The following is a 57,671-nucleotide window of genomic DNA, read 5'->3' as shown; positions in this document are numbered from 1 at the left end:
AGCATATGACCGCGCGCCTTTAACACCTCTTTTACCTGTGGCAGACTCTCTTTCGCCATACCTTTTAAGTCACGGCGGCCTGCACGAAAATGCACCTGCGCGATGACGCCCAGATAATACAAGATAGCAGGTAATAAGGCAGCCAGAGCGATCGTACTATATGGCAGTCCTGTGGTCTCGGCCATAATAAAAGCACTGGCACCCATAATTGGCGGCAAGATTTGACCACCAACGGATGCACTTGCCTCTACAGCGCCCGCAAAATCTTTATGATAGCCAACCTTTTTCATCAAGGGAATGGTAAATGCGCCCGTACTGACCACGTTCGACAAAGCTGAGCCATTAATACTGCCCATAAAACCGCTTGAGATAACCGCTACCTTTGCTGGGCCGCCTTTTTTATCGCCTGCGAGCGCCAGTGCCAAATCATTAAATAGCTGCCCCATTCCAGAGCGTGCCAAGAATGCCCCGAACAGAATGAATAGAAAGATGAATGTGACCGAGGCACCGATTGCAACTGAATACAATCCTTCTGTCTTTAGGAATAATTGGCCAAAAATATCGCCAAAATCATAAGGACGAGTGAGCAGCCGATCAGGCATAAAATTCATATGACTGATAAATGGATATAACAAAAATATTGACGCCAATATCGGTAATATCCAACCAGTAATACGCCGACTGCCCTCGAGTACACAAATCACCGTGATAATAGAGAACAATACATCCGTTTGATTGGCTATGCCGCCGCGTGAGGTCACAATATCTTGATACTCATAGATAAGATACGCCATTCCAGATAAAGATAACACGAACCAAACCCAGTCGTACCAAGCCACCCGCTTGCGGCTGCTCTTCTTACTGGCTGGAAAAATCAGAAAAATCAATGCAAAACCAATACCTACATGCACAGAACGCTGTAACAATGATGGCATAGGATTAAAAGTGATATATAGATGAAAAAGTGAATATAAAATACAAATCGCAGCGATAATATATTTTACTGGCCCTTGAGTGATATGACGCGTAATTGACTCTCGGTCGTACTTTTCTAGTATTGCTTGTGTGAGGTTAGGATCAACGTCGTCATCGATATCAGTGCTATCATGAAAGCCCGGTTGCTTAGACAACTTAGCCTCATCGCTAGAGACAGTAGTCCCGCTATTGTGATCCATCACTTGAGAGTTCATGACAAAAATCCTTATTAAATCTATCTATTAGACTATACGATTTAGGCGTAATAGTTACTGCAGAATAATCAGGCACCCATTGATGAATTAAAATACGATGACCTGCATAATCAATCTCACCTTTGGTGCGCCTTGAAACTACCCAGTTGAGACTCGGGAGTCTTTCGTTGATTTGATAGCCAACATAGCCTGGTTTTTTTATGGGAGCGACATTTTCAGTAGATGGGGTTCCCGCCCCAAAAGCTTGTAGATAAGTAGTGGTTAGCAATAAACCTTGATTCTCACGAACATATTGCTCCTCCCACCATTGCTTTTCTACAGAATGAATCCAGCGCAATTGAAAATTGGGCTCAACGAAATAACATACTTTTTTATCAGATTCAGCAACATCATTGACGCGCACCTCGATGACAGACTGGCGGGTAAAAATTACCCAGAATGTTAAAACCGCTAGCGCAACAGTCACTGCTGCGCCGATTGTTAAACTTAAGCGTTTACTTAGCTGATTGCTCTTCATAGTATTTCTTAGCGCCTGGATGGATAGGAGCTACCATTCCTTCTTGAGCAGTCTCTAAGCTGATATCATTAGCTGCTTGGTGGGCATTTTTTAGGCCATCCAAGTTTTCAAACAGCGCTTTGGTCAGTTTATAGCCATCCTCTTCAGAGATGTCAGAACGAATCAACAACGCATTCATCACGGCAGTCGTTGGAATGGCGGCATCGTTACCATATGTTCCAGCAGGAATCTCGAACGTCTTAAAGTAAGGCTTGTTTTCGATAATTTGTTTAAGCTTATCTTGATTGATGGTGACCAGCTGCAATTTGATGCCCTGCTCTAGCTCTAACAGTGAAGAGTTTGGTAAGCCGCTACTAAAAAACGCCGCTTCAATCTTACCCGCTTTCATCGCATCGGCTGCATCGGCAAACCCTAGATAGTCGACTTTGATATCATCATAAGTGATACCAAAACCTTCTAACAACGTCCGAGCATTGACTTCCGTTCCAGAACCTTGATCACCAACCGCAATACGCTTACCTTTTAAATCTTCGATATTTTTGATACCAGATTTTTCTGAAGCGACTATCTGAATCACATTTGGATATAGAACGGCAACTTGTTGAATATTGGTTATCGGTTCTTTAAAGTCTTCAGTGCCTTCAACCGCATTGGTGACGACATCACTAAGTGCTAGCACCATGTCGACTTTACCTTGCGTGAGTAGATTGACGTTTTCTACTGACGCCCCTGTGGTTTGGGTCTTAGCATTAACGCCAAAGGTTTTGGCGTAGATTTCTGCTAAAGAGGTGCCAATAATATTATAAGGACCTGATGCGCCCCCTGTTGCGATAGTGACAAACTTGGTTTCAAGCTTATCACTCGCCGCTGAAGCAGCAGTATTGTCAGTGGTAGCGCTATCATTGGTATCAGTCGCCGTGTTGTCTGAACAGGCAACCATCGTCATACTTAAGGCAACAATTGCAGCTAGTAGAGGAGTTTTACTAAAAAACGTCATTATTTTCATCCTTGATAAAATAAAGCGAATTGGATTTATAAAATATTACGTAACCATGTCACTGTAATAGTAACTAATCCGTGTTGAATTGTAAGCTTTATATACTATATTAATTTTTGAAAAGTGTAGCGTCCCATTGATACGATCAAAAGGATCCATGTAATTAAAGCATGAGGTGTCATACATTGCTATCTTGTTTTATGCGATAGCAAACATCAGCACTCATGAGTCGTAGTTTACCTCTTCAAATTTGCTAAACCAAAATTATTAGACCAGCTATTGTTTCGCTGTGCAGCACTAAGTTTCATATTCTTATGACCATTTAAACAGACTTTATAGACCTTGTAAACTTCTACTAACATTTCCCTTAACTGTTAAAATAACTTTGATTCTTGCCATGCGAAGCCGACGCGTGATTATTGCTTGAGCAAATAATAGTTAAAAGAAGACTGACTGCCAATAATTATCTTTTTTACTAATACGTAGATATCTATAATTGTTCACTACTATAATTGGTTTCTATTACATATAATCGCTAATAACATCAATAGAATCGACAAACCTTAAAGGAAAACTTATGAAAAAATTATTTGCTTCGAGCATCGTCCTTACTACATTTGTCCTAGCTGGCTGTGCCACTTCTGATATGAATACCAACGCTGGCACGGCCATCGGTTCGGCAAACGAGATTGGGATGAATATTTTTAAAGCGGCTATTGATAACCAATGTCGCAGCCAGATTGAAAAACAAAATGCTTGGCGCATTGCTAGTGTGGCAATGACGGACGCTCAAGAAGAAGAGATAAAAGGTCGAGTTTGCGGCTGCGTCAGCGAGCAAGCGCCGCAGCAAGTGTCTCTCGTTGAACTTGGCAATGCGGCGATAGATGCCGACTATCGCACCCAACTGGTCACTAGAGTCGTGGCGAAAACGCTGCAGAGTTGTTACGGTAGCATTGTTAAATAAGTAGGTGACAAATAGATAGATGAATCGGCGACTTGGCTAAAGGGTCTATTTCACGAAATAAGTTGGGTTATTCGTTGCACAACCCAACTTATTCATATAGATTATTTACTATTGTGAATGACAAATGGAATTTATCTTTAACCCATGTCAAGGATGACTGATGAAAAGACGTGCATTTATAAAACTTGGTGGTCAGGTAACGATAGCCGGTACTGTGTTGACTCAGCTCAGTGCTTGTTCATCAGATGATGATGACGTCAGGCCACCAAATAACATCGATGGTTTAGATGACTTGGATGATTTAGGCTATCAAGGCGCAGCACCTTTTGTGCATGGTATTGCCAGCGGTGACCCGCTCCAAGATCGCGTCATACTATGGACACGAATTACCAATGACGGTAGTATCCAAGCCGCCAGTATTCCTGTTGCTTATAGGGTGGCAACAGACCCAGCGCTGAAAAACATCGTTACTCAAGGTCGCGCAATAGCGACAGCGCAATCCGACTTCACCGTAAAGGTCGACCCTAAAAACCTACAACCCAATACCACTTATTATTATGCTTTTGAAGCACTGGGCTATCGCTCTGCTATCGGTCGCACACGCACCATACCGCAAGCAGACTTGCCAGCAAGCGAAGTTGATCGTGTGCGCTTAGCAGTGGTTTCCTGCTCAAACTATGGCTTTGGCTACTTTAATGGCTATGCCAATATCGCCAAGCAAGCCGACCTCTCTGCTGTCATACATTTAGGTGATTATATCTATGAGTATCCAGAAGGCTTTTATCGCGATAACGATTTAAAAGAAGAGCGACCGTTAGACCCAAAAAACGAGATTATTAGTTTAGACGATTATCGTCGCCGCTATGCTTGCTACCGTACCGATATCGATTTGCAAGAATGTCACCGTCAGCATCCGTTTATCGCTGTCTGGGACGATCACGAAATCGCAGACAATTCATGGAAAGGTGGCGCAGGCTTTCATACTGAGAGTAAAGGCAGCTATATAGAACGCAAAATGTCCGCCGTGCGCGCTTATCATGAGTGGATGCTTATCCGCGATGACAGTAGCAACGAGCTAGACAGTCAATTACGTATTTATCGACGTTTTTAATTTGATAAATTATTCGATTTAAATATGCTAGATACGCGCATATTTGGTCGCGAAAAGCTTGATGCCAAAGCCAGTAACGAGCCTGAACGCCAACTATTAGGTCTTGAACAAGAAAACTGGCTTTATTTAAAGATGCTAGAGGGTAAACGCCGTCAAGCAACATGGCAAGTGCTCGGCCAACAAGTTATTTTAGCGCCATTTAAAGGCACTTATGCCACCAATTCTGGCGATATTTGGAATGGGTATGCCAGTGCACGCACACGTTTGCTCAACTTTATCGAAGAAAATAATATCTCCAACACGGTTGTCTTAACTGGGGATTATCATGCTTCCTTTGCTTTTGATATTGCAAAAAACCCTTTTGAAGCAAGTAGCTATAACCCTCTAACCGGCAAAGGCTCTTTAGCCGTAGAGTTCGTCTGTCCGGCATTGACGTCTTTGCCCTTTCCTGAAACCGCTGGGGTTGAGCTAAACCCGCATCAGAAATTTAACAATCAGACCGAACGTGGTTATATGCTCCTTGATATCACCGAGCAGACATTTCAATGTGAATGGTATTACACGGACACCTTAAAAAAACGAGATGATAGCGTTAGATTTGCAAAAAGTTTGCTTACTCAAACCCAAACCAACCACTTGATTGACGGCAGTCAATCGCGCCCGCTTACTAACGACGCTGCCCTCTCTGCTGCTGACAAATCCATTGCAGTGAAAAAGTCTGCCGCTTTAAGCGGTGCTTAACACAATACGCTCCGCACAGTACTTTGCACACTTAAGGTAAAAAATAGTAGCCAACAAAAAAGGGTAAATCATATGACTTACCCTTTTTTATTGCTTATTTAGCTAATGGGATTTATAAAATACCGACGTACTTATGACTGGTCAATTTATAGCTCATTGCTAGGCGTTGGACGAACGGGTAAAGACGCGGTCGATGGCAATATTTTACTGCGATGAAAATACTTAGATGAGCCATCAATTATCTTATTCACTTCTTTGACTAAGGCATGGATGACATCATCATAAACGCCATGATATAACTCGGTCTCAAACGCTGTAAAAGGATGCTTACGCGATGCCGAACTGACTTCTGTCACGCCCTGCTTACTATAAAAAATATCGACGCGGCCATCGCTATTTAACACACAATTTAACTCTCCGCCTTCAAGCGCCATCTCGATACGCTCAGGCATAAAAATATAATCATCCACATCCATGAGCTTTTTTTCTACTTCTCTCTTAAAAAAAGATTTGATATCAAACATACATACACCCTTTGTCTTAAAATTTTAAAAACCTTTAGCACGTCTATTCTTATGGTCTTTATGGTATGCGTCTCGCATATTTACTTATGATAAATCGTGCTTTATTAACTTATCCTATAAGGTGTACGGATACTTTTTAAGACAGAATATGTAAAACTGCGTTTGATGTTGGTAAAAAAGACGCCGTCTAAGCGTCCCTTCTTTTTTGGTAAATCCAATCATACGATTGTGCGTAATTATACCCAGCCTTTTTCACGAAATAACTGTAACGTCTTAATAACGACTGTCATCTCTTCGGGTGTGCCAAGTGTGATGCGGTTAAAACCTAGTATCGAAGGGAACTCGCGACCAACGGCAATACCATGTTCGAGCATACGATCAATATAGGTTTGTACATCGCCATTGACTTCATAAAAAATAAAGTTGGTTTGCGAGGGCAAATAACGCAGTTCCAGCTCATCAAGCGCCGTCTCCATCATTTTTCTTGCTTGATTGGTGGTTTGTAAGCTATGCGCCAAAAACGTCTCGTCTTCTAGCGTTGCTATTGCTGCAACCGCACCTAACATGTTGATATTATCCGTAGACATCAAAGAACCAATGTCTGCAATCATCGGTGGATTGGCAATCGCATAACCGACGCGCAAGCCTGCTAGCCCAAATAATTTTGAGAAAGTGCGCACGACAATCAAGTTATCGGATAACCCCTCTTTTATCCACTCAACGCCACTCTCAAAACTGGGATCGGTGATGTAGCCAAAGTAGGCTTCATCCACTAAGAAATAGTGGTTTTTTGGCGCATTTTTTATCCACGCTTTGAGCGTAACCGTTTCGGTAATGATAGCCGTTGGATTATTAGGGTTGCACAAATAAAAAAGACTGATACCGTCAAATGTAGCGGCAGCTTTTTTTAGATTATCAAAGTCTAAATCATAATCATCGCGCGTTAATGGCACTTTGACTACTGGAATACCTAAGGAGCGTGCATATAGCTCTGCACAGCCAAAAGTTGGGTCTGGAATGATTAGCTGAAACCTTGTATCTGTTTTTAATGCTTTGTCATGCAGCATTTGCACCACTGCTCTGATACTCTCGATTGAGCCATTGCCCAATAAAACCTGATTTTCAGATACGCCGTTGATAGCCGCTACTTTGCTCAGCAGCGTAGCGCGATGTTTATCAGGATAGCGAGCGCCGCCAGCCAAAGCATTAGCGATGGCTTCTTTAGCAGAGTCGGCCATGCCCAAAGAGTTTTCATTGAAGTCTAGCTTGAGTAGTTTATGACTGTTGTTATCGATAGTATTATGCATGATAGGTAATCCGCCTAAGTCGTCCATGAATGATAAAGCGCATGCAGCTGCGTCATATCATCTTAAGTGGCATTTCTCATAATTACAAGTTATCTAATAGCAAATTATTAGTTATTAATATACCTAGATAGAAGTACGTTTAACTTTAAATATCCCATAAAAAAAGGCGAGCTGCAGCCTATGCAACTCACCTTTCTACGTCTACATTCAGTCGGAATTAAACCATTAAATCAAATGCGCTTTTAATTCCAATACTTTATCACGCGTTTTTGCTGCCTCTTCAAATTTCAAATCTCGTGACATTTGCTGCATTTGTTTCTCAAGGCGTTTGATTTCTTTGGCCAGTAAATCAGGACTGCGCAAAATGCTAATATCGACATCAGGCAGATTGCTTTTTACAGGGATTACTTGATTGTCATTGGCATCGAGGTTTTCACCCGTATCAATTTTATCGGTAATACTACGGCGCGCACCTTTTGGCGTAATATTGTGCTCAAGATTAAAGGCGACTTGTTTTTCGCGGCGACGGTCAGTCTCCTCTATCGCTTTTTCCATACTCGGCGTAATGCGGTCAGCGTACAAAATTGCTTTACCGTTTAAGTGACGGGCAGCACGGCCAATGGTCTGGATCAGCGAGCGCTCAGAACGCAAAAAGCCCTCTTTATCAGCATCAAATATTGCCACCAATGATACCTCTGGCATATCCAAACCTTCACGCAAGAGATTAATGCCGACCAGCACATCATGGACGCCTGTCCGCAGCTCATGAATAATCTGCATGCGTTCAACCGTATCGATATCTGAATGCAGATAAGCGACTTTGACATCGTATTCTTTAAGATAACTGGTCAAATCTTCCGCCATACGCTTAGTCAACGTCGTAATCAAAACGCGCTCATCAAGCTCGCGGCGTTTGGTAATCTCAGATAGCACATCATCCACTTGCGTCAATACTGGACGAATCTCAATCTCAGGGTCAATCAGACCGGTTGGACGCACGACTTGCTCGACCACCTGCTCGCTATGCTCAAGCTCATACTGTGCTGGCGTGGCGCTAACATAGATGGTTTTAGGCTTAATACGCTCCCACTCTTCAAACTTCATCGGGCGATTATTCATTGCACTTGGCAGACGAAAACCATAATTGACGAGGTTTTCTTTACGCGATCTATCGCCTTTATACATCGCCCCAATTTGCGAAACCGTCACGTGCGATTCATCGATAAATAACAGCGCATCTTCTGGAATATAATCAAACAAAGTCGGCGGTGCTTCCCCTGACGGACGACCCGACAGATGCTGCGAGTAGTTTTCGATACCATTACAGTAGCCGAGCTGCTGAATCATCTCAAGATCATACTGGGTACGCTCTTTTAGACGCTGCGCTTCGACCAATTTATTATTGTCGCGAAAATACTCGAGACGCGGCTCAAGCTCGGCGCGAATGGTATGACTTGCTGCTTCCAGTTTATTGCGCGGGGTCACATAATGCGATTTCGGATAAATGGTAATACGCGGCACACTTCGGACGGTTTTGCCGGTTAACGGGTCAAACCAAGTAATTTTCTCCACTTCATCATCAAACAAATGCACGCGCACCGCTAGCTGCTCAGATTCCGCAGGATAAATATCTAACAGCTCACCGCGCAAGCGATAGGTACCACGGCCAAAATCTAACTCATTACGGTTATATTGCATTTCAACCAAACGCTTAATGGTCGCCGTCCGATCGATTTTGTCACCGACGACGACATGCAAAAGCATTTTTAAATAACTTTCCGGATCGCCCAAACCATAAATACAGGAGACCGAAGCCACAATAATCGCATCACGGCGCTCAAGTAGCGCCCGCGTCGCTGATAGGCGCATTTGGTCAATATGGTCGTTGATGGCACTGTCTTTTTCGATAAAGGTATCACTCGCCGCAACATAGGCTTCCGGCTGATAATAATCGTAATAACTGACAAAATACTCAACCGCATTATTTGGAAAGAACGCTTTAAATTCGCCATAGAGCTGGGCGGCAAGGGTTTTATTGTGCGCCATAATAATGGTTGGACGTTGGCATTCAGCGATGACCTTTGCCATGGTATAAGTCTTACCAGAACCGGTCACACCGAGTAATAATTGCTCATCCATGCCTGATTTGATGCCTTTGACTAACTTTTCGATTGCTTGTGGTTGATCGCCTGCCGGCTCAAAGTCGGTGACCATCTCAAAGGCGCGGCTTGATATTTGCGTACCAGACGCATTGACACCACTGATTTCAGCTTCGCCTTGCAGCTGAGTGGCCAATTGGTTTAACTGACGCGACGAGCGCGGTTCAGGCATTCGCATAATAGCTTTCTTCCTAACATTTATAAAAGGTTATAAGAGTTTAGATTTATAACAATATGGGGTCTAAATCCCAGTTTTTAAAGGATAATCATGGGTTTCATTTTCTACTTACACACATATTTAACGGCTAAAATTTGCGCTATTAACGGTAATTTTAAAACGACTACTATTTATTTAACGTCTATTATTTATAGGAAAGGCACAGAATGGCAGCTAAATTTACAAAGCTTTTCACGATTAACAAAGTCATTACACGACCACTTAACAAAGCCTAAAACCTAGGGGTTCAATCGCGCTCATAAATTGCTACTATGGGTACTGAATTAATGAACAAGCAGTATTAAGAAGCGATAAGTACAAGCAACAACACGCTTAAAAATTAATCCAACAACTAATAAAAACTTAAAATAATGGAGTAAATTATGAGAGAACGTTACGCAAGTGGTATTGATGATAAAACCGCTGAAAAAATGGTTGAATTGTTAAACGCTAACTTAGCCAATCTGATTGACCTAAGTATGGACAGCAAGCAGTGCCATTGGAACTTGCAAGGTACTGGCTTTATTGGCGTACATCAATTACTAGACGAGACTTATGAGCGTTTGACTGAAGCGTTTGATACAGTTGCCGAACGTATCGTTATCATTGGCGGTAAAGCCAACGGTATCTCTAAGCGTGTGGTCGAAGACTCTATCTTAGAGACTTATCCAACTGATATCACAGAAGTTGATGAGCACGTACGCGAGCTTACCAATCGCTATAAAACCATCGCTGCTTCACTGCGTGAAGGTATTGATACCGCGGGTGATGCAGGGGATGAAGATACGGCGGATTTGTTGACCGAAGTAAGCCGTATTGTCGATAAAGACGCTTGGTTCATCGGTGCTAATGCCCCAAAGAAAAAGTAACAGCGACTGAAAAACTTTATAAGTAAATGTTGTTTGAAAAAGGTCACTTATAGGGTTGTAATGCCAGTCAGTTAAGGCAAAAACTCAATAAAAGTAATAAAATAGCCCATCTAATAAGTAGATGGGCTATTTTACTATGAGACTACAAAACGCTATTAATGAGACGCATAAAAGGATTCCAGACACCCTAGAACAATTTAGTGAATTAATAGATCCTGAGTGGATACAGCAAGCTTTAGAATATACCGGCAAAGCGAGCATTAGAAGGCGTAAGCTACCTGCTGAACATGTCGTTTGGCTAGTCATAGGTACCGCCTTATATAGAAACCGTTCCATCTGGTATATCACAGAGCAAATGCGTCTTAATCTAGACTCACAGGCCTGTGTACCCAGTGCAGTCGTACAAGCAAGACAACGCCTCGGGCATGAACCTCTAAAGCAGCTATTTCATCAACTAAGTGCTCACTACCAAACAGAATCACGAGCCCAGCAGCAAGACTTTATGGGACTTAGCGTCCAAGCTGTAGACGGTGTCGTATACTCACTACCCTATACTGATGAGAACCTTCAGCACTTTAGTTCAAGCAAAGGCAGAACCAAAGAGGCGCCCTATCCACAAATGCGTTCGGTATGCCTGATCAATACTGACACGCATGAGATCATTGACACAACCCTTGGAGATATGGGTCAAGGAGAGATCACCTTAGCCCGTCAGCTAAACGTTCAAGACAATAGCATTACGCTATTTGATAGAGCCTATTTCTCAGCAGACCTACTGATTAGTTGGCAACAAACCCATCCAAACAGTCATTGGCTTATGCGGGCTAAAGATAATCTGCGTTACACTGTGATTGAAACCTTTAGTGAAGGGGACTACTTGATACAAATGCCGGTTTCTCCCCAAGCTCAAAAGAAAAACCCAAACCTACCCGATACTTGGCAAGCTCGATTAATTGAGTGTCGTTATGAGGGTAAGACAAGACGATACATAACCTCTTTAATAGATGATAAACGCTTTACTAAGGATAAAGTGGCACAGCTGTATTTGCAGCGCTGGGAGATTGAGATGGCTTTTAGGGAAATTAAGTCTGATCTACAGGAGGGGCTGGTGTTAAGAAGTAAGCTGCCACAGCTTGTGTTACAAGAGTTCTGGGGGCTTATGATTGCTTATAATCTGATAAGACGTTTGATGCGCTATATGGCTCTTAGGGCTAAGGTTAGCCCTCTACGAATTAGCTTCCATATGGCGTCTATTACGATTGTTGATTTGTTACGGTTTGCGCCTTTACAGGCTGCGGGCCTCTTCCCTAAGTTGTTAGATGCACTTTTAGAGGAAGGGAAATTGTTTGTTATTCCTGAACGTAGAAAGCGATCTTGCCCGAGGGTAGTTAAGGGTAAACCACAAAAATATCCCAAAAAAAATACCAGTCAGCGTTAACTGACTGGCATTACACTTATAGGGTGACCTTTTTTTATGCCTAAAGAATTTAGTCTTATAAACTACTATAGTGTATTAAATATAAAAGTGTTATAAGATAAAATAACTCAATAGATATACTCAGTTATCATGACTTACTCACTAGATTATCGCAAACAAGTTCTTAAAAGCTTAGCAGGTGGCATGACTTTTGCCGAGGCAGCCTCTTTTTATGACATTAGTCCAACCACCATTCAAAAGTGGAAGAAACGGCTGCATAGTAAGAGCACTCGCAATGTTACGCCATCAAAAATACCAGATGATGCACTACGTAAAGACGTTGAGCGTTACCCTGATGACTATCACTATGAGAGAGCAAGACGGTTCAACTGTACTGCCCCAGCCATTTGTGAGGCTTTAAAACGCCTAGGCATCAGTCAAAAAAAAGACCTTAGAGCATCCAAAAGCGTGTCCAATAAAAAGAGCGGCGTATCAGAGTAAGCTTGATAACTTTAAACAGCAAGGTTATCCCATTGTGTATATGGACGAAAGCGGTTTTGAAAGCCAGATCATTCGTCCTCATGGTTATGCACCGATAGGCAAACCCTGTATCGACAGCTACAACTGGCAAGGTAAAAAGCGAACCAACGTCATTGGTGCTCTATATAAAAAGATGCTATTTGCACTGAATTACTTTGAACACAACATTAACAGCGGCATATTCTATCACTGGTGTAAACACACGCTAATACCAAGTCTTAAAACCAAATGCGTGATTGTCATGGATAACGCTCGGTTTCATAAAAGTAGACGTATCCAAAAATTACTGAACAGGCATGGTCATCGTATTCTATGGCAGCCGCCGTACAGCCCAGACTTGAACCCTATTGAGAAAAAATGGGCTCAAGTGAAGTTTCTACGCCAAGGGTGGATGGAAAATGACTTATCCAAATTATTTTATGATGTTTGTCCTATCCATAACACTTTTGTTTTGAACTGACTATATTAGGTTTAGAAAAATTGATTTTAAAGACGCGTATTAAAACGGATTAGAATTAGATTAAAAAATAATGACTTTAAAATACGCCTTTAATAATCTGCTTCATTTGCGGCAATAGCTCGCTTAATTGCGCTTCAGTCTCGCTGGTTTGCGGCAATAGCTCGCTTAATTGCGCTTCAGTCTCGCTGGTATCTTCAGGCAAGGATTGCTGTAAAAAAGCCGCGGTAATTTGTGGCTGCTTGGCAAGGATACTTTGCCCTACTGCCGTATCGTAGAATTTAATCTGGGCATCGACTTCAGCCTGCGTATAGTAAGTCTTAGCGGCACTGATATAAGCTTGCGTCAAAGTTTGTGCGTCGGCTGCATTGCCGATACCCTCAGTCATAATCTTAGCATATTGCCCTAACACGCTTTGAATTTGCTCTTGTAGATCGCGTTGGCGCTTATTTAACTGTTGGTCACTGGCGCGCTGATTACTGCTTTGATTCTGGTTTTTGGTTTGCGTATTAATGGCATCGATGGCCGCTTGTTGACCATTGACGATAGACTGAATCTGCTCGTCGATATGCATCACTTGCATCAGTTTAATGATAGACACATCAGTTGGTGCTTGATTGTTCATTTGCTGCTTGGCAATATTATTGGTGCCCTTACTAACCCTATTTGGCTCACTATGGACAATCAATTCTGCATTGGCATTGACGATAGGTGCTGATAGAAGCGTTGTCACCACCAAAGTAAGTAATGGATTGATGCTAGTAGGACGCCGACTGGTATTTTTTTTGGAAGATTTTAGGTAATTTTTCATATAAGACTCTTATTACTATAGGTGACGATTATTTATTATGCGGCAAATCTTATTAAGCACACTGCTCATCCGGTAAACGTAAAACCTCAGCATTGGGAACGGATAATGTCAAAATCGCTTCTTGAAATAATGGATTGGCGCGGAATTGGTTTTCAATATCTTCAAATTTTTGCGCGATTTGCTGTTCTTGTTGATTACCAGCGATATCGACCGCTGCCACCATAAATATTTTTTTGGGTCCGACCCACTCTAAGTGTAAATAAGAGACGCTGTCGATATCAGGATGATTTAATAGTTCCGTTAAAATATAGCAGTGGGTCTTTTCTGAGACTTTATAGCCAACCAAAAAATCACGATTGCGATTGATTAAAAAGATAGCCACCATACCCAATAATATGCCCACGATAATAGAACCAAGGGCATCCCAAAATGGCTCACCTGTATAGGCATGCATACCCATCGCTGCTGCTGCGACCACCAAGCCTATGACCGCTGCCAAATCCTCAAAAAATACCCCGCGCAACGTTGGGTTTGAAGTATTCACCACATAACCTAACGCACTGACATTAATAGCCTGACCATGCTTTTTACTTTGTAAATACGCCTGCACTAGAGAAAAACCTTCGAGCACAAACGCCACTGCCAAAATAATAAAGCCAATGGTGTAATTGGTTTCTGTTTCAGGCGCATTCCACTCGGTGATACCGGTATAGATAGAAACAATCGAGCCTGCCATAAAAACGCCAAAAGCGGCAATCATCGACCATACGTATGACTCTTTACCATAGCCTAACGGATGACTGTTATCGGCAGGTTTGACCGCTTTTTTCTCCGCCACGATGAGTAGAGTGCCATTACCGGCATCTGCCCACGAATGCGCTGATTCAGCAATCATAGAAGCAGAGCCAGTCATAAATGCCGCAACGGTTTTGGCAATGGCAATAATAACATTCGCTCCTACGGCAATGAGCACAGTAACCAGCGACGAGGATTTCTCGTCTTCCTGCTTCTTGTCCTCCTGAATGTTTTCGGGGCTTGTGACGTTAGTGAAATTGAGGTTAGGATTGATACCGTCTTTAGAATTGCTAGTATCTTTGGTCAAATTGGCAATAGAACGCGCACTGCCAGCACCGCGGGTACGAACGGTTTGCGGTGCTGGCTGATCTTTGGAAGGAATGTTTGATGATTCAGTGTTTTTTGAACTCATATGAGGCTCAATAAATGGTTAATATAATGAAGTAAAACAGCCATCAAAAAAGTTAAGCCATGAGCGCTAACTATTTTTAACTGCGTTATTTATCATTAAATTTAACCAAATAGCCACCACTGGTCAGTAAGGTTTTCGTGAGACTTTGTTTAAGTATTGATGATTTTGCTAGGTAAAATGCGCCTTATTTGGCATTGCTATGCTGAGCAAGCTCGCCAATCATATCATTGTCGTTGCCGCTTTTATCCGTCATCTTATCAGCGCCTAGACTTTCGCCAATCATTTGATTGATGTCGCAGCTCGGGCGATGCGAGCTTTGCATGCGTAGCTCTTTACGCGCCAAGCCTGCGTCAAAACGACACTGTTGCATGGCGTTTTTAATCTCAAGCGCAGGCACAGGCGTCGGTTTACCGTTATCATCAATCGCTACCATGGTAAAATAGCAGCTATTGGTATGGCGTATCGTACGGGCGCGAACGTCCTCCGCTTCAACCCGTATCCCCACTTCCATAGACGTTCTACCGACATAGTTGATACTAGCGGCAAAAGTGACCAATTCGCCCACGTAGATAGGCTCGCGGAACATCACTTGATCGACTGATAGCGTCACCACATAGCTACCACTGTAGCGACTGGCGCAAGCATAAGCGACTTGGTCAAGCATCTTGAGCAAATCACCCCCATGAACGTTGCCGATGAAATTGGCCATATCTGGCGTCATCAGCACCGACATATACAATTCATGATTTAAAGGGGCGCTTTTAGCAGTAGAGCTGGTGTTATATTGCGACATAATATTCCTTGCTGTTATCGTAAAACCTGTCTATTTTAAATATCCGTTATACAGTAGCCTCTGCTAAATCGCAAATAAAGACCGTTAGAGTGAGTGTAGGAGATATTTTTTATTCAGATGCCTATAATTTTTCTCATGGTTTTATGATTAGATTTTGACTAAAAGGTGTGTAAACCCTTCTATCTACCACGTAAAAACGCAATCTTTCTAAAATCTGCAAAAAAAAAGCTTGACGTATTTTTTATCTTTGCTAGAATACGCCCCACTTAGCAAGAACTCATTAGAGACTTTCTAAGCTCGCCGTAAGTCATAAAACCCTTACCGCTTATTCTCCAATAGCTCAGTTGGTAGAGCAACGGACTGTTAATCCGTGTGTCCCTGGTTCGAGCCCAGGTTGGAGAGCCATATTTTAGTTGTAAATCTTTTGAATCATTTTTGATTCGATTATGGCATTTGCCAAGACCCTCATCACTTTGATGGGGGTTTTTTTATGGCTGGTGTTTTATTTCATAAGCCTATAAATAGCAAAAACCTTTCTCTTTTCTTCTTCTATTACCAGTCTTGCAGCAAGTAGTTACTTTATAAAAAAATAAGCTTAGCCTTTAGTATTGTCCTTGGTTAGTTGTTTATCGACCTTATATTAAACCTGCTATATTGTTAGCCAACGATAAATTCATAAATAACATTGACCCTTTAAAGCTTTATCGCTACATTGGTTAGAGCTCTTATTTATGTGAAAACAACTATAAAAAACTATTAGGGATAGCGCCATGACTATAGGTATTATTAAGCCGACGTTACTGAGTATTGGACTGATGAGTATGATCGGTTGTACTGCCCTGCAAACCACCTCAAAACAGCCAAATACAGAACAAACAAGCGATTCAGCAACGGTTTATTACAATGGCAATATCATTACCATGGAAGGTGAGCAACCGCAGATGGTCGAAGCTTTGGTCACGCAGGCTGGCAAAATTGCTTATGTTGGTGATTTAAATACGGCGCAATCAAAATATAAAAATGCCGCTCAAGTGAATTTAAACAGCAAAACCTTGCTACCGGGTTTTATCGATCCGCACAGTCATTTTGATATGGTGTCAAACACCATGGGTCAGGCAAATTTAAACCCGCCGCCAGTTGGCAAGATAGATAGTATGGATAAATTACTACAAGCCTTAAAAGACTATAAAAAGGACAATAACATCGCCGATGGTGAATGGATCTACGGTTGGGGTTATGATGAGAGTCAATTAAAAGAAGGTCGTCATCCAAACAAAGCAGATATCGATAAAGTATTGCCTAATAACCCTGTATACCTGCAACATACCAGCGGTCATATGGGTGTCGCCAATAGCCAAGCCTTAGCAGCCCTGAACATTACCGCAGATACTAAAAACCCAGAAGGTGGTAATATTGCACGGGTTAAGGGTTCTAGCGAGCCAAATGGTCTCGTCCAAGAAACCGCTATGTACCCATTTATGCGGCGAATGCTAGAGGTATTAGAGCCCAATCAAGCTAAGTTTTTTGAGCAAACCCAAGATTATTATGCCAAAAATGGTCTGACTACCGCCCACAACGGTTCAACAGCTCGTAATACTATTCAGTTTTTCCAAAAACAAGCCGATGTTGGCAAGCTGAAAATCGACTTAGTCGCATTAGCAGGTAGCAGTGATTTAGATGAAAACTTAGCGGACAAAGACTTTGTTTGGAAGACCTATCAAAACGGTTTTAAAGTTCAAGGAACTAAAATCATAGCTGATGGCTCGCCGCAAGGTAAAACCGCTTATTTCAGTCAACCTTATTTGACGCCAGTGCCAGACTGCAAAAAAGACTGTCGCGGTTTGCCGAGTATCAGCCAAGATGCGCTCAATGAGATGTTTGCCAAGGCTTATAAGCACGATAACCAGCTGTTTATCCATAATAATGGCGATGGCGCGACAGATATGATTATCAAAGCCCATGAATATGCAGTCAAAAAGACGGGACAAGCCGCTGATAAAGATCGCCGTACGGTGCCTATTCATGCTCAGTTTGCGCGCCCCGATCAGCTAGAAGCCTTTAAAAAATATAAGATGTTACCGTCATTTTTTACCAATCATGCCTATTTTTGGGGTGATGTGCATGTGCAGAATTTAGGCAAAAAACGCGCTGATTTTTTAAGTCCGATAGCGACAGCGGATAAAATGGGGTTAAAATACACCAACCATTCTGACGATACCGTGACGCCTGTCGATCCGTTATTTACCGTTTGGTCAGCGGTTAATCGCACCTCGCGCTCAGGCAAGATTATCGGCGCCAATGAGCGCGCAACCCCTTATCAAGCGCTCAAAGCCATCACGACCAATGCCGCTTATGAGTATTATGAGGAAAATAGCAAAGGTACCTTAACCAAAGGTAAGCTCGCTGATTTGGTTATATTAGATGCCAATCCATTGACGGTAAATGCAGATAAGCTTAAAGATATTCATGTGGTCACTACCATTAAAGAAGGTAAAATAATCTATCAGCGCCCGACAAAGTAAAACTATAATGACAGCATACTAAGAAAAAATTTAATGCTTTATAGTCAAATTCCTATAATTTTGACTATAAAGTTTTTTCTGTCTCTTTTATATCAATATTAGGATTCGTTTATGAGTAACACCGAGCAAATCACCTCCTCTGACAACACCCATTATTTGCACCATACTTTTTTTGAGCCAAGCGATAATACCACGCCGATTACTGCTACCCTATTGATTGTGCATGGGATGGCCGAGCACAGCGGTCGTTATGCAGAGCTTGCGCAGTTTTTAGCAGATAACGGTATTGCGGTCGCCACTTACGATCAGCTAGGTCATGGACAGACGGTCAAATCAGCCAATGATTTGGGTTTTTTTGCTGAAGAACATCCGGTGCAATCGTTATTAAAAGACGTTATTATCATGGCGGACAGTCTAAAGGTGCGACATCCTAATGTGCCGCATTTCGTTATGGGTCATTCGATGGGCTCGTTTATCGTGCGCAATGTCCTCAAACATCACGCGCAGAACTTTACTGGGGCCATCTTAATGGGTACCGCTGATGCCAATCCATTAACCAAAGTGCTATTACCTATTAATAAAGTACTGGCAAAAGTGGCGCCTAAAAAGCCAAACCCAGTCTTTGCCAATGTGATGAATAAGGTACTCAATAGCAAGCTTGATAACCGTATTTCTTCTTCAGAATTTGCTTGGCTTAATGAAGACCCTCAAGCTATCGAAGCTTATGAAGCTGATCTATTGACGGGCTTTGATTTTACCAACAATGGGTTTTTAACCTTGTTTAGCTTAATGGAAGCGGGTCTCAATAAAAACTGGGCAACGACCATTGCCAAAGATTTTCCGATGTTACTGGTCAGTGGCGAGAACGATCCGATCGGCGATATGGGCAAAGGTATTCGCAAAATTGCCAGCCGTTTAGAAAAACAGAACTTTAGCAATATCACGCTACAGCTCTACCCGCACATGCGCCATGAGCCGATTCATGAACAAAATAAACAGCAAGTTTATCAAGATATTGTAGACTGGATAAATAGCAATACTGCTGCCTAGTAACAAAATGCTTGATTAATTTAAACGACCACTTTTATTATCTTTTTTACCCTTCACCAACTTTAGGAATATTTATGACATTGCAACAAACCATCGAGCAAACCTTTGAAAATCGTAACGATTATAGCCCAGCAACCATGCCACAAGACATACGCGACGCTATCAACGAAGTGCTTGAACAATTAGACAACGGTAGCTTGCGTGTTGCTGAGAAAAAAGATGGCGAATGGGTGGTCAATCAATGGGCTAAAAAAGCGGTATTATTATCATTTCGTTTAAACGATAACTATGTCCAGGCGGCGGGCGAACACGTGCAGTTTTATGACAAAGTGCCGACGAAGTTTGCTGACTGGACTCAAGAGCAGTTTAAAGCAGCTGGCGTACGCGTGGTACCGCCAGCGGTTGCTCGTAAAGGCTCATACATCGCAGCAGGTGCCGTCTTAATGCCATCGTATGTCAACATTGGCGCTTATGTCGACCAAGGCGCGATGGTAGATACGTGGGCTACGGTTGGTTCGTGCGCCCAAATCGGTAAAAATGTGCATCTATCAGGCGGCGTTGGCATCGGCGGTGTCTTAGAGCCGCTGCAAGCCAATCCAACGATTATCGAAGACAATTGCTTTATCGGCGCGCGCTCTGAAATCGTTGAAGGCGTGATAGTAGAAGAAGGCTCGGTAATTTCTATGGGCGTGTTTATCGGGCAATCAACGCGCATTTATGACCGCGAAACGGGCGAGATTCATCGCGGCCGTGTACCAGCAGGCTCGGTCGTTGTACCCGGTAGCTTGCCATCAGAAGACGGCACTCACAGCTTATATGCTGCCATTATCGTGAAAAAAGTCGATGCGCAAACCCGTGCCAAAACCTCGGTCAATGAGTTATTACGTTTGGCCTAGTGATGTAATTTTCCTAGAGCTTCCATAGATATCAGGCAATCAAAAAGATGTTGAAACCCAATTTCAGCATCTTTTTTAATGTTCAATATCAGTTTAAGTTTAACTTAATACAAGACATTACGTTATAATCCTTGCCTCGTTTGGGCGCTAGAAATATTAGCGCTAAACAAACTACTAAACCCTTTTTTATTTGGTCAATGCGCGCCGCATTATCAATCTTTATCTGTATTTGACATATTATGAGTGAGTTATCTTTACGCACCTCGGCAATTCCTGTCACTGATCCCGAAGCAGGGCTACGTTTGACCGAGATTTTTTATTCGCTGCAAGGTGAAGCGCTGACCTCAGGCTTGCCGACGATATTTGTGCGCCTGACTGGCTGCCCGTTGCGCTGCGTGTATTGTGATACCGAGTACGCTTTTAGTGGCGGTGAGCGGCAATCGCTAGAAGCCATTGTCGCGACCATCAAAAGCTATCCTTGTCAGCGTATTTGCTTGACTGGCGGCGAGCCGTTAGCGCAGCCAAACGCCGTTGAATTGATGCAACGTTTGTTAAATGACGGTTATGAGATTTCACTTGAAACCGCAGGGGCGCTGACGGTAAAAAATGTACCGCCTGCGGTCAGCAAAGTAATGGATCTGAAAACGCCAAGCTCAGGTGAAGTCGATAAGAATCTTTGGTCAAACCTCGACTATCTCACCCAGCACGACCAAATCAAATTTGTCATTATGAATCGCGCCGATTATGAGTGGGCAAAGGCAACACTGTTTGAGCATCAACTTGATAAATTGGTCGGTACGGTTTGGTTTTCACCGATGTTTACTGTCGCAGAAGAAGTCGCTGCTAGTGAAGCATTGAGCAGCCCCGATGTGCCAGTATTGGCACGCGAGCTGGCTGAATGGATGCTGGCAGACGCCCTTCCCGTCCGCTTCCAATTACAACTGCATAAGATTATTTGGGCCGATGCTAAAGGTAAATAATTGAATGAGCTTCGCGCAAATTGGACAAATCAATAGTTCAAATAAGCAAACAACAAAAATTCCAAACTAAACATCCTCTAAATATAGCCAAGGAATTTTAGAATCGCTACAAGGCGACCGACCGCAGATAGTACATTGAGTACATCTAGGGCGGGTAACACCGTAGCGGTTTAAAAGTGCTCTGACTATAGCTAACCAGCCGACTGCAAGGACGCATACATGGTCAAACTGATTTTACTGGGCTTATTGGCGGGGGCGTTCTTTAGCTCGACATTTATTTTAAATGAGCTGATGAGTAATGCTGGCGGCCATTGGTTTTGGTCAGCGAGCCTACGCTATGTCTTTATGTGGCTGATTATCAGCGCCGTTATTATCCTGCAACATGGCTTTGGACGTATTCAAGCGCTTGCGAGCATTTTTCGTCAGCACTGGCGCTTTTGGTGTCTTACCGGCAGTATTGGCTTTGGGGTATTTTATACCGGTATTTGCTATGCAGGCGACCACGTGGCAGGCTGGGTCGTTGCTGCTACCTTTATGTTTACCGTCGTAACCAGTTTGCTCGTACTATTGGCATTCGGACAAAGGTTTGATAAGAAATTTATTATTTATGCCTTTTTGGTGTTTATCGGGGTAGTATTGGTCAACGTCAGCGAAGGCTTGCGCGCCTCTGCCCTTGCCGACATTGATAGCGCGCCGATGGCAGAAATGCTACTTTACGGTGCCCTACCTGCGCTAATTGCGGCTTTTAGTTACCCAATCGGCAATCAACTGGTCTGGCAAGTTTCCCATAACTCACGCAAACACTATCCTCATAAAGATAAGGCTAAAAAGCAACAAGTAACAGAAGATAAGAAACTCAACAGTGAACAAAGTCATCACGAGCATAGTAACCAAGCACTTGTCTCAGAAGCTTATGACTTATCTGCTGCTGCCTCTAACGCTGCACACAGCAGTATTTCTTTAAATACCAGTAGCACTATTAGTGCTAACCAAACTTCTGCTTTACAAAACCTCATTGCCCGCATTCCTGCTATCGAGACGAGCTTATTACAAAATGCCTTTAACAAGGTTTGGCTGATGACCTTGGGTAGTTTTCCATTTTGGCTAATTTTAGGCGCTTTTATCCAGCCTGAACCACCTGCAACCACCCAATTATTTAATACTTTGCTAGTAGCATTACTGGCTGGAGTAGCGGCGACGAGCATATTTTTTTATGCGCGTGAGCAAGCGGTGACTTCAAGCGAAGTCGCAGGCGTTGACTCGACCCAAGCCAGCGAGGTAATCTTTGCTTTGATTGGCGGTATACTATTGTTGGATAATGCCATACCATCAGTAATGGGATTGGTCGGTATTGGGCTAATTATTCTAGGGCTGATTTTATTTGCAAAAGACGGTTGAGGCTAAAATAAGTCATGATAAATCACTTTATTTTCCCCGATATTCTGCTGTATTTATTAGATATGGTGGGTGTCGTTGCTTGCGCCATCGCGGGCACTTTGCTGGCGCAGCATAAAGGCTTTGATATTGCGGGCTGTATTTTGGTTTCTATGGTCAATGCCATTGGCGGTGGTACATTGCGTGATATGGCGCTCGATCGCCATCCGTTATTTTGGATGACTGACCTCAACTATGTCATCGTCATTACCATCACCTCGCTTATTCTACAAATTTTCTTTCATCTGTATCATAAGATTGATAAAGCGCTCAAATTTTTTGATGCGATTGGACTGGCGGCCTTTAGTGTTATTGGTTTTAAAGTGGCGTTGGCGCAAGATATGTCGCCAGTTATTGCGGTTATGATGGGAGTTTGGACGGCGATTATCGGTGGTTTATTGCGTGATATTATCTGTAATGAGATACCACTGCTGCTACAGCGTGAGATTTACATCACCGCTAGTATTGCAGGATCCTTGAGCTATTTGGCGCTTGATTACTGGGGCGTTGATGCGGTTACCAATGAGTTTATGATGCTATTTATCATCTTTTTCGTACGTATGCTGGCGCTTAAATTCGATTGGCATCTGCCTTCTATTCGTTTGGTCGATTGAATATTTGTTTTACCGCTTAACCTCATGGGCAAAAAATAGCAGTGCTTTGATATTGATGTTTTAATATAAGGGCTTTAATGAGAAAAATGTATGCTCACCATCGCTTTAGATTCTGAATTGATGACTACTTTTGACCCGCGCTCACTCATTTATCTGTTTGATATGATTGGGATTATCGCTTGTAGTATTTCAGGGACGATATTGGCCAAGCATAAGAATTTTGATGTCTTTGGCTGCTTACTGGTATCGATTGTGACTGCCATCGGCGGCGGTACGGTGCGCGATGTGATTTTGGATCGTCATCCGCTGTTCTGGATGGTGGACATGAGTTATTTGACGCTTATTACTGTTTCGTCATTGGTGATGCAAATATTCTTTCACCCCAACTCTAGGCGCGTTGATAAATTCCTCAAGCTCTCCGACACTATTGGGCTATCAGCCTTTACCTTAATCGGTATCAAGGTTGCTGATAGTATGGGCGCCAATGTGCCGGTGGCATTATTACTCGGGGTGATTACGATTATTGTCGGCGGCATCATCCGCGATATGATTTGTAATGAGATTCCGCTGGTGCTACAGCAAGAGATTTATATCAGTGCGTCTTTAACGGGCGGCATTCTTTATTTTGCCCTGCACAATCTTGGCGTAAGCGCTTGGATTGCCGATATCTCAGCAATGGCGACGATTTTTACTTTGCGTATGCTTGCCATTCGTTATGACTGGCAGTTTCCAACCATTGAATGGAAATATTAAAGTATTCAAGCCTAGCAACTACTCGCTTTCCTCTACCGTCTCTTTTACCAGCGCCAAATCTTTGACCATCAACTGTAAGCTTTGTTTGCCGTTCCACTCGTTAATGTCTAGCTGGAATAATACATGCACTTTGTCGGCGCGGTAATCCCAAGCACTACTATCAAAATTAAATTGGATTGCCTCAATTGGATATTGCACCTCAGGATAACGTAGCGACAATTTAAGATGCTTGTCTTTTAATATCTTAAAGCTCAATACCTCAAATACGCCGTCAAATATCGGCGGTGCAAAGCCATGGCCCCATATACTGGCATTGGCTAAATGCTCTGCAAAGCATAAGCTAAAGTCAGCCGCTTGCAAGGGTCCATCGGTAAATTTCTGCTCGGCAAAGACTTCTTCATCCATCTGCGCCATCACTTCATTAAACGCGGTTACGAAGCTATCGAAATTACGACGTTTGATGGTTAAACCTGCTGCCATGGCATGACCACCGAAATGACTGATTAAATCAGGATAACGTTCGGCCACTTGCTCAATCGCATCACGAATATGCACGCCTGCGATAGAGCGCGCCGAGCCTTTGATGGCATCGTCGTCACCCGTGCGTTCTGTATCCGCTGGCGCGAAGACGATACTGGGCAGATAGTGGCTTTCTTTTAAACGACCAGCGACGATGCCGATAACCCCTTGATGCCAATCGTCTTGATATAAAATGATGCTGCGGTTTTGATTATCAATAGCTGACTTTTCAGTTTTAGGCTGGATAAGAGTTTCATCGCTCTCGTCAGCCCTATTATTAACATCAGCAGTATTCACATCAGCATTAGAATCAGTAGCAGCTAACGCTTGCACAATGCTATCTGCTTGCGCGCGCATCTCGCCTTCGACATGACGGCGCGTACGATTAAGCTGCTCAAGCTCTTGAGCCAAACGCTGTGCGGTACTCCAGTCATCGGTCAATAAGCACTCGATACCGATACGCATATTATCCATACGCCCCGCAGCGTTGATACGCGGACCTAAAACAAAACCAAAGTCCTGCGCCTGTAATTGTTTCGGGTCACGACCTGCTTGCTCAAGCAGTGCCAATATCCCAAGCGAGCAGCGCCCTTGGCGAATGGCGTTAAGACCATGATGGACTAAAATACGATTGTTTTTATCGAGTACGCCAACGTCAGCAATCGTCCCAAGCGCGACCAAATCTAAATATTGGCTGACTTGCACGCTAGACTTGCCTGCTTCGCGGCGCAGTTTCGCCAAGCGTCCGAGCACATAAAACGCCACGCCGACGCCAACCAAGGCTTTACTACTAAAGTTACAATCGAGCTGGTTGGGATTGACCACTGCTTCGGCAGGCGGCGTCTCTTTGGTGGTTAGGTGATGGTCAGTGATAATGACAGTGATGCCATCGGCCTGCGCCCGCGCCACGCCGTCATGGCTTGAGATACCATTATCGACCGTCACAATCATGTCTGGCTTATAAGTCTGGATACCTAATTCGACAATCTCTGGCGTCAGACCATAACCATATTTAAAACGGTCAGGGACTAAAAAATCAACCACCGCACCCATCTTTGTCAGCGCACGCATCATCAATGCTGTACTGGTTGCCCCATCGCAGTCAAAGTCACCAACGATTAAAATACGCTGACCTTCATCGATGGCGACATCTAACAAACGCACCGCTTCGGTGACGCCATGCAGCATTTCGGCTGGCAATAAACCAGATAGGCCAGTCTCTAACTCATCAGGCGTAGCGATACCGCGACCGGCATAAAGCCTAGCAAGGGTAAAGGATTGGGCGGCCAGTGGTTGCAACGCGGCGGGCAACTCGTCGATGCGAGTGCAGGTATAACGGGGGGTTAAATTTAGCATGGTGCTATTCTACTGGCTTTGGCAGATAGCCACAATGGGAATTTTTAGCACTATCGTCTAGGTTTGGCGATTGCCCAATTATGCCTTATGGCATAATTTATATGACATATCATGTAGGAAAAATAAAGGTTACTGATGGCGAATTTTTAAACGCTTGCTTGCCAACCTGTCCTTTATTTACAAAAACGGTGCAGAGAGCCTGCAGTTTTCTGCATTTTGCTACAAAGCAATGATTGTATGGCGCTTATAAAGCCATAAAATGGTAAACATTCAAGATAAGTTATGAGAAGATGACTTATTGGAAAATTATAAGATACTCATCATTTTTGCCATGTTTGCTTTTACTATATTAATGACTTTCTGTTTTTTAAACATTTTAAGGACGCGTTATGAAAACCACCCCAACCGCTGAAAAACTGCCTAATACCATTGACCCTAATTTAGACCTAGATAAAGTCAAAAAAGACTGCGAGAAATTGGTCAAAAAACGCGCCAAACTTTCTGCTGGTGTCGCTATTGTACCTATTCCATTTTTTGATGTGGCAGTTGATGCCAGCATGCTGACCGTCCTGCTACCTGAGATCAGTGAGCGTTTTGGACTGATTGAAGGCCGCCAGTCTGCCGTTGATTTAGAATCACGCGCCATCCATTGGCAAGCGCTAAAAGACCGTACGGTTGATTTTGCAGGACTAATGGCGACACGTGGTATCGTGAAAAAGACCGTTCAAGGTTTCGGTGGTCGTATTGCCGCCAAACAAGTGACTAAGTTCATTCCTTTAGGCGGACAAATGGTCGCCGCGACCATGGGCTATATGATTTTCAAAAAAATCGCCACCGACCATATTAATGAATGCTATAACTTGGCAAAAGACATTCAGCAAAAGCAACATGGTAAAAATGTCTAACAGCATGCCATCATTGTTTAAAGTTTAAGAAATTATTATTCGTAAAAAAAACCAGCTAAGATTCTTAGCTGGATTTTTTAATTTAAGGAACAGATTTTTATATTAAACCAACATCGCATTTTATACAAAAGCACTAGCCGCCATTTTTAGCAATCCAATTTTGCATTTGCTCAATTTCAGCCTGCTGCGCGTTGATAACCGCTTGCGCCAGCTGACGCATTTCGGCATCTTTGCCATATTTTAGTTCTACTTCCGCCATATCAACGGCACCCTTATGATGCGGCAACATACCGCGCGCAAAGGCCATATCAGGTTTAGGATCAGCGATACCCGCCATCATCTCATCGTGCATAGCGTCCATCCCATCAGCGTAGGCTTGCTGCATGGCTTTGGTATCAGGCGTGGCTTCAGCTGCGTCAGGATGACTGGCCAGCCAGCTTTGCATCTGCTCGATCTCAGATTGCTGGGCGTCGATGATTTCTTGCGCTAGCTGACGCATCTCTTTATCCGTACCATATTTTAGCTGAATCTCCGCCATTTCAACCGCACCGACATGATGACCGAGCATCCCTTGCGCAAACGCGGCATCGGGATCGTTGTAATTCATCCCAACCATCATCGCATCGTGCATTTTTACCATCGAATCATTGTACGCTTTATGCGTCACCGACATGTGCTCAGTATCGGTGCTCATCGCTGCCATATCATGATTGGCGTGCGGGCTGGTCGCCGTATTGGGAGTCGTATCAGTGACGACTGCTTGCTCTGTAGCAGGCGCAGCGTTTTTATTAGCAGCCTCTTCATTTGCAGGCTGACAGGCGCTGATAAGCAAGGCAGCACTGATACTAGCAGTAAGCACCCTAAGGCGTGAATGGTTAATAATTTTCATGGAATATCCTTTATTTAAATGAAGCATAAAAATGGCGAATTAAGAAAAATTTGCCGAAAAAAAATAGCTAAATGACTGCGTTAAATACAGCCATTTAACTACGAGCATTTATTAAAATATTTAGTGAATTCTTAACTTACCTTAGCGCTTTAAGAACTAAGGTTTTTAACTTCTAGGTTTTTTAAGCGTCTAAGCTAATGTATTTCTTTAATTTATTTAAGCTCTTCGATCAGCTCTTGCATTTCGCCAATTTCGCGCTCTTGCGCCTCGATGATATCATCAGCAAGCTTACGCACTCTCGGGTCGTCGATATCGGCGCGAGTACTGGTCAAGATAGCAATCGAATGATGCGGTATCATCGCCTGCATCCAGTCAACTTGATCAACGGTCGCTTGGGATCTGACGCCCCAAAGACCAACGGCAAACATTACGATGCTCAGCCCATAAATCATAAGATTGACTTTGGTTTTTTTGTACATATGGCTCATAAATGCCAACATGATGACCGACATAGCGGCGCCCATATACAGCGCCATATAAGCTCTGGTTTCGCTAAAATAAACGTGATCCCATTGATAAGTATTAAAATACATCATGATATACATAACAATGGTCGATGTTAAAATCATCAATGAAAATCTGACATACGGGTTCATTTTTTCTTCTTTTGAATGCTGCATAAGGTAGTCTCCCGCTACGTTGTTTATATTTTTTTTATTAATTTATATTGCTTAGGCTATTTAAAGGCTAGCCAATGACTAAAAGGTTTTTTATTGCATTTTATGAGCTTATAACCACTGCTTAGCAGACTCAACATCCGCGTATACTCGGTTTGTACTATCTTTGTTTGCACGCATTGCTTTATAAAGCGCAAACTAACCTTGTTGATTTTTATCCAAAAATGATAGCAGTATCAGCCTGACAATGAGATGACGCTAAGATGACAATGTTGTCATCTTAGCCATCTGGCATAGGCATAGCGCTGGCATTGCTCTATGATTGGAGGTTTGCAGTTTATATATGATGCAATCGCATAAAAATTATAAATAACGGGCACGATTACGCTATGAAAATACTACTGGTCGAAGATGAGCTGTCACTTGGTGATTATATTAAAAAAGGTTTGAGTGAGGCAGGCTTTATTGTTGAGCACCAAACCACAGGACTTGGTGGCTATCATGCTTTGATGACTGAGGATTTTAATGTGGTCATCATGGATGTGATGTTGCCTGATGTGAGTGGTTTTGAGTTGGTACGCAATTATCGGGCGGCGGGCAAACTGACGCCAGTGCTGTTTTTGACCGCGAAAGATGATTTAAGCGACCGCGTAAAAGGCATAGAAATCGGCGGCGATGATTATCTGACCAAGCCCTTTGCCTTTGCTGAATTATTGGTCAGAATCAAAAATCTACTACGCCGCGTCAATCAAACCGATTATGCTAATACAGTGCTACAAATTGCCGATTTAAAAATGGATATTGCCAAGCGCACTGTCACACGCGGCGAGCAGATTATTAAGCTAACTGCTAAAGAATTTGCGCTACTACAATTTTTTCTTGAGCGCCAAGGTGAGGTGCTACCGCGCTCTGTGATTGCCTCGCAAGTCTGGGATATCAATTTTGATAGCGACACCAATGTGATTGATGTGGCGATACGGCGTTTGCGGATTAAAATCGATGACGATTTCGATACTAAACTGATTCATACGGTGCGCGGCATGGGTTATCGGCTAGATATAGATGATGATGCCAATGACAGCGCTGTTATCGCTGCAGTCACTGAATAATATGACGCCGATTGCGACGGATGGTCGCCTATCTTTATTGTGGCGTACTATCCTGCTGTTAAGCTTGTGCGTCATCGTCACTCAGATATTTCTGTATGTCTGGATACAGCGCTCGGTTAATGAGCATTTTGAGCAAATGGATGCGGAGATTTTGACCCATGCGGCGTTTAATTTACGCCAGTATATGGACAGCAATAGCATAGTTGACACGAGTAACACTAAGAAAAAGCCACTTTCTCAGCAGGCGCTCGCTTTACAGAACGCTAGTATCGACTATGAAGTCAAAACCGTGATTACCGATAATAACGGGCAAGTGCTTATCAGTGTGCCAACTGGTTTTATCAATCAATCGAGTCATAGTGGCGCGGTCAAAATGTTGTGGCAAAAACATCACGAACAGCCGTTCGATCTAAAAATTAACGACCGCCATTATCGCGCTATTGTCATTCAGCATGCCAGCCGCTTAGCCCTTATTGCCCTACCCATCGATGTTCATCATCAGTATTTGGCGCAATTTAACCGTCAGCTGATTGTTATTTTAATCGCCATTACCTTTCTTTTAGTCTCTATCGCCGCTTTTAGTGTGCATTTAGGCTTTGCGCCGCTTGCGACCATTCGGCAAAAAATGAGCCGTATCAATGCCGACCAGCTCGATGATAGAATCGTGATAGCGGATATGCCCAGTGAATTGCGAGCGCTTGCTGAATCCTATAATGCAATGATGGTTAAGCTCGCGCATAACTTTGAAACGCTGTCACGTTTTTCAGACGATATCGCCCATGAGCTGCGCACGCCGCTTGCTACCCTCAGCACCCAAACCCAAGTCATGCTCAGCAAACCGCGAGCCAGCAATGAGTATATCGAGCAGCTACATCATCAGCATGACACCTTAGCGCAATTATCGAGCCTTATTAACAACATGCTGCTACTGGCAAAAACGCAAAAAGGCTTGATTCATTCGCAGTTTAACCGCGTGGATAGCGATTTACTGCTGACTAAGATGATGGAGTATTACGAATGGATAGCCGAAGATCGCGCTATCACCTTTAAAAAAACAGGTGGCTTTAAAATCGTCCTTGGTGATGAAAGCTTATTGCAAAGGCTGTTTGCTAACTTAATTGCCAATGCCGTTTATTATGCCGCCAGTGATAGTATTATTCATATTAATGGCAAAATTGTTACGGATAAGGTTGCAGATAATAGGCAAGTCTTATCTTCATCAGGCATGCTAGCCTCATACCTGCAAATCTCCTTTACTAACCGTCTAACCGCCCCGATGACGCAAGCAGAGGTGGATAAATTATCAGAGCGCTTTTATCGCCATCATAAAACCTTATCAATGCATGCAGGGTCGGGCTTAGGTTTGTCAATTGTGCATGCGATTGTCAATGCTCATAACGGTAAAATAGCCATCACGGTAAAAGACGGCTATTACTTTGAGGTCAGCATCAAACTCCTTCTTGCTTAGCCACAAAAAAGCCCTGCCATTGCAGTAATGCCAGTCAGTTAAGGCAAAAACTCAATAAAAGTAATAAAATAGCCCATCTAATAAGTAGATGGGCTATTTTACTATGAGACTACAAAACGCTATTAATGAGACGCATAAAAGGATTCCAGACACCCTAGAACAATTTAGTGAATTAATAGACCCTGAGTGGATACAGCAAGCTTTAGAATATACCGGCAAAGCGAGCATTAGAAGGCGTAAGCTACCTGCTGAACATGTCGTTTGGCTAGTCATAGGTACCGCCTTATATAGAAACCGTTCCATCTGGTATATCACAGAGCAAATGCGTCTTAATCTAGACTCACAGGCCTGTGTACCCAGTGCAGTCGTACAAGCAAGACAACGCCTCGGGCATGAACCTCTAAAGCAGCTATTTCATCAACTAAGTGCTCACTACCAAACAGAATCACGAGCCCAGCAGCAAGACTTTATGGGACTTAGCGTCCAAGCTGTAGACGGTGTCGTATACTCACTACCCTATACTGATGAGAACCTTCAGCACTTTAGTTCAAGCAAAGGCAGAACCAAAGAGGCGCCCTATCCACAAATGCGTTCGGTATGCCTGATCAATACTGACACGCATGAGATCATTGACACAACCCTTGGAGATATGGGTCAAGGAGAGATCACCTTAGCCCGTCAGCTAAACGTTCAAGACAATAGCATTACGCTATTTGATAGAGCCTATTTCTCAGCAGACCTACTGATTAGTTGGCAACAAACCCATCCAAACAGTCATTGGCTTATGCGGGCTAAAGATAATCTGCGTTACACTGTGATTGAAACCTTTAGTGAAGGGGACTACTTGATACAAATGCCGGTTTCTCCCCAAGCTCAAAAGAAAAACCCAAACCTACCCGATACTTGGCAAGCTCGATTAATTGAGTGTCGTTATGAGGGTAAGACAAGACGATACATAACCTCTTTAATAGATGATAAACGCTTTACTAAGGATAAAGTGGCACAGCTGTATTTGCAGCGCTGGGAGATTGAGATGGCTTTTAGGGAAATTAAGTCTGATCTACAGGAGGGGCTGGTGTTAAGAAGTAAGCTGCCACAGCTTGTGTTACAAGAGTTCTGGGGGCTTATGATTGCTTATAATCTGATAAGACGTTTGATGCGCTATATGGCTCTTAGGGCTAAGGTTAGCCCTCTACGAATTAGCTTCCATATGGCGTCTATTACGATTGTTGATTTGTTACGGTTTGCGCCTTTACAGGCTGCGGGCCTCTTCCCTAAGTTGTTAGATGCACTTTTAGAGGAAGGGAAATTGTTTGTTATTCCTGAACGTAGAAAGCGATCTTGCCCGAGGGTAGTTAAGGGTAAACCACAAAAATATCCCAAAAAAAATACCAGTCAGCGTTAACTGACTGGCATTACTGCCATTGCAGAGCTTTTTGCGCTTTTACTTTTTTACGGTTGTTAGCTTTTAACGTACGGTATTGGTTGGTAAGTTATCCGCATTGACAGGGCTATCAGGTTGATAGCTTGCATGTGAGGGCTTGGCAAAAGCAAACTTGACGACCTGCAGTGCCACACAAACCGCACCAGTAATAAAGATCACGTCAGCAAAGGTACGAATCCAGCGCAGTGTGACTAAGAAATCTTGTTGTAAGAAGCCTTCACTACGCGCATACCATAAGCCTTCGGTCATTGACGCGTGCGCTTGGAAAATACCAATCGGTAATAAGCTAGTGACAATCATCAATACCAAGCCTGCATTTAGCGCCCAAAAACCAGTTTTGATAAGATTTTCACTAAACACATAATCAGGACGGATATAGCGCATGACCAGTAATACAAAGCCGATTGCTAAGAAGCCATAGACCCCAAACAGTGCAGCATGTGAGTGAGTGGCGGTAGTATTTAACCCTTGTAAATAGAACAATGAGACTGGTGGGTTAATCATAAAGCCGAACACCCCTGCACCTAACATATTCCAGAACGCGACCGCAACGAAACACATGATAGGCCATTTAAGCTTATTCATCCATGGCGCTTGACGCTGCATAGACCAATGCTCATAACCTTCGTAGCCTAATACCACCAAAGGTACCACTTCTAAAGCACTAAATGACGCGCCGATTGCCATGACTGGCGTGGTTGTACCTGAGAAGTATAAATGGTGGAATGTACCGGGCACACCGCCGAGCATAAATAGGGCTGCTGAAGCGATGGCAGAACCGGTGGCGATTTTTTTGTTGACTAAGCCTAAGTTGTAGAAAATGAATGCGAGTGAGACGGTGGCGAATACTTCAAAGAAGCCTTCTACCCATAAATGTACCACCCACCAGCGCCAGTATTCCATGATGGTTAAGTGGGTACGCTCGCCGTAGAACAAGCCTGCACCGTAGAATAAACCGACGCAAACGACCGATGCAAAGAAGATCGCTAATAAATTTTTATCACCGCCCTCTTTTCTTCTAAGCGCCGGTAAACAGCCACGGGTCATTAATACCAACCAGAATAAGATACCAACCCATTTTAAAATCTGCCAGAAGCGACCAAGGTCAATGAATTCGTAGCCTTGATGACCAAACCAGAAGTTGTATTTTGCAGGCATAATACCGGCAATCGCAAAGTACTGACTAACAAATGAGCCTACAACCACGAGTATTAATGCCACCCAAAGGATGTCTACGCCCAATTTTTGGTATTTAGGATCTTTACCGCCATTGATAAGTGGCGTTAAGTACAAGCCTGCCATCAAGAAAGCAGTAGCAATCCAAAATAGTGCTGCCTGAATATGCCACGTACGTACTAAGGAGTACGGGAAGTAATCGGATACAGCGATACCATAAAACTCTTGCCCTTCAACGGTATAGTGCGCGACGAAACCGCCGATAAATACTTGGAATACCAATAGAGCAACGACTAGTACACCGTATTTTGCCAAGGCTTTTTGTGACGGTGTTAACGCCACTTTGGTTAATGGGTCAGCACTTGCCGTTGCTTCTTTGACGTCTTCTTCTTTACGTAAGAACGACCAGCCCCAGATAAGAAAACCAACCCCAGCGATTAAGAACACCACACTGGCGATAGACCACATGATATTTTCAGAGGTTGGGACGTTATCAATTAAAGGCTCATGCGGCCAGTTATTGGTATATGTGGCATCAGTACCCGGACGGTTGGTAGACGCAACCCAAGTGGTCCAAAAGAAAAAGTTGGTCAGTTTTTGTCTGTCTTCAATATCTGCCAAAGTATTGTTTTTCATAGCAAAATTTTCACGCGACTTTTGCAATGAAGGCTCATTACCGTACAGACCGATATAGTAAGGCGCGACTTCATTAATAGCGGCAATTCGTGTATCTGACAATACCACTTGATTGTTAGCATTGGTATTGCTGCCACGATATTCTTTTTTCAATTGCGCGCTAAGTACCGCTTTTTGATCATCCGTTGCCACGGCAAAATCATGCCCATATAACTCTTGCGCCCGGATATCTAACCACGCCACAAGCTCTCTGTGTAACCAATCTGCGGTCCAGTCAGGCGCTTGATAGGCCCCATGTCCAAGTATCGAGCCAAGCTGCTGACCACCCGTGCGCTGCCAAGCAGATTGACCATCTAAAATATCTTCTTCTGTGATTAATGCCTTTCCGCTGCTATCAATATACTGATCAGGGATAGGAGGTGCGGTACGATAGACTTCCACGCCGCCCCAACCTAAAAAGGTAAAGGTAATGACGAGGACGGCGATTAAGCCCCACCAATACTTTTTATATTCGCCCATATCTTGCTCCTACTGGCTAGATAGATAAACTGAACGCTTAACATTCATTTTAAATGAATTTTTGTAAGCGCAATTATAATTCCATAAATGATTAATACCGCTGCCTGTTACGATAAACCTATCAATCATCTTATAAACGTTAAGCCTGCTACCTGAGTGATGCTTTAGTCTTGGGATTAAGAATAAAGCACAATCAAAGCTGGGATTGAAGGCTTAAATCTTTGATGATATGACGATTAATGGATAGATTTTATCGCTTCATGCGCTAAACCTATTTGATGTATATTTACATCTAGCATCAAATTGGAAACATTTTAACATTCATTTAATATGAATGTTAAGAGTTATTTTTGCTTATTCTTATGTTTCTTATAAACTGCGCGGTTCACTTTTATCAAATCACGAGTGAAGTCCTTCATTTATAACCAAATTTAGAGAGAAAAACTCGAATAGCAAATAACTTATACCTAATGCAAAAACATAAAAAAACCAGATAAATGAAGTTATCTGGTCTTTTATTAGGAACACTTATTAATTACTCAGACGATTTGATAGTAGCTGATGACTGCGCTATGCAAAAACATAAAAAAACCAGATAAATGAAGTTATCTGGTCTTTTATTAGGAACACTTATTAATTACTCAGACGATTTGATAGTAGCTGATGACTGCGCTCAATCACCGGCGCATCGGCCATATTACCGTCTATCTTAAAGACGGCTTGCCCACTGCGTTCGTATTCTGCGACTACTCGCTGCGCAAATTCAATCTCGCTCTCAGTTGGTTGCAGGGCCTCTTTAACGACATCAACTTGCTTAGGATGGATACAAAGCATGCCCGACATACCCATCTGTGACCATAGCTGCACACGCTTGTGCAGACCTTTATTGTCATTAAAGTCCGCATACACGCTATCAATCGGTGCGAGCAGTTGATGGACTTTTGAGGTTAAGATAAGCTGATAACGAATTTGATTGGCGATGATATCCGCTGATGCTGTGCCCACCTGTACCTGTAAATCATTGCATAAGTCTAAAAAGCCGTAGCTAAATGCCACCATTCCGCGCGCTTCTGCCATCTCATTGGCACGATATAAACCAATAGCATTTTCTATTACGGCAATCACCGGCAGACCCGTTTGTTGGTAGATTTTGTCAATATCTGTTGCCTGCACCGCTTTTGCTAATAGCACGCCTGCTAGCTTTGGCAGCTGCTGACATAGCGCCAAGTCTTTGGCAAATTCAGCACTACTTGCTTGATTGATACGTAGCCAAATCGGGCGATAGCTTTTTGCCTCATGCTGAGCAATATAGTAGTCTTTCAACGCCGCACGAGCTTGGGCTTTGTCTGCTTGCGCAACCGCATCTTCTAAATCAACAATCACTGCATCTGCCCCGCTAGCAAAGGCTTTTTCTACCCGATCTATGCGCGTTGCTGGCACAAACAACCACGTCTTGGTATGAGACATTGATTTGATAACAGCTCGGTAATCTTTTGGCCCAGTACAGATATCGCTGCTCGTATTTTTATGGGCAGACGGATTGCTAGAAGGTGACATACTTGATTCCTAGAGGTAGATATTCATCATATAAATACTTAACGTTATTGTGCCACGACAAAAGCGCTTGTAATAGCCCAATAACGCTAGTTGGCTATAACGCTGGATATTAAGATTCCTCTGGTTTATCAAATAACTTTTCGATAGGTTTACTATGAATTTTCGAGCTGTTAAACATCGATTTATTGCCAGTATCGCCTTCTGTCCAAAAGTTGATATTAAACTGAGCATCATCGCTTAACTCTACGCGGTGCCAATATTGCGGTGGACTGACTGCAAACTGTCCGGCTTTGATAACGACTGTTTTTTCTGGTTCAGTGGCCGCTTCGTCAGCGAAACCATAAAAAGTCACCGTACCTTGCATGACGCAGATTTGGCCGTAAACGCCCTCAGCCGTATTGTGATGGGTCAATAAAGCATTGGGTACTTTATCTTTGGTGAAGAAGTGTGTCGAACGTTTGATTTTCCAATGGCTTGGAATGACGGGATTAGGATTGGTTTGGGTATCAGAACTCATGATAACTCCTTAGCTGGTTTGCTGAGTATAGATTTTTATCTCAATCTGCCTTAAAACCAATATGCAGTTAAGTTTGCAATTGAGAATAATTATCATTAATATAAAATAGCACCTTTTAAAAGCTTTTACTAGCTTTGTATGTTTTGACTATTAATAAAAATGTAACACCTTAAATGCCATCGCCGCCCCATTAACGGTCGTCCTGTCCATAAGTAGTATACAAACTACGCCCTATACTGCTTTCGCTCAATGGTGATGCGGCCCCATTATTGCTATTTTGTATCCATTACCAGCATCAGAATTTATAGTGGGGACATTATTATGCATGCCAAAGAATTACTTGAGCTTGAGCGCCGTGATATCAGGGCGCTGCACTATACGTGGATTGCTTTTTTCCTCACCTTTTATGTCTGGTTTAATATGGCGCCGCTGGCAACGTCGATGCTACAGACAGAAAGCTATTTAACCCCTGACCATATCAAATTATTTTTAATCGCCAACGTCGCGCTAACGATTCCTGGGCGGGTTATCGTCGGCATGGCTTTGGACCGTTTTGGTCCGCGGCGCGTGTTTTCTATCCTGATGGTCGTGATGGCGATACCGACGTGGTTTTTTGCGTTTGGTAACTCGGCAACCCAGCTATTCGTCTCGCGCTTATTTATGTCGATCGTCGGAGCCGGTTTCGTCGTCGGTATTCATATGACCACCTTATGGTTTAAGCCAAAAGACATCGGTTTTGCCGAAGGTTTTTATGCCGGTTGGGGCAATTTTGGTTCAGCGGCGGCGGCGATTACCATTCCAACCGTTGCTTTGCAGTTCTTTGGCGGTGACGATGGCTGGCGCTGGGCAATTGCGCTATCAGGCTTATTGATGGCCTTATACGGTGTGGCCTATTGGTTTTTAATCACCGATGGACCAGAAGTTGGTACGCATAAAAAATCTCGCAAAGCGGGCGCGTTAGAAGTATCGACGTGGAAGGATTTGTGGTTATATTGCTTATTTATCATTCCTTTATATGGCGTCTTATCCCTACTGGTGTATCGTACGCAAGCGATGGGTTTTTTAAGTGCCACTGGCGGTATTATTTGTTATAGCGTCATTATAGTGATGGTCATCTACCAAATTTATAAAGCCATTAGCGTCAATGTACCTGTGATTAAAGCGGGTATTCCAGAAGATGATAAATATCCCTTTAAATCGGTAGCGGCGCTAAACGTCAGCTATTTTGCTAACTTTGGCGCAGAGCTGGCAGTGGTTTCTATGCTGCCAATGTTCTTTGCCGCAACTTGGAAACTTGATCCAACGGCGGCTGGTTTGATTGCTTCTACCTTTGCCTTTGTTAACTTATGGGCGCGGCCACTCGGCGGCTATATCTCTGACAAAATCGGTAATCGCCGTTTAGTGATGTTGGTTTATATGTTTGGTATCGGCATTGGTTTTGTGCTGATGGGCGTGCTTAATGCCGAGTGGCCGTTATTTATAGCCGTGGTATTTACCATTTTGTGCTCGGTATTTGTACAAGGAGCCGAAGGCGCGACCTTTGGTATCATTCCCTCGATTAAACGCCGTTTGACTGGTCAGATATCCGGCATGGCAGGCGCTTATGGGAACGTGGGCGCGGTATTCTACTTATTCATTTATACCTTTGTAGAGCCCAATCAGTTCTTTTATATCATTGCAGTTGGCGCGTTTGTCGCGTGGATTGTGTGTTATTTCTGGTTGGCAGAGCCCGAAGATGCCTTTGGTGATGAATATAAAATGTCTTCTGTCGATCGTCAGATTGCTGCAGAACAAGGCTAATTATTCATAATAGCTTTTTACCGAAAACAAAAACCCACTTAGCAAACGTTAAGTGGGTTTTTTAATGGGGGGCGATATTTATTTCAATATAAGATGAAACGATTTAACCTAACATGATTTAAGCTAGCACCACAGGCACATGACTATAACCGCCCAATGGTGGCTGCTCACGCTCCAAAGAAAAACCTGCCGCTAAGGTGATATCTGTGAAATGGGCTAATAGTGCTTGAGTAGCAATTCTAAGCTGCCAAGTAGCAAGCAGGCGCCCTGGGCAGACGTGCTTGCCAATACCATAAACCACGTTAGCAGCGGCATGCTTTTGAGGGTTGAAATCATTGTCACCGAACACCGCTTCGTCGCGATTGGCTGACGTCCAGTTTAACTGTACGCGCGCGCCTTTGGGTAGCTTATGCGCGCCAATGGAAACGGGACACGTAGTGATACGGCGGTTTGAGACGAAAGGGTCGTCAATTCGCAATACCTCGTCGATGATAGTCTCAAGTTCGCTATCAGCAGCCTGCGACCAGAAGTTTACTTGCTCAGGATGCTTGACAATATGAGCGATGATAACGCCGACACACAAAGCGATAGACCCCAAATCGCCGCCGGTCCAATTACGCAAAATAGAAACCAGTTCGGCTTCGCTCAGCTCCCGCCCATCAATGCGCTCACGGCACAATTGAGCGGTGAGGCTATTCATATCAAGACTGTTTTTAGCGATATTATTTTTAGCGATATTGTTTCCAGCAGTGTTGGTTTCAGCAGTGCTCGCTTTAAACATGCCAGCCACTTCGTCAGTATTGCGGTACGGATTTATCACCGAGCGGATAATATCATCGAAGTCTTGTGCGACTTTTGCCATTTTGACGCTTTCTTTTGAGCGAGTAGCGCTGTGATTATTGCGCATCCACTGTAAAAGCCTTGGTTCTAATTCAGTAGGCCAGCCAAGCCACGCGCACTGCGCGCGTACCGCAAATACCGCGCCGATATCATCGACTGCATTGAGCATTTTACCTTTTGGTAGCTCACTCATTAATTCTGTTGCGACCTTGTCAAAAACAGAGACATAAGGCAGTAGCGCTTCTTTACTAAGGTAGCCATCAATCAGCGCCCTAAAACGCTTATGCTCTGCGCCGTCCATGCCATTAGGCATTTGTAAAAAACGCGATACCTGACTAGAAAAACGCTTATCATCTAAAGCCGCCGCCACCACATCAGCATGGCGTAGTAACACCCACTCCCCTACGTCATTTTTTATGACATCATGCGCTTGACGTAAGTTATCGGTCAGGGCGCGCAAATCACTGTCTTTACAAATAGTGACCTCAGCAGTCGCATGAACGGTTTTTTGATCAAATAAGTTAGATGTCATCATAAATCCTTACAGCAGGTATTCGGTTTTGTAGCGCCTCTCAATTCTCTACATGTTGAGTTTATACTGCTAGGCAGCTTTATAAACAATAACCATCATACACGCAAATCCATAAGTTTTTAATGAACAAGGAAGTAATGGATAAGGAAGTCACGCTTAAAGCTTTCTTTATTTAGATAAATGATTGACCGTCCACACCGCCGCTTCTACACGCGTGCGCAGACCCGTTTTATTGAGGATATGTTTGACATGGACTTTTACTGTCGACTCGGCAATATCTAAATTATTGGCAATCATTTTATTACTCAGCCCTTCAGCAATCATCTGAATCACTTGCAGCTCTCGGCTGGTCAAATTACTGGCGATATCTTCGATACTGGGTGTGCGCAAGGTTTGGGCAAGTATCGAGGCAAGGTTTGGACTGATGACCAGCTCGCCGCGCAGGATTTTTCTGATATCAATGATAATCAGCTCAGGTTCCATATCCTTTAATAAGTAACCATCGACGCCCAATTTTAATGCCTCTTGGACGTCCTCACCACTATCAGAAACCGTAAACAACACGGTCTTGGTATTGATATTTCTGGCTTTGATTTCTCGTAAAGTTTCGATACCGGTCAGTACCGGCATTTTATGATCAAGTATCACCAAATTCACGTCGTTATTTTCTAAAAATGCCAATGCTTCTTGACCGTTACTGGCTTCGCCAACGACTTCGACATCGTCCTCAAGGCTTAGTAATTCAGAGATACCGCGGCGTAACATCGGATGGTCATCGACCAATAATAGACGCGCAGGCGACGTGCTGGTATAAACTTTAGTACTCATAACATACTCACAAATTAGAAAAAATGGTACAAAAACTCTCTTACTCAAAAAAACTGCTTAAAAAAATCAAAAAATGGCAAAGTAAAAACAGCGAAAATAATAAATCTATTATCTAAAAGAGTAATTTTATTCGATTATAAATAAGCGTCTTGGGTATTTTTCTCATCAAAGAAGTTGGGCGCAAATCTGACCGTGACGATGGTACCCTGCGGTTGATTGTCTGTGACAATAAGCTCACCGCCGATGTTATGGGCGCGCTCTTTCATAATGATGAGGCCGTGATGCTGGGTTTGATCGACATTTCCTGACATGCCAACGCCATCATCGATGATACTCATAACGATATATTTATCACCCTCCTCATACGCCAATTGAATCTCTACGTTTTTTGCTTTGGCATGACGGCTGATGTTTGATAGCGCTTCTCTGGCGATCTGTATCAAATCTATCTGTTCAGTGGCGCTTAAATTGAGCGTCATAATCCGATTGTGCACGGTCATATTAAAATTGCCCTTGGAGGCAAACTCACTGGCAGCATCACGTAGTGCTTCATCAAAATTATCATTATCAATGGTCAAGCGGAACGTCACCAACAAGTCTCTTAGCTGCTGATAAGCGGAACCCAAACCTATTTTTATCTGCTCAATGTTTTGATAGACAGGCGCTTGTACTGGCTCGCTGGCCGCATTTTTTAGATGTCGCTCAAGGACGCTGACTTGGATTTTTAAATAAGACAACGACTGCGCCAAGGAGTCATGCAACTCTCTGGCAATGGTTGAGCGCTCTTCAAACAAAATCAGCTGATGCTCTTGTTGTCTTTGTTTGCGCAGTGATAAGGCGGTACTGATTAAATTGGTCAGCGCCACGATGAGCTCGTCATTTTGTGCATCCAACTCGGCACTGACAAACGGGAAAGTGCTGCCCGCTTCGGTCATTTGAATACGCTGTTCTGCCGTTATATTGCTATGACTATCAGCATTATCGTCGCTATCCGTGACAAAAGAGCGATTCATCACCAGCGTCGACTTTGGTCGTACGCGCAATTCCCCAAAAGTTTCTTGTTGATGGACGATAGGATAAGACTTGGTATGCTCGCCATTTTTAATGCCACAGCTTTCACAGCTCAGCTTTTTGCACAGCTCTTTCATTTTTTCGCCGTGCAGCACGATAGCATTTTTATTGGTGATATATTTATTTTGAATACATAAGGTAAATTCTAAATGCGGCAGCGCTTTGCTAAAGTCTGCAATCAAGTCATCGAGCTGATATAAGCTCACTTGGCTGGTGGTCAGCGATTTTGAAAAGTCATAAAACAGCGATAGCACTTGATTGGCTTTGACCAAATGCTGGGTTTTTATTTGTACTTCACTCTCAAGCGAGCGCTGATAGGTTTCAATCGTGCCCGCCATGTCATTAAAAGAGCTGCCCAATAGTTCAAATTCTCGGTAGCCCTTGATGGACACACGCGTCTGAGTCTGTCCTCGTTTAAATTGGTTATTGGCTTTAATCAATTGCTGAATGGGCAGCAGTACCGATTTTTGCAAACGGCGCATGCCGATTAATACGATAATAGCGATAAGCAGCAATGAGAGTATTTGCAGGTTTTGTTGCCATGTCTGGCGCTGCTCGTTTCGGTATTGCAGCTCACCGACGAAGTCATTGACATCTTCGATATAACGCGATGAGACGCTATAAAACCCTTGCTTATCTTGCGCCAATAACGCTGGCTTTAAATCTTGATACCACTGCTCTTTTATCTCTTTAAGCTGCTTATTAATGCGCACATGTCGATTGGCGCTCGTCAGCTGATAGACCTGTAATTCTTCGAGACGATTTTCCATATCGCGGCTGAGAATATCTATCTTTTCAGCGGTCGTTTTATTGGCAAAGTCTAATTTATCCTGTTTGGCGCTCTGCTCATTGGTTTGAGCGCCTACGCTGTTTTGTCCGACATGTAAACTTGGACTAAAAGGATGGTCATCTGAAAAATCCGTGGCTATCTGAAAATTGAGTCGGTAAGTTGCCATACGTACCGAACCTGCCACATTAATGGCCTCAGCATCCGACCTTGCCACCCATGCCAGCGCGCCACTTCCTAGCGTAGACATCACCGCTAAGGTGGCTATGATCAAAATAGCGCCCCAAGCATGCAGCGATAAAGACTGTCTGTGTTGTTTAGACCTCATGAATGGCATTCACCTAGCAAATTAGCGAAAACAGGGAGTAAATAACACTATTAAAATTGTTCATTTTAAAACCGTTCATTTTAAAACCATCCGTATTTAAAATAACAAATGCGCTTATTAGTCGTTAAAAAACCAAACTTTTGGTAATAATTCTATTACTACTATACCCCTTTTAGCCATCAGTATACCACTATGTATGAATACTCATTATCCGGATAACAAAGTACCGTGAGTTATCATTTTTTATAAATACTTATTTTTTATAAAGACAATAAGTGAGGAAGAGTATGGGCAATAAATACAACTTCAAAGGTGGTACGCTCATTACTGACTGGCGACCTGAAGTAGAAGAGTTTTGGCAAGGCGGCGGCAAAAAAGTCGCCACGCGAAATTTATGGATATCTATTCCATCTTTGCTATTGGCGTTTGCAGTATGGATGGTATGGAGTGCGGTCATCGTGCGCTTGCCAGAGATTGGCTTTGATTTTGATGGCGGACAGCTATTTTGGCTGGCTGCATTACCGGGGCTGTCAGGGGCGACGCTGCGGATTTTTTATTCTTTTATGGTACCTATTTTTGGTGGACGTCGTTGGACAGCGATATCCACCTTATCTTTATTAATACCCGCGTTATGGATGGGTTTTGCGGTACAAAACCCTGATACACCATTTATTATATTTGCCATTATCGCCCTACTGTGCGGCTTTGGCGGTGGTAACTTTGCGTCGTCTATGTCCAATATTTCGTTCTTTTATCCAAAAGCCGAACAAGGTACAGCGCTTGGGCTAAACGCTGGCTTGGGTAATCTAGGCGTCTCGGTGATGCAGTTTGTGGTACCGATGATTATCTTGGTTGGTGCTTTTGGTAGCTTGGGCGGCGACCCGCAAGTATCTGACAGCGGTCGATTATTTTATCTCCAAAACGCGGGCTTTATTTGGGTGCCTTTTATCCTGCTGTTTGCCGCATTGGCATGGTTTGGTATGAATGATATCGCTACTGCTAAAGCCTCGTTCAAAGACCAATCGGTTATCTTTAAACGCAAACATAACTGGATTATGTGTATTCTTTACATGGCGACGTTTGGCTCTTTTATTGGCTTTTCTGCTGCCTTTCCGATGTTGATTAAAAACTCGTTTCCTGCTATTGACGCACTTAAATTTGCCTTTTTAGGACCTTTGGTTGGCGCGTTATTTCGCCCATTAGGGGGCTGGATATCTGATAAAACCAGCGGCGCAAAGGTTACATTCTGGAACTATATCGTGATGGTATTGGCGGTATTGGCAGTGATGTACTTCTTGCCTAGTGAGACCAGTGACGGCAGCTTTGTCGGCTACTTTATGTCCTTTATGGTGCTCTTTATCACTACCGGTATCGGAAACGGCTCAACCTTTACCATGATTCCGGTTATTTTTAGAACCTTTCATGACCGCCGTGAGCCTGAAAAAGCGGGGACAGAAGAGTTGTTTGTCGAGATACGTAAAGAGTCAGCAGCAGTGGTCGGCTTTACCTCAGCGGTTGCCGCCTATGGTGCGTTCTTTGTGCCCAAAATGTTCGGCTCAGGACTGGGTATTGATGGTACCTTTATCTCTTTAATCCTCTTTTATGTCCTCTGTATTGCATTAACTTGGTGGTTTTACAGCCGCCCGAATGCTGAGATTCCTTGTTAAGATCGCTTGTTTAGCTATTTACTTAAACACGCTTTCAAACAGCTTTCACATCAAACCAGCCGAACCTATAAAGTGCTACTTGCCCATGTAAGTAGCGCTTTTTTTATTTTAAATTTTTACTGCTCATGAATGGCTTTATTATCAGCGTCACACGCCGTCACTGAGCAGCTATTTAGCCGCCATTTTCCAGTGCTTTCATTTTTAGCAGCTACTACTAAGGTGGTAGTGCTCTGCTCATGTTAGCGGATAGTAAGGGTGCTATGGCTTACATAAAATGACGCTATTGAAATAATATTTACGGCTTAGGTGCATACCAATATCGAGTCAAGTACGACGATACCAGCATGCGGCACTCAGCTTTAGATACACCATAGGCAATAAAATAGAGGATAGCGAAATGAGCCATTTACTCGACCAATTCCGTTTTTTTAAACGTAAACAGGGCGAATTTTCCGATGGACATGGCGAGACGCGTGATGAGTCTCGTGACTGGGAAAACGTGTATCGTAGCCGTTGGCAGTATGACAAAATCGTGCGCTCAACGCATGGGGTCAACTGTACCGGCTCGTGCTCGTGGAAGATTTATGTGAAAAACGGCTTGGTGACGTGGGAAACCCAGCAAACCGACTATCCTGAAACCCGACCTGACTTACCAAACCATGAACCACGCGGCTGCCCTCGCGGCGCAAGCTATAGCTGGTATATGTATTCAGCCAACCGTGTCAAATATCCAAAGGTACGTAAACCGCTACTAAAATTATGGCGCGAAGCCAGAGCTCAATATCCTGACCCTGTCGATGCTTGGGGCAGTATTGTGCAAGACCCTATCAAAGCTGAACAGTATAAATCTAAGCGTGGGCTTGGTGGCTTTATTCGCTCAACATGGGCAGAGGTCAACGAAATCATCGCTGCCAGTAACGTTTATACCGCCAAAACCTTTGGTCCGGACCGCATTATTGGTTTCTCGCCGATTCCTGCGATGTCGATGGTCAGTTACGCCTCTGGTAGCCGCTATTTATCGCTTATCGGCGGTGTTTGTTTGTCATTTTATGACTGGTATTGTGACTTACCTCCGTCCTCACCGATGGTTTGGGGCGAGCAAACTGACGTACCAGAATCAGCCGATTGGTACAATTCTGACTATATCATCGCGTGGGGCTCAAACGTGCCGCAAACGCGGACGCCAGATGCGCATTTCTTTACCGAAGTACGTTATAAAGGTACCAAAACCGTCTCTATCACCCCCGACTATGCAGAAATCTCTAAGCTGACCGACTTATGGCTCAATCCTAAACAAGGTACAGATGCGGCAGTGGCGCAGGCGTTTTGTCATGTCATTATCAAAGAGTTTTACCTCAAACAGCCAAGCGATTACTTCTTAGACTACGCCAAGCGTTATACCGATTTGCCGGTGCTTGTGATGTTAGAAGGTGAAGATGGCGCGCGCCGTGCGGGTCGCTACCTGCGTGCTTCTGACTTGGTCGATGACTTGGGTCAAGAAAACAATCCTGAATGGAAAACCATCGCCTTAAATAATGACGGCGAATTGGTTTCTCCCCTGGGCTCAATCGGCTACCGTTGGGGCGAAAAAGGCAAGTGGAATCTTGAGCAAAAGAACGGCACCACAGGCGAAGATATCGATCTGACGCTAACCTTAAAAGACAGCGCTGAGACTTGTGTCGTGGGCTTTGACTACTTCGGTCATGTGGATCATCCGCATTTTACTTCGGTGCCAGGCGAGCCTATCCAGCAAAAAACCGTCCCTTGCAAAACCATTACCCTTGCCGATGGCAGCACCGCCATCGTTGCGACTGTATTTGATTTAACCGTGGCCAACCTTGGTGTTGACAATGGCGTCGGCGGCGAGCACGTCACCGATGATTATAACGATGCAAGCGTACCGGGCACGCCAGCTTGGCAAGAAGTAATTACCGGCCTTAGCCGTGAGCGCGTGATTCAAGTGGCTCGCGAGTTTGCTGAAAACGCCCATAAAACCCATGGTAAATCGATGATTATCATCGGTGCGGGTATGAACCACTGGTATCACCTCGATATGAACTATCGCGGCGTGATTAATATGCTCATGCTGTGCGGTTGTATCGGCAAATCTGGCGGCGGCTGGGCGCATTATGTTGGTCAAGAAAAACTGCGCCCACAAACTGGCTGGTTACCCCTTGCCTTTGCCCTTGATTGGCATCGTCCACCGCGCCAAATGGCCGGTACCAGCTTCTTTTATGAGCACAGCTCACAGTGGCGTCATGAAACCATCTCAGCTCATGAGATTCTCTCGCCAAATGCCAATAAAAAATTCTTCCCAGAGCACATGCTTGATTACAACATCCAAGCAGAGCGCGCAGGTTGGTTACCATCAGCGCCGCAGCTCAACCGTAATCCATTGACCATAGCCGCCGCCGCAAAAGCCAGCGGTAAAGACGTGGAAGAGTATGTGGTCGACTCATTAGAAGACGGCAGCTTACGCTTTGCTTGTGAGTCTCCAGACAACCCTGTGAACTTCCCGCGCAATATGTTTATTTGGCGCTCAAACCTCTTGGGTTCATCAGGTAAGGGTCATGAATATATGCTTCATTACTTCTTGGGCACCAGAAACGGTCTGCTTAACGAAGAAAACCCGACGGGTCATTTGCAGCCAAAAGAAGTCGATTGGGTAGAAAAAGGCCCTACTGGCAAGCTTGATTTGGTCGTAACGCTTGATTTCCGTATGTCCTCGACCTGTTTGTACTCTGATATCGTCCTGCCGACCGCGACTTGGTATGAAAAAGACGACATGAATACCTCAGACATGCACCCGTTTATTCACCCATTAACTGCCGCCACCGACCCTGCTTGGGAATCTAAATCGGATTGGGAGATTTATAAAGGCATTGCTAAGAGCTTCTCTGAGCTATCAAAAGGTCATTTGGGCGTGGAAACCGACGTGGTTACTCTGCCTATGCAGCATGATAGCCCAGGCGAGCTTGCGCAGCCATTTGGTGGCACCGACTGGAAAACCGCTGGCGAAAAACCAGTTCCTGGTAAAAACTGCCCGATGATTAAAATCGTTGAGCGCGACTACCCCAATACCTATAAGAAATTCACCTCTATGGGTCCGGCTCTAGAAAAACTGGGCAATGGCTCAAAAGGCCTGAATTGGGACATGAAAACCGAGGTCAAACAACTGGGTGATTTAAACCACCGTGTCACTGAGCCGGGTATCTCTGAAGGTCGTCCTCGCCTGAATACCGCGGTGAATGCGTCTGAGATGATTTTGATGCTGGCTCCTGAAACCAATGGTCACGTTGCCGTTAAAGGCTGGGCGGCACTGTCTGAATTTACCGGTCGCGACCATACGCATTTGGCTAAATCCAGTGAGCATGAAAAGATTCGCTTTAAAGATATCGTTGCGCAGCCACGTAAGATCATCTCAAGCCCAACCTGGTCGGGTATTGAGTCTGATGAAGTGAGCTATAACGCCGGTTATACCAACGTCCATGAGCTGATTCCTTGGCGTACGATTACCGGTCGTCAGCAATTTTATCAAGATCACCCTTGGATGCAGGCGTTTGGTGAGCAAATGCAGCAGTATCGTCCGCCTATCGACACCAAAACGACGGAGATTATCCAAAATACCAAGCCCAATGGTAATAAAGAGATCGTGCTGAACTTTTTAACACCGCACCAAAAATGGGGTATTCATAGTACTTACTCTGAAAACTTGCTCATGCTGACATTGAGCCGCGGTGGTCCTTGTGTGTGGTTATCAGAAGTCGATGCTGCAAAAGCCGGTATCGTCGATAACGACTGGATTGAAGTCTTTAACGCCAACGGTGCCATTACCGCGCGCGCCATCGTTAGTCAGCGCGTCAAAGAAGGCATGACCATGATGTACCACGCCCAAGAAAAATTGGTCAACGTACCGGGCTCGCAGCAAACCGGTATTCGCGGCGGTATTCACAACTCAGTGACCCGTACTATCTTAAAACCGACGCACATGATTGGCAGCTATGCGCAGCAGTCTTACGGTTTTAACTACTATGGCACTGTCGGTTGTAACCGTGATGAGTTCGTGGTGATTCGCAAAATGTCGAAAATCGATTGGTTGGAAGAAAAACCCGATGACTCATTACCACGTCCGTTGCCAACCACCCTTGATGGTTAATAGCACGTTTATACATTGCTACTGATAAGTACTTATATTAATTGCTTTTTATACAAAAGCTTGGAGCACACCCCATGAAAATTCGTTCACAAGTCGGCATGGTGCTTAACCTCGATAAATGTATCGGTTGTCACACCTGCTCGGTCACCTGTAAAAACGTTTGGACCAGCCGCGAAGGTATGGAATACGCGTGGTTCAACAACGTTGAGTCAAAGCCTGGTATCGGTTATCCCAAAGAGTGGGAAAATCAAAACAAATGGAACGGCGGCTGGATACGTAACGCCAACGGCACGATAAACCCGCGTATCGGTGGTAAGTTCCGCGTGTTGGCAAATATTTTTGCCAACCCTGATTTGCCAGAGATTGATGATTATTACGAACCCTTTGATTTTGATTATCAGCATTTGCATACTGCTCCGCTCGGTAATTACTCGCCTATCGCCCGCCCGCGCTCAGCCATTACTGGTAAGCGTATGCAAAAGATTGAATGGGGTCCGAACTGGGAAGAAATCTTAGGGTCGGAGTTTGAAAAACGCCGTAAAGATAAAAACTTTGACAATATCCAAGCCGATATTTACGGCCAGTACGAAAACACCTTTATGATGTACTTGCCGCGTCTGTGCGAGCATTGCTTGAACCCAACCTGCGTGGCGTCATGCCCAAGCGGCGCGATTTATAAGCGTGAAGAAGACGGCATTGTCTTGATTGACCAAGAAAAATGCCGCGGCTGGCGCATGTGTATCTCAGGCTGTCCGTACAAAAAGATTTACTACAACTGGAAATCGGGCAAATCTGAAAAATGTATCTTCTGTTATCCGCGTATTGAAGCTGGTTTGCCAACGGTTTGTTCTGAAACCTGTGTTGGCCGTATTCGCTACTTAGGCGTCCTACTTTATGATGCCGACAAAATCGCCGAAGCCGCTAGCACCCCGAATGAGCAAGATTTGTATCAAGCACAGTTGGACGTGTTCTTAGATCCTAATGATCCTGCGGTCATCGCCCAAGCGTTAAAAGACGGCGTACCACAATCTGTGATCGATTCAGCTCAGCGCTCGCCAGTTTATAAACTGGCGATGGATTGGAAACTTGCTCTGCCATTGCATCCTGAGTACCGTACGCTACCGATGGTTTGGTATGTACCGCCATTATCACCAATTCAAAACGCCGCCGAAGCCGGTAAAGTGGGTATGGATGGTCTGATTCCAGACGTCGACAGCTTACGTATTCCGCTGCGCTATCTTGCCAATATGCTAACCGCGGGCGATGAAGAGCCAGTACGTTTGGCGCTAAAACGCCTACTTGCCATGCGTAGTTATAAGCGTATGCAATTGGTAGAAAAACAAGAAGTGCAAAGTATCTTGGACGATGTTGGTCTGACCAAACTGCAAGTAGAAGAGATGTATCGCTACTTGGCAATCGCGAATTACGAAGACCGTTTTGTGATTCCAACCGCGCACCGTGAAGAAGCGTTAAGTGACGCTTTTGCTGAGCGTAACGGTTGCGGATTCACCTTTGGCGAAGGCTGTTCAGGACATTCTGACAACAGTATGTTTGGACAACGTAAAGCCAATCGCCGTGATTTCATCGATACCGTCCAAAAGTGGGAGTCATAAGATGCAAACTACTCAATTTCCTAACAGTCATTTCGTGCATGAGCCTATGACGCCCCCGACTATCGGTACTTCCGACTTGAAGATCCTCAAAGTATTAAGCTTACTGATAGATTATCCAAACAATGAGCTATTTAGTGGTGATACCCTCGCCGATTGTACCGAGATTGTCGCGCGCTCGACGCTGATTAGCCCAGAAGTACGCACCCAAATCATCGACTTAATCGAAGATTTAATCGATACCGGCTGCCTTGAAGCACAAGCGCGTTATGACGGTCTGTTCGAGCGCGGTCGTTCGCTATCGCTGTGGCTGTTTGAGCACGTACACGGCGAATCGCGTGACCGCGGTCAAGCGATGGTCGATTTGATGGGTCAATATGAAGCAGCCGGTTTTGAGATTAGCGTTAAAGAATTGCCCGACTATCTGCCTTTATACCTTGAATTTTTAGCCTATCAAGCGTCGGTGATTAATGACGATATTCAGATTCGTATGGATATTGCCGATGTCAGCCATATTATCGCCCTGCTTGCTGCCCGATTAGAGGATCGCGGCAGTATTTATCAAGGCTGCTTTAATGCGCTATTGCAAATCGCTGGTAATCCGCTTGCTATCGTTGAAGAGTATCAAGAGCAAATCAGCAAAGAGCAGCGCGATGATACTTTTGAGGCGCTAGATAAAGAATGGGAAGAGGAAGTGGTGACGTTTTTGGATGCGCAGCAAGAAGATCGCTGCCCGTCGCAAACGAGTACTCAAAATCTTGCGGCCAAAGCGGGCGTTAGAACCACTCCCGCGACAAATACGGTCGATGCCCCTGTACATTGGGTCGATTTTAAAACCAGCCAACCGGTTAAACAATAATAAGGAGAGATGACATGAATATTGCAGATCCGAGTGTACAGTCTGTCGCCAACCTCAATTGGCTACAAATCTTCCTTTTTGGTGTTTATCCGTATATTGCGTTGACCATTGCAATCATTGGTACTTGGGTACGTTTTGATTTATCTCAGTATTCATGGAAATCGGGCTCAACGCAGATGCTCAGAACCAAAAACATGCGCCTTGCCAGCAACTTATTCCACGTTGGTATTATCGTCGTGTTACTTGGGCATTTATTTGGGATGTTGACGCCACACTTTCTTTACGACCGCTTTATTAGTGCAGGTCATAAGCAGATTTTAGCGGTGGTTGTTGGTGGCATCGCAGGGGTGTTTTGTTGGTTTGGTCTGGTCATGCTGCTATGGCGACGCTTTACCGATGAGCGTATCTCACACACCTCGACGTTTTCAGACAAGCTGGTACTGGTATTGTTATTTATTCAGCTTAATCTTGGTCTAATTTCTATCTTTACCTCAGTCAAGCATTTAGATGGTTATACCATGATGAATTTGGCCGGCTGGGCACAGGACATCACTATTTTAAGACCTTGGCAAGCAGCGGCACGTATTGAGCAGACTGACTTGATTTATCAGCTGCATATGGCGCTCGGTATCACACTGATTGCGATATTCCCGTTCACACGGCTTATCCATATCATCAGTGCGCCAATCTGGTATTTCGGTCGCCGTTATCAGATTGTGAGAGAGAAACGTTCGCAATAGAAACGTTGCCAATAGAAACGTTCCTAATAGGAATAGCCACAATAGTGATACAGCATTCAAGTTTAGATAAAGCTACGATATCATAAGATTCATTTTTAATGAATCTTATGATAAAATATTAATTATTAGACCGCTAAACGCTCAATCCCAGCGTTTTTTAAAGCAGTTTAATCAAGGTTAATACGCTCATTTATTGAGCTAACGCTTCTAAACTTATCACTGTGTAAATCACTAAAGGATCCACCATGGCGTCACCAAAAACACTAGAGATCGTAAAAGCAACCGTTCCTGTACTTGAGGAGCATGGCACAGCAATTACGACCGTCTTTTATAAAAACATGTTCAACCAACACCCTGAACTCTTAGATATCTTTAACGAAACCAACCAAAAACTAGGCCGTCAGCAGACTGCACTAGCCATGACAGTTTTGGCCGCAGCAAAGCACTTGGACAAATTGGCTGTACTACTACCGCAAGTCACGCAAATCAGTCACAAACACCGCGCCTTGCAAATTTTGCCAGAGCACTACCCGATTGTTGGTCATCACTTAATAGGCGCTATCAAAGAAGTATTGGGCGAAGCCGCCAACGATGACATCATCGATGCGTGGACTGAAGCCTATGATGAAATTGCTGATGTCTTTATTCAGCTAGAAAAAACCATGTATGAGCAAGAAATGTGGGAAGGCTTTGCGCCGTTTAAAATCACTGAAAAAGTAGAAGCCGCGACAGATATCGCCGCCTTTACTGTCGTTCCCGTGAACGACGATATTGATTTAAGCAAATTAAGCCTGAGCGCCGGTCAATACATCACGGTTAAAACTGACCCAGAAGACAGCGACCATCTTGCTCTACGTCATTATTCTTTATACTCAGCCACGAGCGATAAAGGCATCCAATTTGCCGTTAGACGCGACAACCGTAATGAGCATTATGGCTTGGTATCAAACCACTTACATGATCACTTAGACGTTGGCGATACGATTTTATTATCTGCACCCGCTGGTGATTTTGAGCTCAACCAAGACTTAATTCAGCAAAATGACATTCCGTTGGTACTGGTGAGCGCAGGCGTTGGTGTCACCCCGATTTTGTCGATGTTAGAGGCGCAAGTCACCGCCAATCCAAAACGTCCTATCGTTTGGGTTTATGCTTGTCAGAATAAAGACCATCACGCTTTTGATAGCAAAGTTAACGAATTACTTGCCGCCGCCGAAAACGTAGAAAAGCACATTTTCTACTTTGAATCTGGGCAAATTTTAGATGAAGCATGGCTTGCTAATTTACCGAAGCCTGCTGATATTTATGTCTGTGGTTCTATGATGTTTATGGAAAGCATTATCGATGGTCTAATGGCCTTAGACCATGGCGTTGATAGCGTTCATTATGAGCCGTTTGGCCCTAAAATGAGTCTAGAGCTGGCTTAAATGATCCGTTTAATAAAGTATTGAGGGTGCGAAAAATACGCTCGATGCTTTATTAAGGAGATATAAAGTCAGTCTGCAATTGCCATAGAGCCGCCTTTAAACGCTTCATTAGTGAGTAAATATTTAAAGGTGGCTCTATTTTTTTGTTTAGACTTTTACAAATAGTCTTAAGCCTTATAGTTTTCATAAAACTTGTTTTAAAGCGAATTTTTATTAGCCATATTTTTTGCAGTAACGTGATATCGTATTTTAAAATTTCTATTACCAAAACCCTTAGTGGAGTAACGCCATGACTGTCAGTACTTATAATCCAGCCGACCATGCAAACCATCAACACACTCATGGGCATAGTGACAATCATAGTCATGGCAATCACGACCATGACCATCATAGTCATAGCCATGCTCCGACGGGTCGTGGTGATGATATCTTGCGGGTTATGCCAACCTTAAATGATTTGCAAAAACCGCATTCTGACCAAGAGTTTATCGAAAAAGCCATGGCAGAAGAGCGCAGCAACCACAAAAACCTGATTGCCTCTAGCCGTGATGAGCTGCCATCGGTGACCGTCAATGGCGTGATGATAGATAGAACCGCGATTGCCCAAGAGCTGCAATACCACCCTGCCCCCAATAAAGAAGATGCGGTGTTTCTAGCGACGCAAGCCTTGGTGGTGCGTGAACTCTTGCGCCTTGCCGTTTTAGATGAGCCAAGCCTTGGCGAGACAGCATGGCTTGACGATGAAGAAAAAGCCATCTCTGACTTAATAGAAAAAAACGTGCAAGCAACGATGCCCGATATGGCAACCTGCGAGCGCTATTATAAGCAGAATATCACTGACTTTAAGACCGACCCTATTATGAATGTCCGTCATATTTTGTTGGCATGTCCGCCAGAAGATGGTGATGAGCGATTAAAACTTAAAAAAACCGCCTACGAATTTATCGAACAAATCAAAAATAATGCCAACCCCGATGCCGAGTTTATCCAACTGGCGCGCCAGCATTCAGCTTGCCCATCAAAAGAGCAAGGCGGCGAGCTTGGCATTATTAATAAAGGTCAGACTGTACCAGAATTTGAAGGCACGTTATTTAAAATGGATGCAGGACTGGCGCCAAGCCCTATCGAGAGCCGTTATGGTTTTCATGTTGTCGACGTGCTAACCAAAGAGCCTGGCATTCAGATGACTTATGAGCAAGTCAGCCCTACGATTCATAATAAGCTCAGCCAACAAGCCTTTCACCAATCCTTGTGCGATTACTTATTTACCTTAGCAAATGATGCCGATATCGAAGGTATCGAGATGTCGCTTGAACAAGAAAACATATTCCGCGGCTAAACAATCTATTTTCATTCAATTAATTTTTATATGTTAAAGCCGCATTATGATAGGTAGTGATGATATAAAATAGCTCGTATGGTATAACGTATCTTGTTAGGTTATACCATCTCGATAGCTAGATGACTTTAGGGCGTGTCTTCATTTCAAAAATGGTGATAAAAATGAGATAAATTGCAGTCAAACAAGGAAAATAGCGCCGTTAATATCGGGATATTACCTAGCTATTTGATGAAGTTTGGCAAAATTTAGCCATTTTTAGCCCATTTAGATGTCCATCGATTGAATTGAAGACACGCCCTAGTCCTTGTATAAGCTAAATGGCTATCTCAGTTCAATATATATAAATAAAATAAGTAGGGATTTATGATTACTGTCGCAGGGCTTACCGCAAAAATAACGCAGCGTATAGAAACGTATAATAATGACGATTTTCCGCTCAGCAGAAGAGACGTCGTAAGCTACGATTTATTAGACAGTCGCAATCATATCTTGGCAACAGATATCGTCTCGCCGTTTGCTATCCCTAGACAAAATCTGTCGGCGATGGATGGTTATGCGTTGGCACAAGGCAGTACGCTTGACGCCGAAAGCGCGATTGCGATCGTCGGTGAGTCGCAAGCGGGCAGTCCTTATAATGGTGACATTGTCGCAGGACAAGGGGTACGCATCTTTACGGGTGCCGTCGTTCCTGACAGCTGCGATACGGTCGTCATGCAAGAAAACACCAATTTTGCCGCTATAAAAGACCGTATTGATAAATCTAAGCCTTATACCATTACGCTTAGCAAAACTGCTAATCCTAATGACAATATCCGTAAGCAAGGCGAAGAGATTGAAGCTAAGGATGTGGTATTACAAAAGGGTAAACGCTTAAATCCTACTGATATCAGCCTATTAGCGAATTTAGGCTTTGATAAGGTCGATGTTTATCAGCCTTTAATCGTTGGTGTACTCGCAACGGGCGATGAATTGGTGGCGATTGGCAATGAGCTAACCAGCCTAGCGCAAATCTATAACTCCAACACCCCGACACTAAAAACCTTACTCTCAAGCTTACCCGTCACTGTCCGCGATTATGGCATCATTGCTGATGATTTAGATAAAACCACCGCTGCCATAACCCAAGCGATGCAAGAGTGCGACGTCCTTATCTCTACCGCTGGCGTATCGGTTGGTGACTATGACTTTTTAACCACCGTCATTGAGCAGCTAGGGCAGATTAATCATTATAAAGTCGCCATGAAACCCGGCAAACCGTTTGTCTTTGGCGAGCTGACGCAAAATCTTGCTAAGCCGGTACTATACTTTGGTTTACCCGGCAATCCCCTATCAACTGTCGTTGGCAGCTTGCAATTTGTCATTCCCGCTTTGTGGCAAATGGCAGGCGCTGCACCACAAGAGCGACCCATGCAGCTTAGCCTGACCGCTACCCTTAAAAACGATATCAAAAAATCAGCCGGACGGATGGACTTTCAAAGGGGCATTATGTCGCAGAATGCAGCCGGCAATTTTGCAGTTGAAAGCTTTAGCAAACAGCAATCGCACCGTATCAAACAGCTGAGCCACGCCAATTGCTTTATTGTCTTGGCGCAAGATTCTGGCAATGTAGCCGCTGGCGAACAAGTATTGGTTCAGCCTTTTCCTTGGTTGTATAGCTAAGCGCTGTGTTATTAATAAGGGCTGCACTATTAATCCTTACATAGTGACTTAATGGTTACATAGTTAATAACTCTTTATGCCATTAATCGTGAGAAACTGAGGGTTTACTATCAAGTGCTATCTACTACTTTGGTGGTAGTTTTTAGCTCACTTACGGTGAATGGTTATTTGCGCGCAAGCTGTCATAATTAACTATAAATGGAATTTCCCACTCACAACCTGAGGCAACGCCTAAAAGTACACACTATACTTAATATTAATGGTAATCATCTATGAACCATCTTGCCCCCAACGCAGGCAATGTGCAATTGTACTCGCCTGCCGCTGCACCTGCTATTTTTGACGGTGACTTATCGTCGAAAACGGCTTTCTCGTCGACGTATTCTCCGGTCACGCTCTCTCAACCATTAACCGATGGTTTCGCACGACGTCTTACCTATTTGCGTTTATCGATTACTGATTTTTGTAATTTTCGCTGTGAATATTGCCTGCCAGATGGCTATCAAGGCAAACCCCCACAAAACGAGCTCAGCGTCACTGAAATTGCTACCTTAATCCGCGGCTTTGCCCAAGTTGGCACCAAAAAAGTTAGGATTACCGGCGGTGAACCTTCTATACGCCGTGATGTGGTAGACATTATTAAAACCATCAAAAACACCGAAGGTATTGAAACGGTTGCTATGACCAGCAATGGCTATAAGCTTGGCAAGCATTTGGCTGCTTGGCAAGCGGCTGGACTGAATCAAATCAATATCAGTATGGACAGCTTTGATGCCACGACTTTTCATAAGATGACAGGCTTTGATATGTTGCCGCAGCTGTTGGCTGATATGGATACCTTACTTGCGACCACAGATATTAAGCTAAAAATAAACAGTATTTTAATGGCAGAAACCGCCTTTGAAAATCTGATGAATGCGATCGACTATGTCAAAGACAGAGCGGTCACCTATCGCTTTATCGAATTTATGCAAACCAGCGACAACAGCGATTTGTTTTTTGCCCAACACGCACAGTCTGACATCATCACCAATTATCTAATCAAGCACGGCTGGCAAACTCATGACCGTGGCAGCAATGACGGTCCAGCGATAGAATATAGCCATCCAGATTATAAAGGTCGTATCGGCATGATTGCTCCTTATGCTGCCCATTTCTGTGACAGCTGCAATCGTCTGCGGAT

General features: G+C 43.9%; 44 protein-coding genes, 1 tRNA gene and 1 pseudogene (2 of these 46 running past the window's edge). 28 read left to right on the top strand and 18 right to left on the bottom strand.

Annotation, left to right across the window (positions count from 1 at the left end):
* The 3 genes in view from AB8P72_RS04075 to AB8P72_RS04065 are tightly spaced (each overlapping or abutting the next) and all read right to left on the bottom strand, a layout consistent with a single transcriptional unit that may run on beyond the window.
* Positions 1-1,190, bottom strand: the 5' portion of a protein-coding gene (locus AB8P72_RS04075; protein WP_198327899.1) for a TRAP transporter permease. It extends 892 nt beyond the left edge of the window; 1,190 of the gene's 2,082 nt are visible here — the first part of the coding sequence; it begins with the start codon at positions 1,188-1,190; its stop codon lies off the left edge, out of view.
* Positions 1,162-1,707 carry a DUF1850 domain-containing protein gene (locus tag AB8P72_RS04070; RefSeq protein ID WP_193031203.1) on the bottom strand — a complete coding sequence of 182 codons (546 nt, stop codon included), beginning with the start codon at positions 1,705-1,707 and terminating at the stop codon, positions 1,162-1,164. The genes AB8P72_RS04075 and AB8P72_RS04070 overlap by 29 nt, the downstream gene beginning before the upstream one ends.
* Positions 1,685-2,704 (bottom strand): TAXI family TRAP transporter solute-binding subunit, encoded by a 1,020-nt coding sequence (locus AB8P72_RS04065; protein WP_193031201.1) that lies wholly within the window; start codon positions 2,702-2,704, stop codon positions 1,685-1,687. The genes AB8P72_RS04070 and AB8P72_RS04065 overlap by 23 nt, the downstream gene beginning before the upstream one ends.
* A gap of 577 nt (positions 2,705-3,281) precedes the next feature.
* Here AB8P72_RS04065 and AB8P72_RS04060 point away from each other — a divergent pair.
* Both AB8P72_RS04060 and AB8P72_RS04055 read left to right on the top strand, forming a co-directional pair.
* Positions 3,282-3,668, top strand: coding sequence for a hypothetical protein (locus AB8P72_RS04060; RefSeq protein WP_193031199.1), 387 nt, complete (start codon positions 3,282-3,284; stop codon positions 3,666-3,668).
* 160 nt (positions 3,669-3,828) lie between these two features.
* Positions 3,829-5,520, top strand: a pseudogene (locus AB8P72_RS04055) (alkaline phosphatase).
* Positions 5,521-5,666: 146 nt separating this feature from the next.
* Here AB8P72_RS04055 and AB8P72_RS04050 read toward each other — a convergent pair.
* From AB8P72_RS04050 to uvrB, 3 genes are all read right to left on the bottom strand, one after another.
* The gene (locus AB8P72_RS04050) at positions 5,667-6,044 is read right to left on the bottom strand and encodes a hypothetical protein (protein WP_102077848.1); all 378 of its coding nucleotides are present in this window, start codon (positions 6,042-6,044) and stop codon (positions 5,667-5,669) included.
* A gap of 236 nt (positions 6,045-6,280) precedes the next feature.
* Positions 6,281-7,351, bottom strand: coding sequence for a histidinol-phosphate transaminase (locus AB8P72_RS04045; protein WP_226928851.1), 1,071 nt, complete (start codon positions 7,349-7,351; stop codon positions 6,281-6,283).
* Positions 7,352-7,576: 225 nt separating this feature from the next.
* Entirely contained in the window at positions 7,577-9,688 is a 2,112-nt protein-coding gene (gene uvrB, locus AB8P72_RS04040; protein ID WP_144297158.1) for an excinuclease ABC subunit UvrB, read from the bottom strand.
* Positions 9,689-10,110: 422 nt separating this feature from the next.
* On the opposite strand from uvrB, the gene dps reads away from it, so the two are divergent.
* The 4 genes from dps (at position 10,111) to AB8P72_RS04020 (ending at position 13,013) form a co-directional block, all read left to right on the top strand.
* Entirely contained in the window at positions 10,111-10,596 is a 486-nt protein-coding gene (gene dps, locus AB8P72_RS04035; protein ID WP_369958063.1) for a DNA starvation/stationary phase protection protein Dps, read from the top strand.
* Between the two features lie 136 nt (positions 10,597-10,732).
* Positions 10,733-12,034 (top strand): IS4 family transposase, encoded by a 1,302-nt coding sequence (locus AB8P72_RS04030; RefSeq protein ID WP_369957939.1) that lies wholly within the window; start codon positions 10,733-10,735, stop codon positions 12,032-12,034.
* 129 nt (positions 12,035-12,163) lie between these two features.
* Positions 12,164-12,514 (top strand): IS630 transposase-related protein, encoded by a 351-nt coding sequence (locus AB8P72_RS04025; RefSeq protein WP_198327897.1) that lies wholly within the window; start codon positions 12,164-12,166, stop codon positions 12,512-12,514.
* Positions 12,489-13,013 carry an IS630 family transposase gene (locus tag AB8P72_RS04020; protein WP_369958267.1) on the top strand — a complete coding sequence of 175 codons (525 nt, stop codon included), beginning with the start codon at positions 12,489-12,491 and terminating at the stop codon, positions 13,011-13,013. The genes AB8P72_RS04025 and AB8P72_RS04020 overlap by 26 nt, the downstream gene beginning before the upstream one ends.
* 76 nt (positions 13,014-13,089) lie before the next feature.
* On the opposite strand, the gene AB8P72_RS04015 is transcribed toward AB8P72_RS04020, so the two are convergent.
* From AB8P72_RS04015 to AB8P72_RS04005, 3 genes are all read right to left on the bottom strand, one after another.
* The gene (locus AB8P72_RS04015; protein ID WP_198327896.1) at positions 13,090-13,821 is read right to left on the bottom strand and encodes a DUF2059 domain-containing protein; all 732 of its coding nucleotides are present in this window, start codon (positions 13,819-13,821) and stop codon (positions 13,090-13,092) included.
* Between the two features lie 52 nt (positions 13,822-13,873).
* Positions 13,874-15,028, bottom strand: coding sequence for a cation diffusion facilitator family transporter (locus AB8P72_RS04010; RefSeq protein WP_227678211.1), 1,155 nt, complete (start codon positions 15,026-15,028; stop codon positions 13,874-13,876).
* 184 nt (positions 15,029-15,212) lie between these two features.
* On the bottom strand, positions 15,213-15,821 hold the full coding sequence (locus tag AB8P72_RS04005) for an acyl-CoA thioesterase (protein ID WP_144297161.1): 609 nt from the start codon (positions 15,819-15,821) through the stop codon (positions 15,213-15,215).
* Positions 15,822-16,150: 329 nt separating this feature from the next.
* Between AB8P72_RS04005 and AB8P72_RS04000 the strand changes: the two genes are divergently transcribed.
* From AB8P72_RS04000 to AB8P72_RS03965, 8 genes are all read left to right on the top strand, one after another.
* Positions 16,151-16,226, top strand: a tRNA-Asn gene (locus tag AB8P72_RS04000).
* A gap of 365 nt (positions 16,227-16,591) precedes the next feature.
* Entirely contained in the window at positions 16,592-18,343 is a 1,752-nt protein-coding gene (locus tag AB8P72_RS03995; RefSeq protein ID WP_369958062.1) for an amidohydrolase, read from the top strand.
* Positions 18,344-18,454: 111 nt separating this feature from the next.
* Complete coding sequence (locus AB8P72_RS03990) at positions 18,455-19,393, top strand: alpha/beta fold hydrolase (RefSeq protein ID WP_369958061.1); 939 nt, start codon at positions 18,455-18,457, stop codon at positions 19,391-19,393.
* A gap of 74 nt (positions 19,394-19,467) precedes the next feature.
* Positions 19,468-20,289, top strand: coding sequence for a 2,3,4,5-tetrahydropyridine-2,6-dicarboxylate N-succinyltransferase (gene dapD, locus AB8P72_RS03985; RefSeq protein ID WP_369958060.1), 822 nt, complete (start codon positions 19,468-19,470; stop codon positions 20,287-20,289).
* Between the two features lie 239 nt (positions 20,290-20,528).
* Positions 20,529-21,269, top strand: coding sequence for a 7-carboxy-7-deazaguanine synthase QueE (queE, locus tag AB8P72_RS03980; protein WP_198327892.1), 741 nt, complete (start codon positions 20,529-20,531; stop codon positions 21,267-21,269).
* Positions 21,270-21,488: 219 nt separating this feature from the next.
* A complete protein-coding gene (locus AB8P72_RS03975; protein WP_198327891.1) occupies positions 21,489-22,667 on the top strand; it encodes a multidrug resistance efflux transporter family protein in 1,179 nt (392 codons plus the stop codon).
* Between the two features lie 14 nt (positions 22,668-22,681).
* Positions 22,682-23,317 (top strand): trimeric intracellular cation channel family protein, encoded by a 636-nt coding sequence (locus tag AB8P72_RS03970; protein WP_102077838.1) that lies wholly within the window; start codon positions 22,682-22,684, stop codon positions 23,315-23,317.
* A gap of 90 nt (positions 23,318-23,407) precedes the next feature.
* Entirely contained in the window at positions 23,408-24,070 is a 663-nt protein-coding gene (locus AB8P72_RS03965) for a trimeric intracellular cation channel family protein (protein WP_198327890.1), read from the top strand.
* 18 nt (positions 24,071-24,088) lie between these two features.
* Here AB8P72_RS03965 and recJ read toward each other — a convergent pair whose 3' ends face one another.
* Entirely contained in the window at positions 24,089-25,945 is a 1,857-nt protein-coding gene (recJ, locus tag AB8P72_RS03960) for a single-stranded-DNA-specific exonuclease RecJ (RefSeq protein WP_369958059.1), read from the bottom strand.
* A 389-nt stretch (positions 25,946-26,334) separates the two neighbouring features.
* Here recJ and AB8P72_RS03955 point away from each other — a divergent pair, with 389 nt between their 5' ends.
* On the top strand, positions 26,335-26,850 hold the full coding sequence (locus AB8P72_RS03955) for a hypothetical protein (protein ID WP_068408032.1): 516 nt from the start codon (positions 26,335-26,337) through the stop codon (positions 26,848-26,850).
* Between the two features lie 133 nt (positions 26,851-26,983).
* Here AB8P72_RS03955 and AB8P72_RS03950 read toward each other — a convergent pair whose 3' ends face one another.
* Entirely contained in the window at positions 26,984-27,739 is a 756-nt protein-coding gene (locus tag AB8P72_RS03950; RefSeq protein WP_305936152.1) for a DUF305 domain-containing protein, read from the bottom strand.
* Between the two features lie 212 nt (positions 27,740-27,951).
* A complete protein-coding gene (locus AB8P72_RS03945; RefSeq protein WP_068408027.1) occupies positions 27,952-28,419 on the bottom strand; it encodes a DUF305 domain-containing protein in 468 nt (155 codons plus the stop codon).
* 386 nt (positions 28,420-28,805) lie between these two features.
* On the opposite strand from AB8P72_RS03945, the gene AB8P72_RS03940 reads away from it, so the two are divergent.
* The 3 genes from AB8P72_RS03940 (at position 28,806) to AB8P72_RS03930 (ending at position 32,398) form a co-directional block, all read left to right on the top strand.
* Positions 28,806-29,525, top strand: a complete 720-nt coding sequence (locus AB8P72_RS03940; protein WP_369958057.1) for a heavy metal response regulator transcription factor — start codon at positions 28,806-28,808, stop codon at positions 29,523-29,525.
* 1 nt (position 29,526) lies between these two features.
* On the top strand, positions 29,527-30,993 hold the full coding sequence (locus AB8P72_RS03935) for an ATP-binding protein (protein ID WP_369958266.1): 1,467 nt from the start codon (positions 29,527-29,529) through the stop codon (positions 30,991-30,993).
* A 103-nt stretch (positions 30,994-31,096) separates the two neighbouring features.
* Positions 31,097-32,398 (top strand): IS4 family transposase, encoded by a 1,302-nt coding sequence (locus AB8P72_RS03930; RefSeq protein ID WP_369957939.1) that lies wholly within the window; start codon positions 31,097-31,099, stop codon positions 32,396-32,398.
* A gap of 63 nt (positions 32,399-32,461) precedes the next feature.
* Here AB8P72_RS03930 and AB8P72_RS03925 read toward each other — a convergent pair whose 3' ends face one another.
* The 3 genes from AB8P72_RS03925 to AB8P72_RS03915 form a co-directional block, all read right to left on the bottom strand.
* Positions 32,462-34,768: a nitric-oxide reductase large subunit gene (locus tag AB8P72_RS03925; RefSeq protein WP_369958056.1), complete on the bottom strand. Its 2,307-nt coding sequence runs from the start codon at positions 34,766-34,768 to the stop codon at positions 32,462-32,464.
* 633 nt (positions 34,769-35,401) lie between these two features.
* Complete coding sequence (locus AB8P72_RS03920; RefSeq protein ID WP_369958055.1) at positions 35,402-36,325, bottom strand: CoA ester lyase; 924 nt, start codon at positions 36,323-36,325, stop codon at positions 35,402-35,404.
* Positions 36,326-36,434: 109 nt separating this feature from the next.
* Positions 36,435-36,842: a DUF1971 domain-containing protein gene (locus AB8P72_RS03915; protein WP_369958054.1), complete on the bottom strand. Its 408-nt coding sequence runs from the start codon at positions 36,840-36,842 to the stop codon at positions 36,435-36,437.
* A 321-nt stretch (positions 36,843-37,163) separates the two neighbouring features.
* On the opposite strand from AB8P72_RS03915, the gene AB8P72_RS03910 reads away from it, so the two are divergent.
* Positions 37,164-38,642: an MFS transporter gene (locus AB8P72_RS03910; protein WP_191690535.1), complete on the top strand. Its 1,479-nt coding sequence runs from the start codon at positions 37,164-37,166 to the stop codon at positions 38,640-38,642.
* 118 nt (positions 38,643-38,760) lie between these two features.
* Here the strand turns inward: AB8P72_RS03910 and AB8P72_RS03905 are convergent, their stop codons facing one another.
* From AB8P72_RS03905 to AB8P72_RS03895, 3 genes are all read right to left on the bottom strand, one after another.
* A complete protein-coding gene (locus AB8P72_RS03905; protein WP_369958053.1) occupies positions 38,761-40,017 on the bottom strand; it encodes a cytochrome P450 in 1,257 nt (418 codons plus the stop codon).
* A gap of 165 nt (positions 40,018-40,182) precedes the next feature.
* Positions 40,183-40,842, bottom strand: a complete 660-nt coding sequence (gene narL / locus AB8P72_RS03900; protein WP_369958051.1) for a two-component system response regulator NarL — start codon at positions 40,840-40,842, stop codon at positions 40,183-40,185.
* 134 nt (positions 40,843-40,976) lie between these two features.
* The gene (locus AB8P72_RS03895; RefSeq protein WP_369958050.1) at positions 40,977-43,028 is read right to left on the bottom strand and encodes a histidine kinase; all 2,052 of its coding nucleotides are present in this window, start codon (positions 43,026-43,028) and stop codon (positions 40,977-40,979) included.
* Positions 43,029-43,315: 287 nt separating this feature from the next.
* On the opposite strand from AB8P72_RS03895, the gene AB8P72_RS03890 reads away from it, so the two are divergent.
* The 9 genes from AB8P72_RS03890 to moaA all read left to right on the top strand — a co-directional run.
* Positions 43,316-44,695: a NarK family nitrate/nitrite MFS transporter gene (locus tag AB8P72_RS03890; protein WP_369958049.1), complete on the top strand. Its 1,380-nt coding sequence runs from the start codon at positions 43,316-43,318 to the stop codon at positions 44,693-44,695.
* Positions 44,696-45,092: 397 nt separating this feature from the next.
* The gene (locus AB8P72_RS03885; protein WP_369958048.1) at positions 45,093-48,851 is read left to right on the top strand and encodes a nitrate reductase subunit alpha; all 3,759 of its coding nucleotides are present in this window, start codon (positions 45,093-45,095) and stop codon (positions 48,849-48,851) included.
* 74 nt (positions 48,852-48,925) lie between these two features.
* Positions 48,926-50,464 carry a nitrate reductase subunit beta gene (narH, locus tag AB8P72_RS03880; RefSeq protein WP_068404987.1) on the top strand — a complete coding sequence of 513 codons (1,539 nt, stop codon included), beginning with the start codon at positions 48,926-48,928 and terminating at the stop codon, positions 50,462-50,464.
* Between the two features lie 46 nt (positions 50,465-50,510).
* Positions 50,511-51,320: a nitrate reductase molybdenum cofactor assembly chaperone gene (gene narJ, locus AB8P72_RS03875; protein ID WP_369958265.1), complete on the top strand. Its 810-nt coding sequence runs from the start codon at positions 50,511-50,513 to the stop codon at positions 51,318-51,320.
* 14 nt (positions 51,321-51,334) lie between these two features.
* Positions 51,335-52,060 carry a respiratory nitrate reductase subunit gamma gene (narI, locus tag AB8P72_RS03870; RefSeq protein ID WP_201542611.1) on the top strand — a complete coding sequence of 242 codons (726 nt, stop codon included), beginning with the start codon at positions 51,335-51,337 and terminating at the stop codon, positions 52,058-52,060.
* A 245-nt stretch (positions 52,061-52,305) separates the two neighbouring features.
* Positions 52,306-53,487: a globin domain-containing protein gene (locus tag AB8P72_RS03865; RefSeq protein ID WP_369958047.1), complete on the top strand. Its 1,182-nt coding sequence runs from the start codon at positions 52,306-52,308 to the stop codon at positions 53,485-53,487.
* Between the two features lie 439 nt (positions 53,488-53,926).
* Positions 53,927-54,826 (top strand): peptidylprolyl isomerase, encoded by a 900-nt coding sequence (locus AB8P72_RS03860; RefSeq protein ID WP_369958264.1) that lies wholly within the window; start codon positions 53,927-53,929, stop codon positions 54,824-54,826.
* Positions 54,827-55,192: 366 nt separating this feature from the next.
* A complete protein-coding gene (gene glp / locus AB8P72_RS03855; protein ID WP_369958046.1) occupies positions 55,193-56,488 on the top strand; it encodes a gephyrin-like molybdotransferase Glp in 1,296 nt (431 codons plus the stop codon).
* A gap of 272 nt (positions 56,489-56,760) precedes the next feature.
* Positions 56,761-57,671 carry the 5' portion of a GTP 3',8-cyclase MoaA gene (gene moaA / locus AB8P72_RS03850; protein ID WP_369958045.1) on the top strand. 193 nt of this gene lie beyond the right edge of the window, so the window shows 911 of its 1,104 coding nt (coding positions 1-911); it begins with the start codon at positions 56,761-56,763; its stop codon lies beyond the right edge, outside the window.

Origin of the sequence: Psychrobacter sp. CLB018, from assembly GCF_041222815.1 — a bacterium.
GTDB classification, from domain to species: domain Bacteria; phylum Pseudomonadota; class Gammaproteobacteria; order Pseudomonadales; family Moraxellaceae; genus Psychrobacter; species Psychrobacter faecalis.
This window is presented reverse-complemented; position numbering and strand designations above follow the sequence as displayed.

Coding starts and splice junctions, on each gene's coding strand:
- AB8P72_RS04010 (WP_227678211.1), bottom strand. CDS start 15,028: ATGAGTTCAAAAAACACTGAATCATCAAACATTCCTTCCAAAGATCAG.
- AB8P72_RS04070 (WP_193031203.1), bottom strand. CDS start 1,707: ATGAAGAGCAATCAGCTAAGTAAACGCTTAAGTTTAACAATCGGCGCA.
- narI (WP_201542611.1), top strand. CDS start 51,335: ATGAATATTGCAGATCCGAGTGTACAGTCTGTCGCCAACCTCAATTGG.
- AB8P72_RS03915 (WP_369958054.1), bottom strand. CDS start 36,842: ATGAGTTCTGATACCCAAACCAATCCTAATCCCGTCATTCCAAGCCAT.
- AB8P72_RS03910 (WP_191690535.1), top strand. CDS start 37,164: ATGCATGCCAAAGAATTACTTGAGCTTGAGCGCCGTGATATCAGGGCG.
- AB8P72_RS03905 (WP_369958053.1), bottom strand. CDS start 40,017: ATGATGACATCTAACTTATTTGATCAAAAAACCGTTCATGCGACTGCT.
- AB8P72_RS03940 (WP_369958057.1), top strand. CDS start 28,806: ATGAAAATACTACTGGTCGAAGATGAGCTGTCACTTGGTGATTATATT.
- AB8P72_RS03890 (WP_369958049.1), top strand. CDS start 43,316: ATGGGCAATAAATACAACTTCAAAGGTGGTACGCTCATTACTGACTGG.
- AB8P72_RS03975 (WP_198327891.1), top strand. CDS start 21,489: ATGGTCAAACTGATTTTACTGGGCTTATTGGCGGGGGCGTTCTTTAGC.
- narL (WP_369958051.1), bottom strand. CDS start 40,842: ATGAGTACTAAAGTTTATACCAGCACGTCGCCTGCGCGTCTATTATTG.
- AB8P72_RS03945 (WP_068408027.1), bottom strand. CDS start 28,419: ATGCAGCATTCAAAAGAAGAAAAAATGAACCCGTATGTCAGATTTTCA.
- AB8P72_RS04060 (WP_193031199.1), top strand. CDS start 3,282: ATGAAAAAATTATTTGCTTCGAGCATCGTCCTTACTACATTTGTCCTA.
- AB8P72_RS04025 (WP_198327897.1), top strand. CDS start 12,164: ATGACTTACTCACTAGATTATCGCAAACAAGTTCTTAAAAGCTTAGCA.
- dapD (WP_369958060.1), top strand. CDS start 19,468: ATGACATTGCAACAAACCATCGAGCAAACCTTTGAAAATCGTAACGAT.
- AB8P72_RS03895 (WP_369958050.1), bottom strand. CDS start 43,028: ATGAGGTCTAAACAACACAGACAGTCTTTATCGCTGCATGCTTGGGGC.
- uvrB (WP_144297158.1), bottom strand. CDS start 9,688: ATGCGAATGCCTGAACCGCGCTCGTCGCGTCAGTTAAACCAATTGGCC.
- AB8P72_RS04030 (WP_369957939.1), top strand. CDS start 10,733: ATGAGACTACAAAACGCTATTAATGAGACGCATAAAAGGATTCCAGAC.
- AB8P72_RS03860 (WP_369958264.1), top strand. CDS start 53,927: ATGCCAACCTTAAATGATTTGCAAAAACCGCATTCTGACCAAGAGTTT.
- recJ (WP_369958059.1), bottom strand. CDS start 25,945: ATGCTAAATTTAACCCCCCGTTATACCTGCACTCGCATCGACGAGTTG.
- AB8P72_RS03955 (WP_068408032.1), top strand. CDS start 26,335: ATGAAAACCACCCCAACCGCTGAAAAACTGCCTAATACCATTGACCCT.
- AB8P72_RS04045 (WP_226928851.1), bottom strand. CDS start 7,351: ATGCATAATACTATCGATAACAACAGTCATAAACTACTCAAGCTAGAC.
- AB8P72_RS04050 (WP_102077848.1), bottom strand. CDS start 6,044: ATGTTTGATATCAAATCTTTTTTTAAGAGAGAAGTAGAAAAAAAGCTC.
- glp (WP_369958046.1), top strand. CDS start 55,193: ATGATTACTGTCGCAGGGCTTACCGCAAAAATAACGCAGCGTATAGAA.
- AB8P72_RS03950 (WP_305936152.1), bottom strand. CDS start 27,739: ATGAAAATTATTAACCATTCACGCCTTAGGGTGCTTACTGCTAGTATC.
- AB8P72_RS03935 (WP_369958266.1), top strand. CDS start 29,527: ATGACGCCGATTGCGACGGATGGTCGCCTATCTTTATTGTGGCGTACT.
- AB8P72_RS03970 (WP_102077838.1), top strand. CDS start 22,682: ATGATAAATCACTTTATTTTCCCCGATATTCTGCTGTATTTATTAGAT.
- AB8P72_RS03920 (WP_369958055.1), bottom strand. CDS start 36,325: ATGTCACCTTCTAGCAATCCGTCTGCCCATAAAAATACGAGCAGCGAT.
- AB8P72_RS04005 (WP_144297161.1), bottom strand. CDS start 15,821: ATGTCGCAATATAACACCAGCTCTACTGCTAAAAGCGCCCCTTTAAAT.
- queE (WP_198327892.1), top strand. CDS start 20,529: ATGAGTGAGTTATCTTTACGCACCTCGGCAATTCCTGTCACTGATCCC.
- AB8P72_RS03965 (WP_198327890.1), top strand. CDS start 23,408: ATGCTCACCATCGCTTTAGATTCTGAATTGATGACTACTTTTGACCCG.
- AB8P72_RS03885 (WP_369958048.1), top strand. CDS start 45,093: ATGAGCCATTTACTCGACCAATTCCGTTTTTTTAAACGTAAACAGGGC.
- AB8P72_RS03930 (WP_369957939.1), top strand. CDS start 31,097: ATGAGACTACAAAACGCTATTAATGAGACGCATAAAAGGATTCCAGAC.
- AB8P72_RS03995 (WP_369958062.1), top strand. CDS start 16,592: ATGACTATAGGTATTATTAAGCCGACGTTACTGAGTATTGGACTGATG.
- AB8P72_RS04015 (WP_198327896.1), bottom strand. CDS start 13,821: ATGAAAAATTACCTAAAATCTTCCAAAAAAAATACCAGTCGGCGTCCT.
- AB8P72_RS03990 (WP_369958061.1), top strand. CDS start 18,455: ATGAGTAACACCGAGCAAATCACCTCCTCTGACAACACCCATTATTTG.
- narH (WP_068404987.1), top strand. CDS start 48,926: ATGAAAATTCGTTCACAAGTCGGCATGGTGCTTAACCTCGATAAATGT.
- AB8P72_RS03925 (WP_369958056.1), bottom strand. CDS start 34,768: ATGGGCGAATATAAAAAGTATTGGTGGGGCTTAATCGCCGTCCTCGTC.
- dps (WP_369958063.1), top strand. CDS start 10,111: ATGAGAGAACGTTACGCAAGTGGTATTGATGATAAAACCGCTGAAAAA.
- AB8P72_RS04065 (WP_193031201.1), bottom strand. CDS start 2,704: ATGACGTTTTTTAGTAAAACTCCTCTACTAGCTGCAATTGTTGCCTTA.
- narJ (WP_369958265.1), top strand. CDS start 50,511: ATGACGCCCCCGACTATCGGTACTTCCGACTTGAAGATCCTCAAAGTA.
- AB8P72_RS03865 (WP_369958047.1), top strand. CDS start 52,306: ATGGCGTCACCAAAAACACTAGAGATCGTAAAAGCAACCGTTCCTGTA.